52 protein-coding genes (2 of these 52 running past the window's edge) are annotated in these 47329 nt (G+C 40.1%); 8 read left to right on the top strand and 44 right to left on the bottom strand.

The genetic code is table 11. The annotated features are described in order from the left end of the window. The 14 genes from lysS to BrL25_RS10740 form a co-directional block, all read right to left on the bottom strand. On the bottom strand, positions 1-476 hold the start of the coding sequence (lysS, locus tag BrL25_RS10805; protein WP_018672268.1) for a lysine--tRNA ligase. The gene continues 1051 nt to the left of window position 1, outside the view; only the first 476 of its 1527 coding nucleotides appear in the window; it begins with the start codon at positions 474-476; its stop codon lies beyond the left edge, outside the window. 92 nt (positions 477-568) lie between these two features. Further along, complete coding sequence (gene greA / locus BrL25_RS10800; RefSeq protein ID WP_003333840.1) at positions 569-1045, bottom strand: transcription elongation factor GreA; 477 nt, start codon at positions 1043-1045, stop codon at positions 569-571. A gap of 216 nt (positions 1046-1261) precedes the next feature. Beyond that, a complete protein-coding gene (dusB, locus tag BrL25_RS10795; RefSeq protein ID WP_018672269.1) occupies positions 1262-2290 on the bottom strand; it encodes a tRNA dihydrouridine synthase DusB in 1029 nt (342 codons plus the stop codon). Between the two features lie 32 nt (positions 2291-2322). Further along, a complete protein-coding gene (locus BrL25_RS10790; RefSeq protein ID WP_035312107.1) occupies positions 2323-2544 on the bottom strand; it encodes a helix-turn-helix domain-containing protein in 222 nt (73 codons plus the stop codon). Continuing rightward, positions 2496-3026: a 2-amino-4-hydroxy-6-hydroxymethyldihydropteridine diphosphokinase gene (gene folK / locus BrL25_RS10785; protein WP_018672270.1), complete on the bottom strand. Its 531-nt coding sequence runs from the start codon at positions 3024-3026 to the stop codon at positions 2496-2498. The genes BrL25_RS10790 and folK overlap by 49 nt, the downstream gene beginning before the upstream one ends. 1 nt (position 3027) lies before the next feature. After that, entirely contained in the window at positions 3028-3393 is a 366-nt protein-coding gene (gene folB / locus BrL25_RS10780) for a dihydroneopterin aldolase (protein ID WP_018672271.1), read from the bottom strand. Further along, complete coding sequence (gene folP, locus BrL25_RS10775) at positions 3386-4249, bottom strand: dihydropteroate synthase (RefSeq protein ID WP_018672272.1); 864 nt, start codon at positions 4247-4249, stop codon at positions 3386-3388. Before folP ends, folB begins: the two co-directional genes overlap by 8 nt. A 42-nt stretch (positions 4250-4291) precedes the next feature. Beyond that, a complete protein-coding gene (gene pabC / locus BrL25_RS10770; RefSeq protein WP_018672273.1) occupies positions 4292-5137 on the bottom strand; it encodes an aminodeoxychorismate lyase in 846 nt (281 codons plus the stop codon). Positions 5138-5307: 170 nt separating this feature from the next. Next, positions 5308-5898 carry an aminodeoxychorismate/anthranilate synthase component II gene (gene pabA, locus BrL25_RS10765; protein ID WP_018672274.1) on the bottom strand — a complete coding sequence of 197 codons (591 nt, stop codon included), beginning with the start codon at positions 5896-5898 and terminating at the stop codon, positions 5308-5310. A gap of 430 nt (positions 5899-6328) precedes the next feature. Next, entirely contained in the window at positions 6329-7261 is a 933-nt protein-coding gene (gene cysK, locus BrL25_RS10760; RefSeq protein ID WP_018672276.1) for a cysteine synthase A, read from the bottom strand. Positions 7262-7338: 77 nt separating this feature from the next. After that, entirely contained in the window at positions 7339-8232 is an 894-nt protein-coding gene (locus BrL25_RS10755) for a peptidyl-prolyl cis-trans isomerase (protein WP_018672277.1), read from the bottom strand. Positions 8233-8354: 122 nt separating this feature from the next. Beyond that, on the bottom strand, positions 8355-9233 hold the full coding sequence (gene hslO, locus BrL25_RS10750; protein ID WP_018672278.1) for an Hsp33 family molecular chaperone HslO: 879 nt from the start codon (positions 9231-9233) through the stop codon (positions 8355-8357). Positions 9234-9452: 219 nt separating this feature from the next. After that, a complete protein-coding gene (locus tag BrL25_RS10745; RefSeq protein WP_003333851.1) occupies positions 9453-9770 on the bottom strand; it encodes a winged helix-turn-helix transcriptional regulator in 318 nt (105 codons plus the stop codon). A 357-nt stretch (positions 9771-10127) separates the two neighbouring features. Continuing rightward, positions 10128-11069, bottom strand: a complete 942-nt coding sequence (locus BrL25_RS10740) for a sigma-70 family RNA polymerase sigma factor (protein WP_018672279.1) — start codon at positions 11067-11069, stop codon at positions 10128-10130. A gap of 653 nt (positions 11070-11722) precedes the next feature. On the opposite strand from BrL25_RS10740, the gene BrL25_RS10735 reads away from it, so the two are divergent. Further along, complete coding sequence (locus BrL25_RS10735) at positions 11723-12253, top strand: RNA polymerase sigma factor (RefSeq protein ID WP_018672280.1); 531 nt, start codon at positions 11723-11725, stop codon at positions 12251-12253. Continuing rightward, a complete protein-coding gene (locus BrL25_RS10730) occupies positions 12243-13562 on the top strand; it encodes a YjgB family protein (protein ID WP_018672281.1) in 1320 nt (439 codons plus the stop codon). The genes BrL25_RS10735 and BrL25_RS10730 overlap by 11 nt, the downstream gene beginning before the upstream one ends. A gap of 281 nt (positions 13563-13843) precedes the next feature. Here BrL25_RS10730 and BrL25_RS10725 read toward each other — a convergent pair whose 3' ends face one another. From BrL25_RS10725 to BrL25_RS10705, 6 genes are all read right to left on the bottom strand, one after another. Beyond that, the gene (locus tag BrL25_RS10725) at positions 13844-13963 is read right to left on the bottom strand and encodes an aspartyl-phosphate phosphatase Spo0E family protein (protein ID WP_335639070.1); all 120 of its coding nucleotides are present in this window, start codon (positions 13961-13963) and stop codon (positions 13844-13846) included. 399 nt (positions 13964-14362) lie between these two features. Next, entirely contained in the window at positions 14363-15565 is a 1203-nt protein-coding gene (locus tag BrL25_RS10720) for a hypothetical protein (protein ID WP_018672282.1), read from the bottom strand. A gap of 59 nt (positions 15566-15624) precedes the next feature. Next, entirely contained in the window at positions 15625-16416 is a 792-nt protein-coding gene (locus tag BrL25_RS10715; RefSeq protein ID WP_035312108.1) for a C39 family peptidase, read from the bottom strand. 318 nt (positions 16417-16734) lie between these two features. After that, the gene (locus BrL25_RS24790; RefSeq protein ID WP_018672284.1) at positions 16735-16875 is read right to left on the bottom strand and encodes a hypothetical protein; all 141 of its coding nucleotides are present in this window, start codon (positions 16873-16875) and stop codon (positions 16735-16737) included. Continuing rightward, entirely contained in the window at positions 16872-18173 is a 1302-nt protein-coding gene (locus BrL25_RS10710) for a helix-turn-helix domain-containing protein (protein ID WP_018672285.1), read from the bottom strand. Before BrL25_RS10710 ends, BrL25_RS24790 begins: the two co-directional genes overlap by 4 nt. Positions 18174-18340: 167 nt before the next feature. Continuing rightward, positions 18341-18490 carry a hypothetical protein gene (locus tag BrL25_RS10705; protein ID WP_155803045.1) on the bottom strand — a complete coding sequence of 50 codons (150 nt, stop codon included), beginning with the start codon at positions 18488-18490 and terminating at the stop codon, positions 18341-18343. A gap of 78 nt (positions 18491-18568) precedes the next feature. Here BrL25_RS10705 and BrL25_RS10700 point away from each other — a divergent pair, with 78 nt between their 5' ends. From BrL25_RS10700 to BrL25_RS10690, 4 genes are all read left to right on the top strand, one after another. Next, the gene (locus tag BrL25_RS10700) at positions 18569-18769 is read left to right on the top strand and encodes a hypothetical protein (RefSeq protein ID WP_018672287.1); all 201 of its coding nucleotides are present in this window, start codon (positions 18569-18571) and stop codon (positions 18767-18769) included. A gap of 471 nt (positions 18770-19240) precedes the next feature. Further along, entirely contained in the window at positions 19241-19441 is a 201-nt protein-coding gene (locus BrL25_RS25625; protein WP_018672289.1) for a hypothetical protein, read from the top strand. Positions 19442-19453: 12 nt separating this feature from the next. Continuing rightward, positions 19454-19870: a DUF3885 domain-containing protein gene (locus tag BrL25_RS25620; protein ID WP_418230124.1), complete on the top strand. Its 417-nt coding sequence runs from the start codon at positions 19454-19456 to the stop codon at positions 19868-19870. 178 nt (positions 19871-20048) lie between these two features. Next, entirely contained in the window at positions 20049-20684 is a 636-nt protein-coding gene (locus BrL25_RS10690; protein WP_018672291.1) for a hypothetical protein, read from the top strand. Positions 20685-20866: 182 nt separating this feature from the next. On the opposite strand, the gene BrL25_RS10685 is transcribed toward BrL25_RS10690, so the two are convergent. The 7 genes from BrL25_RS10685 to BrL25_RS10655 all read right to left on the bottom strand — a co-directional run bounded on the left by BrL25_RS10685 (position 20867) and on the right by BrL25_RS10655 (position 28425). After that, positions 20867-21631: a type III pantothenate kinase gene (locus BrL25_RS10685; RefSeq protein WP_018672292.1), complete on the bottom strand. Its 765-nt coding sequence runs from the start codon at positions 21629-21631 to the stop codon at positions 20867-20869. 40 nt (positions 21632-21671) lie between these two features. Then, complete coding sequence (gene nadC / locus BrL25_RS10680) at positions 21672-22520, bottom strand: carboxylating nicotinate-nucleotide diphosphorylase (protein WP_018672293.1); 849 nt, start codon at positions 22518-22520, stop codon at positions 21672-21674. Further along, positions 22507-24129, bottom strand: coding sequence for an L-aspartate oxidase (nadB, locus tag BrL25_RS10675; RefSeq protein ID WP_018672294.1), 1623 nt, complete (start codon positions 24127-24129; stop codon positions 22507-22509). Before nadB ends, nadC begins: the two co-directional genes overlap by 14 nt. A 269-nt stretch (positions 24130-24398) precedes the next feature. Continuing rightward, positions 24399-26024 (bottom strand): YybI family spore inner coat protein, encoded by a 1626-nt coding sequence (locus BrL25_RS10670; protein ID WP_018672295.1) that lies wholly within the window; start codon positions 26022-26024, stop codon positions 24399-24401. Positions 26025-26329: 305 nt separating this feature from the next. Then, on the bottom strand, positions 26330-26755 hold the full coding sequence (locus tag BrL25_RS10665) for a Fur family transcriptional regulator (RefSeq protein ID WP_018672296.1): 426 nt from the start codon (positions 26753-26755) through the stop codon (positions 26330-26332). A 20-nt stretch (positions 26756-26775) separates the two neighbouring features. Further along, a complete protein-coding gene (locus BrL25_RS10660) occupies positions 26776-27615 on the bottom strand; it encodes a metal ABC transporter permease (protein ID WP_018672297.1) in 840 nt (279 codons plus the stop codon). A 36-nt stretch (positions 27616-27651) separates the two neighbouring features. Continuing rightward, positions 27652-28425 (bottom strand): metal ABC transporter ATP-binding protein, encoded by a 774-nt coding sequence (locus BrL25_RS10655; protein WP_018672298.1) that lies wholly within the window; start codon positions 28423-28425, stop codon positions 27652-27654. Between the two features lie 172 nt (positions 28426-28597). On the opposite strand from BrL25_RS10655, the gene BrL25_RS10650 reads away from it, so the two are divergent. Continuing rightward, entirely contained in the window at positions 28598-28966 is a 369-nt protein-coding gene (locus tag BrL25_RS10650; protein ID WP_018672299.1) for an ArsR/SmtB family transcription factor, read from the top strand. A gap of 57 nt (positions 28967-29023) precedes the next feature. On the opposite strand, the gene BrL25_RS10645 is transcribed toward BrL25_RS10650, so the two are convergent. Further along, positions 29024-30010: a metal ABC transporter substrate-binding protein gene (locus tag BrL25_RS10645; protein ID WP_018672300.1), complete on the bottom strand. Its 987-nt coding sequence runs from the start codon at positions 30008-30010 to the stop codon at positions 29024-29026. Between the two features lie 216 nt (positions 30011-30226). Here BrL25_RS10645 and BrL25_RS10640 point away from each other — a divergent pair, with 216 nt between their 5' ends. Continuing rightward, the gene (locus BrL25_RS10640) at positions 30227-30751 is read left to right on the top strand and encodes a PCYCGC motif-containing (lipo)protein (protein WP_035312109.1); all 525 of its coding nucleotides are present in this window, start codon (positions 30227-30229) and stop codon (positions 30749-30751) included. 160 nt (positions 30752-30911) lie between these two features. Here the strand turns inward: BrL25_RS10640 and nadA are convergent, their stop codons facing one another. The 16 genes from nadA to BrL25_RS10560 form a co-directional block, all read right to left on the bottom strand. After that, positions 30912-31856, bottom strand: a complete 945-nt coding sequence (gene nadA / locus BrL25_RS10635; protein ID WP_018672302.1) for a quinolinate synthase NadA — start codon at positions 31854-31856, stop codon at positions 30912-30914. A gap of 101 nt (positions 31857-31957) precedes the next feature. Further along, positions 31958-32854 carry a Cof-type HAD-IIB family hydrolase gene (locus BrL25_RS10630; RefSeq protein ID WP_018672303.1) on the bottom strand — a complete coding sequence of 299 codons (897 nt, stop codon included), beginning with the start codon at positions 32852-32854 and terminating at the stop codon, positions 31958-31960. Between the two features lie 63 nt (positions 32855-32917). Continuing rightward, the gene (ftsH, locus tag BrL25_RS10625) at positions 32918-34906 is read right to left on the bottom strand and encodes an ATP-dependent zinc metalloprotease FtsH (RefSeq protein WP_018672304.1); all 1989 of its coding nucleotides are present in this window, start codon (positions 34904-34906) and stop codon (positions 32918-32920) included. 82 nt (positions 34907-34988) lie between these two features. Beyond that, on the bottom strand, positions 34989-35528 hold the full coding sequence (hpt, locus tag BrL25_RS10620) for a hypoxanthine phosphoribosyltransferase (RefSeq protein ID WP_018672305.1): 540 nt from the start codon (positions 35526-35528) through the stop codon (positions 34989-34991). Positions 35529-35541: 13 nt separating this feature from the next. Next, positions 35542-36972 carry a tRNA lysidine(34) synthetase TilS gene (gene tilS / locus BrL25_RS10615; RefSeq protein ID WP_026315217.1) on the bottom strand — a complete coding sequence of 477 codons (1431 nt, stop codon included), beginning with the start codon at positions 36970-36972 and terminating at the stop codon, positions 35542-35544. Then, positions 36935-37399 (bottom strand): threonine/serine exporter family protein, encoded by a 465-nt coding sequence (locus BrL25_RS10610; RefSeq protein WP_018672307.1) that lies wholly within the window; start codon positions 37397-37399, stop codon positions 36935-36937. Before BrL25_RS10610 ends, tilS begins: the two co-directional genes overlap by 38 nt. Positions 37400-37414: 15 nt before the next feature. Next, complete coding sequence (locus BrL25_RS10605; RefSeq protein WP_018672308.1) at positions 37415-38167, bottom strand: threonine/serine exporter family protein; 753 nt, start codon at positions 38165-38167, stop codon at positions 37415-37417. 13 nt (positions 38168-38180) lie between these two features. Beyond that, positions 38181-39140, bottom strand: a complete 960-nt coding sequence (locus tag BrL25_RS10600) for a serine/threonine protein kinase (protein WP_018672309.1) — start codon at positions 39138-39140, stop codon at positions 38181-38183. Beyond that, positions 39100-39867: a VWA domain-containing protein gene (locus BrL25_RS10595; protein WP_018672310.1), complete on the bottom strand. Its 768-nt coding sequence runs from the start codon at positions 39865-39867 to the stop codon at positions 39100-39102. The genes BrL25_RS10600 and BrL25_RS10595 overlap by 41 nt, the downstream gene beginning before the upstream one ends. A 68-nt stretch (positions 39868-39935) precedes the next feature. Further along, positions 39936-42419: a stage II sporulation protein E gene (spoIIE, locus tag BrL25_RS10590; RefSeq protein ID WP_018672311.1), complete on the bottom strand. Its 2484-nt coding sequence runs from the start codon at positions 42417-42419 to the stop codon at positions 39936-39938. Between the two features lie 400 nt (positions 42420-42819). Beyond that, positions 42820-43131 (bottom strand): FtsB family cell division protein, encoded by a 312-nt coding sequence (locus tag BrL25_RS10585; RefSeq protein WP_018672312.1) that lies wholly within the window; start codon positions 43129-43131, stop codon positions 42820-42822. Between the two features lie 26 nt (positions 43132-43157). Next, complete coding sequence (gene yabQ, locus BrL25_RS10580; protein ID WP_236847625.1) at positions 43158-43670, bottom strand: spore cortex biosynthesis protein YabQ; 513 nt, start codon at positions 43668-43670, stop codon at positions 43158-43160. A gap of 53 nt (positions 43671-43723) precedes the next feature. Next, positions 43724-44008, bottom strand: a complete 285-nt coding sequence (gene yabP / locus BrL25_RS10575; RefSeq protein ID WP_018672314.1) for a sporulation protein YabP — start codon at positions 44006-44008, stop codon at positions 43724-43726. A 110-nt stretch (positions 44009-44118) separates the two neighbouring features. Then, entirely contained in the window at positions 44119-44412 is a 294-nt protein-coding gene (locus BrL25_RS10570; RefSeq protein ID WP_018672315.1) for an RNA-binding S4 domain-containing protein, read from the bottom strand. A gap of 27 nt (positions 44413-44439) precedes the next feature. After that, a complete protein-coding gene (gene yabN, locus BrL25_RS10565) occupies positions 44440-45906 on the bottom strand; it encodes a bifunctional methyltransferase/pyrophosphohydrolase YabN (RefSeq protein WP_018672316.1) in 1467 nt (488 codons plus the stop codon). Between the two features lie 32 nt (positions 45907-45938). Continuing rightward, positions 45939-47329, bottom strand: partial view of a putative polysaccharide biosynthesis protein gene (locus BrL25_RS10560; RefSeq protein WP_018672317.1) — the 3' portion only. It continues 259 nt past the right edge of the window; only the last 1391 of its 1650 coding nucleotides appear in the window; the start codon falls outside the window, past its right edge — the gene reads right to left on this strand; the stop codon is at positions 45939-45941.

Genomic DNA, 47329 nt, shown 5'->3' with positions numbered 1-47329 from the left:
AATTTCTCTGGTAATGGACGGAGAGATTTGCTTAGGAAAACTAAGCTTTTCGCTTTGACACTTAACTCGCCCGTTTTTGTTTTAAATAAAGTACCTGTAAGACCGATAATGTCCCCAATATCACTTAAATCAAAAACGTTATATAGGTCGTCGCCGACAGTATCTTTTCGCACATAAATCTGAATCTGACCAGAGCGATCCAATAGTTGCGCAAAACTAGCCTTACCCATACTGCGCTTTGCCATTAAACGACCGGCGATAGTAACTTCGTGATTCGCTTCTTCAAGCTCTTCTTTGGTTTTATCCGTGAAGCTAGCTGTAATATCCGAAGCAAAATCCTTCTGTTCAAATTTCTTCCCAAATGGATCAATGCCCCATTCACGTAATTGATCCATTTTGTCATGGCGAACTTGTAGCAATTCGTGTAGTTCTTGCTCAGTTCCTTGCTCTTGTTGTAGGTCTTCTTCTCTTGCCATTCCTCTTCACTCCTAACAGAACGCTCTGTTAAAGCCCATTGAATAGGACTAGGGCGTACCATCTAAAGATTGGTACGCCATTTAACATGAGCTTATCGATTAATTTCAAGTACTTCGTATTGAATAACGCCCGCTGGAACGTTTACATCTACTGTAGATCCTTTTGCTTTTCCAAGCAAGGCTTGACCAACAGGAGATTCGTTTGAAATTTTATTGTTTAATGGATCAGATTCAGCAGAACCAACGATAGTGTAGTCTACAATGTCCCCAAATTCAAGATCTTTCAGACGAACAGTCGAACCAACACTTACCACATTGGTATCAACATCTTCGTTCGTAATAATGCGAGCATTACGTAACATTTTTTCTAGGGTTAGAATGCGCCCCTCAATGAACGCTTGCTCATTTTTAGCTTCTTCATACTCAGAGTTTTCACTAATATCTCCAAAGCTAATGGCTTCTTTAATACGCGCAGCTACTTCTTTACGCTTAACAGTTTTTAAATCTTCTAATTCTTGCTCAAGCTTCGCAAGGCCTTCAGGTGTAAGAATGACTTCTTTTTCAGACATCTTCGTATTCCCCCGTTTATCAATTTTTAATCCCGTTATCAAAAAAGTACACAGGATTATATGTAGATCACCCACTTAATATACTAGGGGTAATCGTTTTCTTCTTGTAATACAGTGGGTCATAGGGAAAGCTGCCAGATCAGATCTGGCAGCTTCAAGTACATAATACGATGAATTATAGGATATGGGAAATACGTTGTCAATGTTTGATTTCCATTATAAGGCAGAGATTTTTACAGACCCTTCTTTTTCAATCTCCGTATCATCAAACGCTCCGCTTTCTACCCAATCAACGTACTCATGTAATAGACGATGTAATTCCTCTTCTGTTTCAACAGAATTTATCAGGTGTTTAGTCTGAGTGGCGCCTTTTAAACCTTTCAAGTACCATGCAGCGTGTTTGCGCATCTCAAGTATGCCAACTCTTGGTCCTTTTAATGCAACTAAACGTTTAGCATGTAGCAAACAGATATTAACCTTATCACGGGCAGTAGGCTCACCTAGCAATTCTCCTGTGGTTAAATATTGAATCGTACGATACAGCATCCAAGGATTCCCTAGAGCTGCACGACCGATCATAACCCCATCGCAGCCTGTCGTATCTAACATTCTTTTTGCATCTTCTGGTGATGATACGTCACCATTACCGATAACCGGAATATTAACTACCTCTTTGACTCGGCGAATCCATTCCCAGTCAGCCTGACCCTTGTACATCTGAACACGAGTACGAGCATGCACAGAAACTGCTTTACCACCAGCGCGCTCTACCGCCTGTGCATTATCTAGGACGTATAGATGATCCTCGTCCCAGCCTAAACGCATTTTGACTGTTACCGGTTTGTCTACAGCATCTACTACTGCTGACACCACTTCATAAATTTTTTCCGGGTCTAGTAACAAACGAGCTCCTGCATCACAACTAACAATCTTAGGAACAGGACACCCCATGTTAATATCGATAATATCTGCATTGGTGTTTTGGTCAACGTATTGAGCTGCTCCCACCAATGTCTCCTTATCTCCGCCGAAAATTTGTAGACTCAAGGGTTTTTCACGTTCATCTACATATAACATGTCTAACGTTTTTTTGTTACCATGCATAATTGCCTTGTCGCTAACCATTTCAGCACAGACCAGACCTGTGCCAAATTCTTTAGCAATCAAGCGAAAAGCAGGATTACATACTCCTGCCATTGGGGCTAAGACAACATTATTTTTTAGTTCTATGTTCCCGATTTTCATATATAAAACCTCCTTAAGCGAAGGGACTCTGCCTACTTTTCATTCCCTTTATTTATAGCACATAATTCCTCATATTCAACTTGTAAAGTGTTGGCTATCTTCCGTAACACTAGTTCGGTCGGTGGTTTCGTCCCTCTCTCCAAGGTACCTACAAATGATAATGATACTCCCATTTCAGTGGCTAATTGCTGTTGTGTAAAGCCTTTTAATTTGCGGAACGCTCTGATTCGGCTCCCCAATCTAATGTCCCCCATACCTGTACCCCCTGCGTTTCTATACAATGATGGATTGCTTCTTCTATGGTTAAATCTGTTCCCGGTATAACTCCTTGCCATACCTCTTGAAGAGGAATGAGCACAAACGCACGATGAATCATCTCTGGATGAGGAATAACCAAATTCGGTAACTTCACTTGCTCCTCTCCAAAAAGCAATAGATCAATATCAATATTGCGTGGGCCCCAGCGCTCAAGGCGAACTCTCCCTAATCTTTGCTCAATTGATAAGGCTGCCTCCAATAACTCTAGGGGCGCTAAGCTGGTCTTAATCTGAATCACCATATTTAAAAAGGCAGGCTGATCTGTATAGCCCACTGGATCCGTTTCATATACAGAAGAAAGGCGAGATACCTGAATAAAATCATGTGCATGTAACTCGGCGATGGCACCTTTAAGCATAGCTTCTCGCTCTCCCTGATTAGATCCAAGGGCAATATATGCTTCTGTAAGGTTGCCCATGCTAGTTACTCCCCTTCTTCCTGATCATCTCGATCGCAACTGATTGATAATGACCTGCAATCGGTGGATCTGGTTTTGTTACTTTTGCTTTGACTTCATCTAAAGGAAAATCACTCAACAGACCATCGCAAATTTGCGACGTCAATTTTTCCAACAATTGATAACGCTCTCCTTCAACGATAGCCTTCACTCTTTCGTAAATATCAGCATAATTAACGGTATATTCTAGCTGATCCGTATCAGCAGCTTTTCGCAAATCAAGCGAGAGCTCCAAATCAACATAGAACCGTTGACCAAGCTTTGCCTCTTCTTGAAAAACACCATGATAACCATAAAAAGCCATACCATTAAAATAGATTTTATCCATTGTAACGTGCCCCTTTTTTCATAGCATCCATCATCGTTGCTGTTCGTTTTATGGCTTTAACATCGTGCACACGCATGATATGACAACCTTTTTCAATACCTAGTGCTACCGTAGCTATTGTACCCTCTAAACGTTCTTCCACAGGTAAATCAAGAACCTTACCAATCATGGACTTCCGTGAGGTTCCTAGTAAAACAGGGTAGCCAAGAGCCACTAAATCGTCCAACCGCCGCATGGCCTCTAGGTTTTGTTGCAATGTTTTAGCAAAACCAATGCCTGGGTCCAGCACGATCATCTCTTCTGAAACACCTGCTGCTAAAGCTAGCTGGATAGATTCCTGTAAATCCTCTATATAGTCGAGGAAGAAATCCTGGTACTCCATCTGCTCTCGATTGTGCATCAAGATAATCGGCACATTCCATTTAGCAGCTACAGCAGCCATTTCGGAGTCTTTTTTCGCCCCCCACACATCATTAATAATATGGGCTCCTGCCCGCAACGCTTCGTCGGCAACCCGGGCTTTATAGGTATCAACAGAGATCGGTACATCTATATCGCGGGAGAGGCGCTCGATAATCGGAATGATTCGCTCTAATTCTTGTTCCGCACTAACAAGCTGAGAACCTGGCCGTGTCGACTCTCCCCCTACATCGATGATATCCGCCCCATCCTTCACAAGCCTCTCAGCATGGCGCATAGCGGCATCCAGCTGATTGTAATGTCCTCCATCCGAAAAAGAGTCAGGAGTGACGTTAAGGATTCCCATAATTAAAGTTCTTTCGTGTAGCGGAAGATTATATGTACCACATGATAGTGATGTAAATTTAGTCAGAGGACGCTCATGATCATGTTTCATCTTTTTCGAACTCCTTTTTATAATGTGGAAAGCATAACACAATCAGTTGGACAATTCTACCAATCGCCTGTAGGCTTCGTGCAACTTTCGTGTCACCTTTCCATAAACGTATGGAATTTCTATATTCTCTACAATCGACACCGGAACAAGCTCTTGAATTGAGTTCGTTACGAACACTTCATCTGCTGTTAATAAATCCTCAAGGGGATAAAGACCTTCCTCCACGTTTAGACCACCTGCATGCGCAATAGTAATGACAGCATCCCGGGTAATTCCCGCTAACAGATTAGTATCCACGGAAGGCGTATATATCTTATTGTCCTTCACCCAAAAAACATTACTTACGACTCCTTCACAGATATGACCTTCTTTTGTTAAAAATAGACCTTCTATATCCGCTGCCTCTCCTATTTCTTGTTTACCCAGAGCGCAATTTAAATAATTGTGAGACTTAAAACGCTGGTTTCCTTCCTGAGTCTGCCTTGGAAAGGAAATTACTTTCAATCTTTTGGCAATAGGAGGCTGTGCGATTGGCGTTACTGATTTGACAAAAATATAAAGCGATGGCTGCTCATATACACCGCTATGCAAACCAACACCCTCTTCTCCCCCAGTAATACTAATTCGTACATAAGCATCCTCTAGCTTATTCTTCTTTAGAGTAGCCTGCACAGCACGATATATCTCACTACGATCCCACTTGTGACGAATACATAAGGCAGTCATTCCTTGTTCCAGACGCAACATATGCTCATCCCAAAAACACGGTTTTCCTTGATAAATTCGAACGCTTTCAAATAAACCGATACCATATAAAAAGCCATGATCCATGGCTGAAACTACTGCTTGTTCAACAGGTACAATGTTATCATTAACAAACACCCACATCCGCTTAATCTCCTAGCTATCAGACGTTTATCCCTCTTCTACAGCACATAAAATCATAGTATCATAACTAAAACTTTCCTCGAAACTCTCCTGTCGTGACTTTGGTTTATTCCACTTTTGAAAAAACCACCTGCAATCATTTTTGCAAGTGGCTTTGAAGTAATGTTTCGTTATTTGATAGGTTGAATCTCTTTTGCATAAGCCGTCAAAAAGTTTTTCAACATTTGTTTTCCGTATTGGGTAATGATTGATTCGGGATGAAATTGAACCCCTTCGATAGGTAGCTCCCTATGACGAATGGCCATTATTTCACCTTCAGGCGTTCGTGCTGTAATCTCTATTTCTTCTGGAATTGATTCTTCCTGGATCACTAACGAATGATAACGGGCAGCTTGGAATGGTGAAGGTATTGATGCAAAAATAGTTTTGCCATCATGTAATACCTCCGATGTTTTGCCATGCATAAGCCGGTCTGCCCGGACTATTTTCCCACCAAATACTTGGCCAATTGATTGATGTCCGAGGCATACACCAAAAATCGGAACCTTACCCGCAAAATGACGGACGACATCCATACTAATTCCAGCTTCATTGGGTGTGCAAGGACCTGGAGAAATCATCAGGTAGTCTGGCTTCATGTTTTCGATTTCTTCTAGCGTGATTTTATCGTTACGAAATACCCGTAACTCCTCACCCAACTCTCCAACAAATTGTACTAGGTTGTACGTAAAGGAATCATAGTTATCAATCATAATGATCATACTCGGCTCTCCTCTCGGCTCTTCAGCCTCTCGTTCTCGAATTCTTCACTCAGCTCAACTGCTTTCCATAAGGCCTCCGCCTTTTTCAACAACTCGTCACCCGCTTCTGACGTAAGAATTTAAATGGTCAAAAGCAACAGGTCTTGATCTATCATAACATACAGATCTGATAGCTGTAAGTCATCATTTGGAAGCTTTTGTAAGATTAATTCAAAAAATTAATTGATTTCATAGCTTAGATAACCGGATCTTCAGGCTCAGTAGCTGCTTCATACACGTCGCTACATAATCCCTCATTCCTTGTCACAGAAAGAAAAGGGCATCATGCAATTTCACTCTTTCCACACGGAGAACGACAAAAAGAAGTGGTCCCAGCATCGTGCCGAGCCACTTCCATTCGATTATTCCTTATAAAAAAGCCAAACCACTATTAATCTTCAAAATGATAAAGTGGCGTAGATAAATAGCGTTCTCCATTACTAGGAATAATAACCACTACTTTTTTCCCTTTACCTAAACGACTTGCTATATCGAGAGCCGCTGCAATAGCCGCACCTGAAGAAATTCCACCTAAGATTCCTTCTTCCTTAGCTACACGACGAGCTGTTTCAAAAGCAGCCTCGTTTTCAATAGGAAGAATTTCATCATAAATAGACGTATCCAAAATCTCGGGTACGAATCCAGCACCAATTCCCTGAATCTTATGAGGACCTGGTTTTCCTCCAGACAAGACCGGTGAAGCCTGAGGTTCTACCCCGTAAATTTTTACCTCTGGGTATTCTTCTTTTAGCACTTGGCCCACGCCTGTAATCGTTCCGCCTGTACCAATACCAGCAATAAAAGCGTCAATACCACCAATCTCTTTTCCTTGCTCAAGCAACTCTTTTGCTGTAGTTTCTCGATGTACCTTAGGATTGGCTGTATTATTAAATTGTTGCGGGATAAAATAGTCTGAGTTCTCGCGAGCAAGTTCTTCTGCCTTACGAATCGCTCCGCCCATTCCTTCCGCTCCTGGGGTCAAGATTAGTTCCGCTCCATACGCACGTAGCAAATTACGTCTTTCAATACTCATTGTATCTGGCATAACCAAGATAGCACGATATCCCTTTGCCGCAGCCACCATTGCTAATCCAATCCCTGTGTTACCGCTGGTTGGTTCAATTATGGTATCGCCAAGCTTCAATTTACCTTCCGCTTCGGCTGTTTCAATCATAGAAAGTGCGATACGATCTTTCACACTACTTCCGGGGTTAAAGAACTCCAACTTTAAATAGATATCAGCCATGTCTTCCGTTACGACACGATTGAGTTTGACTAATGGCGTATTTCCAATCAGTTCTGTAATAGATTGTGCAACCCGCATGTTTTTGTCCCCCTCAAATAATCACCGAGTAATTTGCTAGGATTTGTAGGTATTATAACAAATCATATTCATTAGCGTCAACGATATGTTAGCTCCTTCACTTCTACTTTGGTGGTCTTACGTAAACGATTTAAAATTTCATCAAACGACTCGGCTTTGGCGATAGCCATATCTTCAAAAACTTTTTCCTTCGATTGCTCAAAAGTTGGGATCACTTCTTCCTTCCGCTCTGTTATACGCAATAGTGCATAGCCGTCTTCAACCGGAATAGGAGCAGATACTTCATTTATTTTCATATCCTGAAGAGCGAACTGTTCATTTTCTGTTAAAGAATCTTCCTTTAATAAAATGATCCCCATATCTCCACCACTTGAAGCTGTTTGAGCATCTACAGATCGTTCTTTGGCTAACGCAACAAAATCTGCTCCCTTTGACAGCTCTTGAAATAAATCTTGAGCTTCTTGTTCTGTTTTTACTAACAATCGATAAAGATGTACGGTGGTTGGTTGAATATAATCTGGTTGGTGTTGCTGAAAATAAGCTCGTAGCTCATCATCACTGATTGTCACATTCTTTGAAGCCAGCTTTTTCAACAGCAATTGATAACGAACTTCCTGCTCCATTTGAGCTGGAGTCTGTCCTAATCGATCCTGCACCTCACTAGGGATATCACCCTCATGTGGGAAATGACTTCTTATCCTCTGAATCTCTTCCTGAACTCGCTGATCAGAAACAGTAATTTGCAGACGACTTGCTTCTTGGAAGACTAGTTGGTGGTCGATCATACGATCCAACATCTGCTTTCCATAGCGCTCTTTTAACTGTGAGATTAGCGCTTGCTCTGTAACGGTTTCGTCTCCCACCTTAGCTACTGCTGCTAAACCTGCTCCTTTGTACCAAGCACCCGATACGACAGCTAACAATAAGATGAGCGCACCAATCAAGCTCCACAAAAACCGAACGTTACGCATCCATTTCTCTCCATTTCATTGAAATTCTATAATATTAGGGCAAGAAAAAAACGGTAGTTGACGTGTCGTTAGCAATCGCACATGTCTCATGCTCTAGTCTCCACCGTTTTGTCTCTTAATCTTTATTTATCCAAATCATTAATGATTTCCTGCAAATCATCCTGGTCAAACTGGTAAAGTTCATTACAGAAATGGCAGTGAACCTCTGCTCCGCCCTCTTCTCTTTGCATGCTCATTAATTCTGCCTTACCTAAGCTTGCTAATGTATTGCCCACTTTTTCGGCTGAGCAACCACAGTTAAAGGTAAGATCGAGCTTGCTATGAATAGTAGGATTATCCAAAACCTTAGCTATCAATTCTTCCGGCGTAATGCCTTCTGCAATTAATCGTGATACCTGCGGCAATTTACTAATTTTCTCTTCAATTTTCGCAATATCCTCTTCAGGAGTACCTGGAAGTAATTGCAAAATAAATCCACCTGATCCAAAAATGGAATGATCCTCAGGATTGACCAATACACCTACTGCAACAGCTGAAGGAGTCTGCTCTGATACCACAAAATAATAACTAAAATCTTCTCCGATCTCACCAGATACAATCGGTACACTACCTTGATACGGTTCTCGAAGACCTAAATCCTTCGTTACATATAAAAAACCATCTGTACCCACTGCTCGTCGAACGTCTAGTTTGCCAAGTTCATTTAACTCAAAATGGACTTGTGGATTTGTTACATACGCACGCAATTCGCCATGGGCATTGGCCTCAGCAAAGATACCACCAATCGGACCACCGCCATTAATCTTGACCGAAATACGTTCGTCCCCTTTAAGCATAGCACCCATCATAGCGGTCACTGTAAGCGTGCGCCCTAAAGCTGCACTAGCAGTATTCAGCATACCGTGCCGTTTTCTAATATCCTCTACAATTCCGGTCGTCCGGGCAGCAAATGCTCGAACATTACCATTAAAACCTGTTGCTCTTACCAAATAGTCGCTCATACTCGTCCTCCTTGCATGTCCTCTTCTTTTGTTTCAGTGTGCCTCGTGTGCTCAGTACACATTCTCTTGTTTTTGCACATTCTGGGTTACTGTTGTTTGACTGTAGGTAATTGATTGCACCAAAGTATTTCTCTTGTTTACGCAACTTTGATCCAATCAATTAGCTATTCATGCACAACAAAACTCCCGCGCATGAGGCAGGAGTCCTCCATTCAGTCCCTATTTAGAATGTACCCAGGATTCGGCCCAAGTTTGCACAGCATCCATGACGGTTTTTAACCCTCTGCCTTTATCTGTTAACTCGTATTCAATACGTACAGGGGTTTCAGGATAGACATTCCGCGTCAAAACACCAGCAAGTTCTAACTCCTTAAATCTTTCCGCCAACATCCTATCACTCATACCAGGTATGACTTCAGATATATCTTTAAAGCGCTTAGGCCCTGTCATCAACACACAAATAATTAATCCCGTCCAGCGTTTCCCCAACAATTCAAAAGCAGTCTCAAGCTTTGGGCACAATTGGTGGTCACTCATCTTTATCACTCCCTTATAGTTATTTTACCATAGCTACTTGACAAAAATAAGTTTTCAGAAGTGGAGATTCCTTTTTAAAGTGTAGTTTTCCCGCTTTCCAAGTAAAAAATGGTTACTGCCTACTCACTTATTTACTTTCCTCATATGAATAGTATAAGGCCTTCCTATTATTAGACAAACCTCTATGGTAATCATGTTAATTATATAGAATCTTCAGTTTATTTTAAATGTAGGAAGAGTTACACAGACATAAGAAAAATAGACAATAAAAAGGAGCATGATCATGCTTCTTAGCATGTAGCTCCTTTGACCTCCAATTATGGGGACAATGAATGAATGATCTTCTTTTTACATACCTTAGGAAAGGTACTCCATCAAATTGCGTGAACACTTCTGTTTGCGCAATCTCTCAATCGTAGTCGCTTCAATTTGACGTATACGCTCGCGAGTAAGACCAAACATCTTGCCTACTTCCTCTAACGTATAAACCTGATCATCATACAGTCCATAACGCATCGCAATGATTTCTTGCGAACGTGGACTTAATACGGATAAAGCATCAAAGACTCGGTCTCTTAGATCAACTCGTTCAATCCAGTCTTCTAATGAGTTTTCTTTGTCATCAACAATTTCGGCGTAGCTTAGCAATTCTTCGTCATCTTCCATGTGGAGTACGACGGGCTGCTCGTCAATTGATTCCATTTTAATGCGAAGAGCATACTCGATGGTATCCATTTTTTCCAAGGGAATATTTAAATAGTTTGCAATCTCATGTCGTTCGGGATTGCGGTTCAGCAAATGAGCTAATTGCATTACTTTCTTTTGATAGAGACGTATTTGCTCATGCATGTGTACAGGTATACGAATAAGACGGCCTTTGTCACTGATAGCACGTGTGATGGCTTGTGAAATCCACCAATGCGAGTAGTGATATAAACGGACGCCTCTTGTAATATCAAATTTTTCTATTGCAGTAAATAACCCAATTGTTCCTTCTTGAATGAGATCAAGGAACGGCATTCCCTTTTTTAAATGACGAAGTGCAGTGTTAACGACATAACGAAGATAAGCACGTACTAGAACCTCGCGAGCTTCTAAATCACCATCACGCTGATACTGAATCAAATATTGCATTTCTTCATCTTTATCCAACATAGGTGTTGCTGCTACGCCCTCCAAAAACAATAACGCGGAAGTATCTGACCGTAAAGATTTAGGAACAACAATCGATAATTCGTTCTCGACTTCACGCCAACGCCGGGCACAATCTTGGAAAGAGGTGTGACTCATAGTGGTCATGTGCAACCCTCACTTCATCGGAAATAGAAATATTCAGTTATCTCCTGTTGACACATTAAAACATATTGTATAATCCTTATGTTAACAGAATATCAGGAAAAAGGTGAACAAAATTTTTGAAATAACTAGAACTTTTTACATCTAGTTATTAATTCCTTAATTATGCTATACCTTTCCTGCTATACATTACGTACCAATTCTAATTTTACCGTACGTAGGAGATAACGGTCACATTACTACTTACCGGAAAATGTTTTGTAGCGAATCATTAGTACTTCGGTAAACGAACTAGTGCATTCTTTTATGGTAACTGATCCTTTGTTAATCAGTGTACACCAATTTTACCTTGTACCAAACCCTCTAAGTTAAAAACTTTTTGAATTAACTCGCTACTAATATTGACTCCCTATCCCCCCAAAAAGTTGCATTTCTTCCTATATGTAAAATCTGGATACCCATTTGCTGTCTACTTATAAGAAAATAAATGATATGAAACGCAAAAAAAGTGTAAGAAAGCTATCATCGTCTCGTCTATTTCCTTACCCAGCTTTTTGGAGCTTCAAATCATGCTAGTAAGGATGAAGCTGACTTGTTTTTTATATATACTCCAAGACTATCAGAGGGTAATTCTTTAAAAAGAGGTGTCACACAAATTGACTAGGCGCGAACACATTGAGGAGTGGTTTGTTCGTTATAGTGACGATATATATAAATTTTTAGTTTACTATACGCGTAACCGCGATGTAGAAGATTTGGTGCAGGAAGTTTTCATGAAGGCTATGAGAGGTTATGAAAAATACGAAGGAAAAGCTCAACCTAAAACCTGGCTTTTTTCAATTGCACGCAATACAGCAATTGATCATGAACGAAAGAAGCGCTATATGAGTTGGCTACCAGATACCTGGTTAAAACAAATAAAATCAACTGACGAAACACCTGAAGAGATTGTAGGCAAACAGGAAGAAAATCAAATGCTCTATGCCGCTGTGCAGCGATTAAAACCATCCTATCGGGAGGTTGTGATCCTACGCGGAATAAAAGGATTGTCCCCGAGTGAGACCGCAGAAATCCTGCAATGGAGCGAAAGCAAAGTAAATACAACCTTGCATCGTGCTTTAAAAACTTTACAGAGAAGCCTGGGCAAAGAAACTGATGTAGATGGGGTGATTAATCGTGTCATCTAATAAATTTACAAACCTAGATGAACAATCGAATCAAACGTTAAAGCATCTGCAAACACTCCCAGATCACAAACTGGATGCTGAAAGCAAGCAACACATGCTGGCTCATTTATTAAGAGAAGAGAAAAAAGATTTGCACAGAAGTGATCTATCTACTTATTTTACTTGGATCAGTAAGGGAATTGTGTGCAGTTCATTAGTTCTAGCCACCTTCTGGTTAGGAAATTCGTGGGTGCAACAGAATCAGCTAACCAATCCAAACAAAGCTCTGGTATCTGCTACTCCAAGTCATTATAAGGAGTCTCGCAGTACTGATTCACTCAACTCTTTCCATGATAGCAAGAAAAGTGTGGGGAAAAATAGCCAAACAGTGACTCCTGCGCAAAGCAAGCTTTTATTAAGCGTAATGGAGAGAGCTAAAAGCGGTAAGGTTATAAATGCAGATATTGCTGTAAAAACATCCCTTGCGGACGACATAAAAAAAGTGTGGGGTGAATCAAAAGGGCAGGATCAGGTACGATTTGGTCTGCCTACTGCTAATTACCCTGAGAAGTCATTAGCGTTTGCTTACAATAAAGGGGAGCAGCTAGTAGAAATTATTTCAACCGACTCTCGGCTGACCGCTCTAAATAAAGAACAAGTGGAACAGGTTCTTGGGAAGCCCCAATTTGTGCAACAATACACGGATCAACTGAAATACAGCTATTCTGCCGGTGAGGATTATCAATTAGTATTTTATTTTACTCCTATCAGCATTACTAATAGTTCGAACACAACTGATCCTTCTGTTGGGAATCATGATGTATCTCTACAAATTGAACATGTAAGTGTCGTTTATCCAGACGGACGGAAAAACCCCATGCTTGGAGATAATATTGATTTCTTACAAAGAATAAATGAATCTGCTTCTCAAGGACTGTTAGTAGAAGACTTTAGAGTGGGCCAAACCACTAAGGAGCAAATAGAGCAACGCTGGGGTAAAGCTGATAAAATGGACACTCCGTATAAAACTACCTATGCGGTCTATCGTAAGCAAGGTACTGTCGCAGGATATGATTCTAAAGGTCTACTGATTGAAATCCGAAGCTTTAATCTTCACTTGCAAGACATTCACCTATCGGAGGTCAAAACAGCCTTGGGCGAAAAATTAAAAGGATACTTTAATAGAAATAAAGAACAGATCTTTACTTACCCATTAAATAATGAGTATCAGCTTCAAGTGGTCATAACTCCTGTAACAAATAAGAATACTGACCCATTAGTGGATCATGTAAATGTAGTACACAAACAATCCGAGAGTTGGGAAACGTGATTTCTTGAATAAGAACCACGGTAGATAGAGATTTTAGCTGGGACACTATTTGGTTTTTTATGACTTTGCCTGGGTTAGAAATCAGGCAAAGTCATTTTTTAATCTTCTTGTGCTAAATACTATCATTTTGATTGGAACTGTTGGTATCGCTCCTAATATTAACAATTATTTTTTCAATTTTTTAAAACCTATATCTTGATGTTGGTCACTCCATCTTAGTGACATTTATACTCCTTAAAATACAGAAAGGTTAATCGAACAAGGAACAACTAGAAAAAGTTTCATCTAGCTCTACACCCGTTAATCTTCCAATCCCTTTGAGCTTTGACGATATACTCATCTAGTTCTTGACTCATTTTCACTACCCTTTCATTTGAAAACGAACCTTCCTTACAATACAATTTTATTAATTTTTGCCGAAGAACTTCTGTAGAGTTCAATAAATTACTGTCCAATTGATGAATTTGTACTTCATCTTTCAATGATAGATTGGCAATATCAACTTGAGTAACCCTACCTGTTATTCAAGGCGGTTGGGATGGTCTTAATTCCTTTCCAACCTCTAGAGTATCACTATTTGCTTTATTAAAAGAACACACATTCATTCCTCCTTTTACTTCTCCTCTCATTGCACATTGTTAATTCTACTTACAGTTTCTAAATTAACTAAAACTTACAAATAAGAAACGTTCTACATTTTTTTACAAAATAATTTAATAACCTAATCAAATTAAATACAAAAAAGCCGAAAACATCTCGTTCCGGTAAAGATAGAGATGTCTCGGCTATAACAAAAAATATCACTCAAGAACATACATTTTTATCACGTCTTTATTTTTTTCATCGTCATCAAGAGCGAAAGAAATAAATCTGCCCGATTTATACAACTTACTTGTAAGAGTCTGATTAGCAGAAATAGGCATTCGTTGACCAGTGTTTAAATCAACCACGAAAATTTGATTTATTGCATATCTATAGAAAAGAAAATTCTCTTTAATTATAGGTGTATCATTTGTTAATTTTTTACTATATCCATCGAACCTGTACTTAACTTTACCATCTTTCAAGGAAGCAATAAATACCGCACCTTCTTCTGTCCAGACAAACCAATTTCCCCCTACTGTATAATCAATAACCCTGTTCTTCTCTAGCAAATGCAAAGGGTGAGTATTATTTTGGTTAGGGTAAAAAGAAATTCGGTATTTTTTTGTGCTATTGTTCTTATCAAAAATTGATTGATGTACAATAAACCCTTCATCTACAGCATTCATTGAAGAAAAGAATACTCCATTTCTTCCATTTGATTCATCTAATTCAACTGTTGCAATAACCTTTTCATTTCCTGTTGTTGGACTATAGGAAACCACTTTACTTATAACTTTTTTGTTCGGAAAATCATACTCTATCCAAGTTATGTTCCCATTTGATATTCCCAGAATAGGAGGGTCTATTTCATTCTTAGTTACCCCTGATTTTATTGTTTTTTTAGTTGCGTTTGACAAATTATATGCAATTATGCTCCAATGAAGTTCATTATTTAAGTCACTATCATATTCGACCCAATATAATGATTTATTAATACCAGTTAGGGAATTAGTAATCCTTCCTTTTGGGGCTACATAAATTTTTTTATAAGCCTTACTTTTCTTATTATAAGTTCCTACAAAAGAATATTCCTCTTTTGCATCTAATGTGTCAAAAGCAATTATTTCTTCGTTAACATATTCTGGGGCAACTGAAACACCTTCAACCGTGTCTCTTCTTAAATCATAAGTTCTAATTTTAAAAGGGACATTCAACTTATCATTTTCTCGTGAAGAAAGAGTAGCTTTATCATCTGAGAACATCACGTCAGATTTCTGCATTAACTCAAACTTGTTTTCTGGGGATGATACTGGTGATTGCTTCTGTAATATAGTGTCTTTTGTATTGATACTAGGTTCACTACAAGCAGAAACCAACATTAAGGTCAACAGTAGGCATATTTTAATAAATTTATTCATCTTTCACCTCTGTTAAATAAGTTTAAATCCTTGAGGCTAATATGCCCCAAGGATGTTTATTACCAAATGACTGCACTTCTAAAATGATTCTGATTTGCTTTCCAAACACCATCAGCAGGATGCCATGTATTACCTAGTGTTACACCTCTCCCCCCTTGGTCAAAAGGGTCAGTCAATCTCAACTCCCAGTCTCTCCAATCATATCCAGAGGCATTTAATATATGCCCTTTTACAGCCTTTTTATAGATTGGCATATACTCCGGCTTAATAGAAAGATCAATTACTACGGGATAATCATGCTCTACTCCATATTCAATCTTATCCAAAAACTTATATTTTTGATCGGAATCATGAGTAGTGTAAACATACTTATTTTTATTTTGATTGTCATTAAGAACGTTATCAATTACCGAAAAGTCTGTGCCGTCAGTTGTAGTCCCAAGCTCTTTTGCATAAGACTTCTGACTCTTTGAATTTCCATTGATATAATGAAGAACTTGTTTAACCGTAGCAGGACCGCACCAGTAGTTAGTTTCTTGTTCAAATACTTTAACGCCAATAGTACCCCTTATTTTCTCATCCTCTTTAAATATTCGTTGGATTTCTGAATTTGATAGTTCGTAGATTTCTTCACGACTGATTTCTTCATACTTATCTCGAAGAAAACTATCCAGAGCTTCTTCCTTTTCTTGAAGAGCATCGATCTGCTCCTGTGTTTTAATATCCTCAGTAGGTGTTTGGTTATCTCCAGTTCCTTCTGCAAATACTGGCGGAATTATTAATAGACTCGAAAGTGATGTTGTCAATAATAGTTTTGTTGCTAATTTCTTATTAATAGGCACAATTCTCATCCTTCCCCGACATTGGAAAATAGTTAAGTCAATTCCTCTACCAATATTGATTAGTAGAAATAGAAAAGTTTCTTAAGGTGGTAGGGACATTATTTCTTCAAATAAGCAAAAAAATATGTCCCTAATTAGTTCTTTAAACACTAATAAAAGCACCTCCCATCAACTTTGATATTCGAATTTTACCAATAGTTTCTTTAAATTATATTTTTTGTAAACAAGAAACATTAGACAAATTATTACATAATTCGCACACTACTATAAATAAAAAGGGTACCACTCTGTAAAAAGTGTGGTACCCCTTGGAGAAACTTCAAATGATTAATGACCAGGGTCTTCAAAGAAAACTTGAATACGTTGGCTAGAAGCATATTCCTTTTCTGAACGATTCTCCATATTAATAAATACAAGTGACGAAAGAATACTGGAAAAGATTACAGAGGTTATTACAAGTTTTTTCATAAAACCCCTCCCCTTTCTTCTACTGTAACAGTACTATACAATTCATTTAATTTTTCCGCAATTTCAATTTTAGTTTTTTTTCTGAATAAAACATGGTAATAAAAAATATCCTTAGAACATTCAATAATGTCTTGATATGATCCAATCGTAGCATAGAAGGATATGCTTTTTAGATAAGATTCTATGCCAGTATCAAACTGCCCATTTTCAATAAGATAAGTACCTTTATATCTATAATACTTACCTAATTGAGCATGCTGATAAGGTGTGACTACATGCAGTGGAAAGTGCTTTTCTTGAGACTTTATCAGTTCCCCAATCAATTGAGAATTTTTTATCTCAAACAAAGCTTCTAAAAGCATATTTAATCGGTGCAAACGTCTGTTACCTTCAACTTCTTCCACACATTCTTTAAGCAATGGAATTGCTTTATGATTTTGTCCTGTTTTAAAAAGAATGATAGCTCTGTAATATTTTATGCATTCAATTATAAAACTATAGCCTTTTTTTTCACATTCATCTAAATGTGCATTAAAACTTTCGTAGTCTTCAAGAATTGCGTAAGAGTTACACATTGCTAATGCTACATTCTCTTTAAGACTGTTTGTTGTTAAATCCATTTTCATGCCTGTTTGACCAAATTCAATACATTTTTCGTACTTTTTAATATTATGTGCATGAAGTGCCATTCGATAATAAAAAATAGTTTGTTCCTCATCGGATAAAAAACCAACGTAGTGTAAAATTTCTTCTCCGATTTGAAATGTTTTTTCAAGTCCTTTTAAGTCTTCTCTCTCAATTATGTATTGTTGAAATAGTCCTTTAGCTATATACATTGGCACTCCATGTTGTCTAGCATATTTAATAATAACACAGTAAAGTAACACCTTTACTTCATTATTATTCTTGATCTTGGCAGTAAGATCATAGAGACGTTCTAAAGCTTTATATGTCTCTTCATAAGGAGACTCAAGAATTTTTTGAGCCACATGTGGGATTAATTGAAATTGAGAGATTTCAATCGCTTCGATTATGAGATCAAGTAAAACCTCAACACGTTTTTCTATCTTAGCGTACTGTTCAACAATGTCTTTATAAGGCAGTTTCAAAACTTCTGTTATAGACCTGATTGTTTTTAATTCGGGTCGTTTGGTTTCCCCGCTTTCCAACTTTGAAATTACGCTCTTATTAATATTTGTTAATCTACCTAGTTCTGAAATGCTTAATCCAAATTCTTCACGTTTCTCTTTAATCAAGTCACCCAAAGTTGTATAAACCAAAGTTTTGTTTCCTTCCATTTATACCCCTGCCTTTACCTATTTATATACTTCTTCCAGAACTATGTTATTGCTTAAATGTCATATCAAAAATCACACCAGTACTTAACACATCTAAATAATAATACCCAAAATGTATAATTATGTAAATAACAATAAAAATTTATTGATTAATTCACGTTTTTTTATCATATATGTACACGCTCTCCTTTTCGCAACTGTTCTGATGCTCGATTTCTATTATTTGAAAACATTTTTACTTTAATTAGGAAACCACATGCAATTGCCAACAGCGTGATAACTAGCAAACGAATATAACTAATACGAAAGCCTCTCATTGCACCCCCTCCTTCACCATCCAGTAAAGGAAGCATACTGTTGCTTTTTAGGACAAAAAAAGTCATGGAGAAATCCCCATGACGTTTGGCGAGGTAATGTCCCAATTACAAAAAGAGAGTAATGGACGACAAAAAAGAGTGGTCTTTCTAATTCCATTAGCTTGGGGAGCTACTGAAATCGCTGCATATGTAGTGGGTGGTGTTGCTGCTGTTACAGCTGGCCTTTTTGTAGGGGAAGAGTTGGATAAACAAAGGAAAAAAATAGGGATGTTTATTTAAGTACAAAGAAAGAAATCGAGGTGCTAAACTGATGCAATTCCTAAAAAATTAAAAAAGAAAAATGACGATTACTCCGTAGATTTAGATAAATTTACTGATAAAGTAAAAGTAGAAAGAGGTACTTATAAGCATCAAAAAACAGGTTGGACTATTGAAAAAACTAGAGGAACTGGAGGCGATAAAATAGGACATAAAGGAGATGTATGGAAATTGAATGATAGAAAAGGAGAGAGAATTGCTTCTTTGACGAAAGAGGGGAAAATTGTTGGAAAGTAAGCGTTTTGTAACGTTCCAGACTACATTTCACATTATGCCATCGACATGGATTATCTAAAAAAGGGTTGTGATGAACCTGAATATTGGGATACGGATGCTCTTTTTTGTTGATAAGTGGGATAAATTTGATATTCAATATACGAATAAAATGTATAGAATCAAAAAGGGCAGTAATCAATAATTAAGGTGGTATATATGGAATTAAAAAAATTTATGGAAGAGCATTATAATAATTTAAAGTTAATGCCTGATTTTTATCATCTTTGGGGACTAGGAATCCATGTTGAAGTAGGCGATGGTATATATCAAATTGATGACAATGGTCAACTTAATATGGATATGTTTTATAGGGTGTATGAGCAAGTTTCTGAAATTATTTCCTTGTTATTTCAATAAAAGGATGATGTCATTGTTGTTGTGAACTCATATCCGAATGGAACAAAAAAAACAGTATATCCGAACTTTTTTAAACGTTATGTAAAAAATCAAAAGCTAAAATATTCATTACGTCTTCATGAATGTTATTGGCAGGTTGATGGAGATAATGAGTTTGTGCAGCAGATGGAATTGTTCTGTAAAGTATCTGACTTAAAATTAGAGTGGTTATTAAAAACATTGATTCATGAAGATTTTTATGGATTACAGCCTCGTTTAAGAAAAAAAGGTAGTCTTTATGCGCCTGATGTATTCTTAGTAAACATCAATACAAATTGTATTTTCCATCTTTATGACGATAGAGGTTGCGAAATCATGAATACAAATAGGGTATTTCATCAAGAACTAATGAATTACTTCAAAGAATGGGAAACCCAATCGAAGTCTTAATTTTTCAATTTAACGGGCGCTTTTTTATGAAGGTACGAAAATCTCTACCCGATCCTTGCCATGAAAAAGTCTTAGCTTTGGTGATCGTCCGTCTTGTAAATCCTATCCAAAAGGTCTTAATGGGCCCTTTGCCTTTCTGGTAAAGGGCTTGCTTCTTTGACGAAAGAGGGGAAAATTGTTGGACAGTAAGAGTTTTGTAACGTTCCAAGACTACATTTCACATTATGCCATCGACATGGATTATCTAAAACAGGGTTGTGAACGACCTGATGATTGGGATAAAGATGTTCTATTTGTTGATAAGTGGGATAAATTTGATATTCAATATACGAATAAAATGTATAGAATCAACCGATTTCCTACATTAATTCAAAATTGGGATAAATATAATCAAGCAGAGATTTTTTATAAAATAGATAAGGAGATCAAGGAGCAACAAGACTATTTAGAGCTTGAACGCAAATTTCTAAATGTTTTTAGAAATTTATGGACTTGCTCTCGCACTTTCGTGGAAAGTAGCATTTCATATAAAGATATATTTCCCGAAAATATTGATCAGAACAAACTTAAAGAGCTCCAAGAGAAGCTCTTTGAATCAATCATTGAAGTATCTGAATTGAAGGATCTTGAATTCCTCCTCAAATTAAATCTTCGTGATTATATTTCAACTTGCCTTTACTTTGTAGATTTGAATCTCATTATATGGCCTGGTGACTTTGCTTGCCCTACCTATTTGACAGACCAATCTAATAGGGAATTTCTAGAAAAAATTTGTAATGTGGAAGGGGTTTATCTCTGCCCTTTGGACTCATAAAACGGAAACGCTCTGGCTTACTATTAACTACACCTCAATTGTTAGACACATCTAACATTGGAGGTGTAGTTTTTCTATGCAATCATTTATGACACTTTACCTGTTCAATCAAATCCTCTAGGTAAAAGACGAAGTGTTAAAAAAAGCCACAGGATCATGCCCATGGCTCTCGAAAGCACCTCTTACATATTCCGATCATAAATCAACCGTAAACCCTTCAACGTCAGATGCTGATCAACCACATCAATACAATCGGTCTCTCTCGCAATGAGTGGAGCAAGACCCCCTGTTGCAACCACCGTTGGCTTGCTATTACACTCCTGCTTCATTCTTCTCACAATGCCCTCAACTTGTCCAATAAAACCATAAAAAATACCGGATTGCATGGAAGCAATCGTGTTTCTGCCAATCACAGTCGCAGGCTTGGCAATCTCAATACGGGGTAGCTTTGCGGCACGCGTAAAGAGCGCCTCCGTCGAAATCCCGATACCTGGCGCGATTGCACCTCCCCAGTATTGGTTCTTTTCATCTATATAGCAGAAGGTTGTCGCCGTACCGAAGTCAACAATTAATAAAGGCGATCCATACTCATGAATCGCTGCAACAGCGTTGACGATTCGATCTGCTCCCACCTCTCTCGGGTATTCTGCTTTTATATTCAGACCGGTTTTAATACCTGGTCCAATCAATAGCGGCTTCTTGGCAAAATACTTTTCACACATACTTTCCACCGCTTTATTTAAAGGTGGTACGACCGAAGAAATAATAATTCCGGTCACGGCTTCTAGTGTAAGCTTAGCGTTTTGAAATAAATTGAGCACTAGCATACCATACTCATCTTCGGTCTTATTGCGGTCACTTGCAATGCGCCAATGGTAAACTAGCCTATCTCCTTGATACATCCCGAGCACAATATTGGTATTGCCTATATCCATTACGAGTAGCATGGGTAGTTCCTCTTTTCTCTATCTTGTCCACTGACGCTGACTATCTTTTCCGTTGGTTCAAATCTAAGCTGATATCTAAAGCAGTAACGGAATGCGTGAGTCCACCCACCGAAATCACATCCACACCAGTTTCAGCAATAGCTCTCACCGTCTCCAATGTCACTCCACCAGATGCTTCGATGATTGCCTTGCCTTGAATGATTTGGACTGCTTCTCTCATCATATCGCAGGGCATATTATCCAGCATGATAATATCGGCTCCTGCTTCCAATGCTTCATGTACTTGCTTTAGTGATTCAGCTTCTACTTCTATTTTCATTGTGTGGGGAATGGCTTCACGGGCCTTCCTCACTGCTTCTTTTATTCCACCTGCACCTTTACTATGGTTGTCCTTGATCATCACTGCATCGTACAGGGCAAACCGATGATTATGTCCACCACCCACACGCACTGCGTATTTTTCCAATAATCGCAGACCTGGTGTTGTTTTACGTGTATCTACTACTCTCGCCTGTGTATGCGAAATCTCCCTCACAAACAATTGGGTACGTGTAGCAATCCCTGAAAGACGCTGTAATAAATTAAGGGCTAACCGTTCACCTGTTAAAATAGCTTGTACCGAACCAGTTACTTCAGCAATCACATCCCCTTTTTGTACCTGACTGCCCTCCGGCACTAACCGTTGAAAGTCCAACTCATGATCCACGGTATGAAAGACCTGTTCGGCAATATCTAATCCTGCAATCATACCTGGTTCTTTAGCATACAAGATTCCCGTACCTTTTTCATCTGCTGGAATCGTTGTCATTGTTGTGATATCCCCATGACCAACATCTTCGAATAGCCATTCCTCTATTTTCCGTTGTAATTCGCGTTTATTCCATAGCATAACGGATTTCACTCTCCTCTTGTAGCCCTGAGTTGATGCCTTGCGTAATATGCTTGTGCCATCTCTCTTCATTTGGCTCAGGATAATCGACGCGATAATGACCACCGCGGCTTTCTGTGCGTACCAGTGCTGCTCTGGTGGTAAGGATGGCTGTCGTTAGCAGGTTTTTCAGTTCAAGGGCCTCACGTTTGATTGTATGAGTTGATAAGACTGTCTGCATGCTCTCAAGTTCTTGCAACGCTTCTTGTAAGCCCTGTGCCTCACGCTTTACCCCTACTTTACGCAACATGATCTTTTGTAGTTGCAGGCGCATTTTTTTGAGGTTACCTACTTTCCCAGTACGTAAAGATGATTCATTAAGCGAAATAGATGACATAACAGGTGATAGCTTTTGTAAACGTTCTACGATACGATGGCCAAAGACAATCGCTTCTGACAATGAATTACTAGCTAAGCGATTAGCACCATGTACACCTGTACAAGAAACTTCCCCGCACGCAAATAGCCTCGGTACATTTGTTTCACCATATAAATCAGTCTTTACGCCACCCATCATATAATGGCAGGCTGGTGCCACTGGTATCCAGTCAGCTACCATATCAAGTCCATAGGCCAGACAGAAATCATAGATTGTTGGAAAGCGATGTTTAATCAGCTCTTCAGACTCATGTGTAATATCAAGATAGACAAAGGTAGACTTCGTTTTTTCCATCTCTGATACAATAGCTCGTGCCACAATATCTCTCGGAGCCAATTCTTGCTGTGGATGATACTTGTCCATAAAGCGTTCACCCGAAATATTGCGCAAATAGGCCCCTTCTCCTCGGACAGCCTCGGAAATTAAAAAACGCGGAGCATCTGGATAGCAAAGAGCGGTAGGATGAAATTGAATGAATTCCATATCCTTTACTTCTGCTCCAGCCCGATAAGCCATCGCTATACCGTCTGCTGTTGCAATTTCTGGATTCGTGGTGTAGCGATATAGCTGGCCAGCACCACCAGTTGCCAGAATAGTAGCATGGGATCGTATAACAAACATTTCTCCGTCCGGTTTAAGAGCTACCACTCCCACACATTCTCCTTGATGTGTAAGAATATCGACGGCGAAATGCTCCTCTAATAACGTAATGTTCGTTGTTTCTGCCACCTTTTTAGCTAGAGCTCGGACAATCTCGGCACCAGTAGCATCTCCTTGTGCATGCAGAATACGTCGCTGACTATGCGCACCTTCTCGTGTTAACTCATATTCTCCATTGCTATTTTTATCAAATTGAGTCCCGTAGGTTATTAGCTCCTGTAAACGCTGAGGTCCTTCATGTACCAGTACATCTACTGCTTCATAGGTACAAATTCCGGCACCTGCCAGCATGGTATCTTGACGATGTAATGCGGGAGAATCATTTTGAGCAGTAACCGCTGCAATGCCCCCTTGAGCCCAGCGAGTATTGCTATCTTGCAAACCCTTTTTACTGATTAGTACTACCTTTGCTTTTTTGCTCGCTTCTAACGCTGTATACAAGCCTGCGATTCCACAACCAACTACAATCACATCGGTATACATGTTTTGTAAATGATCGGTCTGGTAGTTCAGTACATGTCTCGGGAACATCACACATCACCATCTCCTGTGACTCTCTAACTTTTTTCCTCATCATTATAGCAAATGCCTCTCAGGAGCAGAAGTCGATAATCATTGGAGAAAATTTTTACCTATACAAACGGGAGAATACGAAAAAACGGCAAAAGCCCAAAGGCTCCTACCGCTTCTTTTGTCCAATCTATTTACTTCCCAACACCAAAACTCATCATCAGCTTATTCAAAAAAGGGGGCTCTTCATTACGGTAGATACAATATCCATTTCTAAATAAGAATGATACTTATTTACGTAGTTCTAGTGCTTCATTTGTAAGTTCAAGCTTGCCATTTTTCAATGTCCAAGTTGTTTTTGCCGCACCTAAACGATCAGCATGGTAGGCACCAGAAATGCTTTGTACAGCTTGAAGCTCTAGTACACCATTCTTGTCTACATCAACCGGAGTCAACACAGATAGTCCATCAGCCCAACCAGTTGTCTCTTGTAATAGCTTTCCGTTGTTATCATATACTTTTGTTTCAACATACTCTTTTTTGTTTTTGCTTACATCCAAGGTTTCTTTTTTACCAGTGGCTTTGCTAGAAATCTCTACTTTAAAACCATCTTTAAATACCACATCGTATTCTACACCTTTATTTAATAGCTCCTGATCAGCTAAAGGGACGATTTTGTTATCAGAGAAAGTCAACAAGCTAAAAGTAGATAGGCCACCGCTACCACCTGTTGGTGCACTTACCAGGATGTCCTTATGTTTATCAGCGTTAAATGCACCAATATATAGCGTAGCTTCGTCATAGCCAGTGTTTTCTTTGCCTACTGTACCCATAGTGAGTTTTTTGGTTTTACCATCTTTTACAGCTACTGTTAGGTCGGTAGCGAAGCGGTCTTTTTCCCCTTCTTCCTTATGGCCGATCAAAATCACTTCGTCACGTACGCCATCGCCATTTACATCAGCATATTTAGAATCAATGATGTAGTTATTTTCTTTTGTAGAAAGAGCTGCTTCTGTAAATTTATCGCCTGGTACATAGTTAGGAGCAATGGAGAAATTATCATGGTCAAATGCAGTTACTTCTGTTTTTTCTAGTTTCAATTCACCTTTTTCTATTTTCCACGTGCTTGTTGCCATAGCGATGCTGTCAGCGTGATAGCTACCCCAAATTAGTTGTGTTCCAACCAAAGTAAGTCCACCGTCTGCTTGTTCCACTACTTCTAAGGAGCCAAATCCGTCTTGCGCACCTTCAACTGCTTTTAATAGCTTTCCTTTTGCATCATAAATTCCAGTTTTGATATATTGAGCTTTATTTTCACTGATATCCACCGTTGTTTTTTCTTTCGTAGCTTTGTTTGTAATTTCCGCTTTGAATCCATCTTTAAACTGAATGTCGAAGTCAACGCCTGCATTCAGTTTCTCTTGGTCAACCATTGCGGCACCTTTTCCATCTTTAAAGGATAACAAGCTATATGTAGAAGTTCCGCCGCTTCCGCCATCTCCCATTTCCACTAATACATCCTGTGCACCATCTTTATTAAAATCGCCCACTGTTAGCTTTGGCTCATATCCGGCATTTTGTTTTCCAACCGGTACCTGTGTGAATTTCATTGTTTTGCCATCTTGCATAACAACCATGATATCACTTACGGAAATATAACCTTTCTCTTTTGTACCGATCAAGGTTACGCCGTCCGCTACGCCATCACCAGTGAGATCAGCTTGTGTGTAATCAAGTACATAGCTATTTGGTTTTACTTGCAAATCCTTCAGTGAGAAAGGAGCTCCCACTTCAAAGGCTTGCAGTGCTTTTTGTGTATCCAATGCAAACACTGGTACATTAGCTACTGCTCCAACTCCTGCAAATACTCCACCGCAAAGCGCTACGCTTGTTACTACTTTTACTAATGTTTTCATGTATCATTACCTCCATCAATTGAGTGAATAAATGTTATTTCATTTGTTTTTTTATCTGTTGTTTTCTTGTTGTCTTAATCATACACTCCAAAAAATGCTAAGTAGTTACAAAAGGTTTACATTTTATTTTCCTCAGAATAGAACAGGTATTTATTAATTGGACGCACCTTTGTTACTTTCGTTACATATCAAATCATCAACGTTCCTTCGTAATATAAACCCATTAATGGGGCCTTGAATCTCTCCTACAGTCAAAAGGTAAAATAAAAAAAGCACCTTATCGGGTGCCTTTTATATCTTATCGATTACATAGCTATATGTTCATTACAATCTTTACAGGTTCCATATACTTCGAACTTATGCCCTGTCACGACAAATTCCTCGGAAATCTCAGGAATTACTGTCATCGGACAATTCGGCAATGATTTTGTCTTACCGCATACCGTACAAATCACATGGTGATGATGTCCATGTGTAGAGCATGAGAGCCTGAACTTCCCTTCGCCATCTAGTTCTGTCTCTTCTAAAATTCCCAGTTTTACGAAGGTAGAAATATTCCGGTATACCGTATCAAAGCTTAAACTCGGATAATTATCCTTCATCCGCCCCATGATATCGCGTGCGGATAAATAACGCTTTTCCTCAGCACAAATGCGCAACATCTCTTCACGTTTACCCGTGTATTTATATCCTTTGTCTTTTAACAACTGGAGCGCTTGTTCCAAATTCAACTGCAATCTCCTCCTTTACTTCAACGTAAGATTGCTCGTAAACGTTTGAGACCCAACACAATCATTAGAATAAAGACAGCTACCAACACAATGGTACCACCCGAAGCCCAATCGAGCATATACGCAAAGTATAAACCTGTTAAAACAGAAATTTCGGCAAACAAAATGGAGTAGAAAATAGCCTGTCGAAAGCTCTTAGCAATTTGCAAACTGGCTGCTACTGGAATGGTAATCAACGCAGAAATCAGTAGAACACCGACAATCCGCATGGATGCAGCAATTGTTAGAGCCACTAGAACCATGAACCACAAATTAATACTGCGTCTGGCCACGCCTGATACCCGTGCGAATTCTTCATCGAACGAAACGGCAAACAATTCTTTGTATAAGAGAATAACCGTTCCTAGCACTACAACAGCCACCCCAATTAAGGCTAATAAATCCTCAATGGTTACCGTTACGATCTTCCCAAATAAGTAAGAGTATAAATCTTGATTAAAACCGTCAGCAATACTTACTAAGACTGTAAATAGGCCTAGACCGGTAGACAAAATGATCGGTATCGCCAAATCCTGGTACGAACGGTATATCTTACGCAACCGCTCGATAAACAGGGACCCAATCACAGAAAATAGCATTCCAAAAAATAAGGGATTCACTACGCTAAAGAAAGCCACCTTTTTCGATAAAAGCATCCCTGCTGCTACTCCCGAAAGCGTCACATGAGAAAGTCCATCCGCCATCATAGACAAGCGGCGAACAATTAGAAACGTCCCCAAGATCGGGCAAACCAATCCGATCAGAAGTCCTGAAAACAAGGTATATCGTAAAAACTCATAATTCCACCAATCGGCTAGCATTCTTTCGTGTCCTTCCTTCTTCCGCCCAGTGGCAGATTAATGATGATGGGTTAAAAGCCGCACGCTCTCACCGTACATCGATTGAAAAATTTGCTCCTGTTTATGTTCGAACTCTTCTGCTGTGCCATGAAAATGTAAACGACGTTGTAAACAAGCTACTTTATTTACCCATTCAATCATGACGCCAACATCATGGCTTACGATCATCATTGTCATCCCTGTATCCTCTTTAAGCGAACGCAAGAGCTGATAAAATTGCTCAATAGATTCTTGATCTACCCCTACTGTTGGCTCATCTAGTATCAAGAGTTCTGGCTCTGCTACCAAAGCACGAGCGATAAACACCCGCTGTAGCTGTCCACCAGATAAGTTGCTAATGCGCTCATTTTCCTTCGCAGACAAACCAACACGCTTAATTACATTGGATACCTGCTGATAGTGATCAGAAGACAATCGCCGAAACAACCCTACTTTACCTACCAGCCCCGAAGCTACTACTTCACGTACAGTCGCCGGAAATCCACTCGCTCCATGAGCTGCTTGTTGAGCAACATAGCCAATCTTTGTCCAATCCTTAAATTTTTGGATCGGCTGTCCGAAAAGCTTAATCTCTCCTTTAGTAGGTAAAATCAAACCTAAAATTAATTTCATTAATGTTGATTTCCCCGAACCATTTGGACCAACAATACCTACAAAATCGCCCTTTTCCATTGAAAAATCTATATCTTCCAGCACCGTTTTTCCATCTTCGTAACGAAAAGACACGGATTTCAGAGAAACTACACTTGTATGATTTTTTGCATTGTGCATATAATCAACTTCCTAACTGTGGCATAATCGTAATAATTCTTATTTAATACTATCATGGTACTATGAAATGGGCAGGGACTCAAGGCTTTCACCAGTCTCTTTGTCTCTTTTCTCCTATCCTTGTGAAGTAGCTTTTCGTTTTCTATAATAAAGAAAGGAAGAGGTGAGCACTTTGGCTTATGAAGATCAAACGGAAAAAGACGTATGCGAGATAGAATGCGTTGAAGTCGAGAAAGTAAATCAATTAAAACCGAGAATAAAAGAGGCAGATGGAGTAGCCCCTTTGTTTAAGGCCTTAGCTGATGATACTCGCTCCAAAATTATTTATGCCCTCTCCCTCGAAGATGAACTCTGTGTATGTGATGTTGCAGCCGTAATTGGGATTAGCATGGCGACCGCTTCTCATCATCTCCGACTACTACGGAATATGGGCTTGGCTAAATATCGCAAGGTAGGGAAAATGGTGTACTACTCTTTGGATGATGATCATGTTCGTATGCTGATAAACGCAGGAGTTGAGCATGCGAATGAACACAAATAACTGTATTGCTGAAAGAAACCGCCGCCCCAATCAAGGAGCGGCGATCTTTATTTAAGCTTATCGTAGGGCCTGGCGTAAAACTTCCAAGTTTTCACGCATAATGGAGATGTAGTCTTTGCCCGCTGTTTGTTCTTCTGACGTCAATCCTTCTAAAGGATTTAATATCGCTGTTTGCGCTTTTGTTTCACGTGCGATTACTTCCGCTACTTTTGGAGAGGCTAATGTTTCAAACATGACATATTTAATACCTTTTTGTTTTACCTTCTCCACTAGATTCTTTAGCTCAGCAGGTGATGGCTCATCATCAGGAGAAACACCAGAAATCGCAATTTGCTCAAGTCCATAACGAGAAGCTAGATACGTAAAAGCCTTATGTGAAACTAAAATTTCCTTCTTAGATGATTGTTCTACCATTGTTTTAAAATCCTGATCCAGTTTTTTCAAATCATCTACTAGCACTTTATAATTTTGTTCAAATTGTTCCTTATGTGCCTGATCTGCCTTAACAAATGCATCCTTCACCTGAGCAGCTTGCTTCTCTAGCATTGTCGGGTCAAGCCATACATGTGGGTCAAACTCCCCGTGATCATGCTCATGCTCATGTCCAGCTGATTCTCCTTCATGCCCATGATCTGCTTCATGATGATGATCGTCTCCCTCTGAGGCTAGAAGCGTAAGACCTTCTGTCGTATTTACGGCAAGTAAATTAGCTTGATTCAGACTCTTTACAGCTTTCTCTACCCATGCCTCTAAACCGCCACCATTATAAATTAAAACATTAGCCTTAGAGATGGCCACCATATCCTGAGCAGTCGGTTCATAATCATGTGGTTCGACTCCAGCCGGAACAACGTTCTTAATGGAAACATACTCCCCACCAATTCGATCTGCTACATAATACAATGGATATATAGTTGTATAAACAGAAAGTTTTCCACTCTCTTGTACTGAACTTGCTATATTGGTATTGCCACATCCACTTGCAAACAAAGCCATACTTGCCACGCCTAAAATAACTCCCCATTTTTTAACGAACTGTAACATATAGTCCTCCTCCATGCTCTCTTCTCTGTCTGTATTTGTGTTTATGTTTCTTATTATATTACTATAATTCGTAATGATTCCTATTTGCCTCTCTCATTATACTTATATGCAAGCAATTTGTAAACAAGAACCATTACGATTTAATATCAGCATCTACAGCCCTGTGAATAGCTTATGGTATAATCAAGGGAAAATAAGGGGGGAATTTACGTGAAAATGGCAAAACTATTGTCTCTCTCAATCCTTGGTATCGCATTGCTCACAGGATGCGCCAATGGTAGTTCGGTAGGAACATCTTCATCTTCTCAGGCTACGAGCCAAGAACAGACCTCTAACGCACCCCATACGGCACACGCACCCAATGGCGATTTACAGGAGCTAACCACCTCTATCTCCACTCTCCCGACTTTTCTGGATACGGTTGACCCAAATATTAAAGATGTCTATCGAATCGCAGCAGATCATAATGACTTGCTTCAGTCCATTCCCTGTTACTGTGGATGTGGAGAATTTGCTGGTCATCAACACAACGGAAACTGTTTTATAAAAGAAGTGAAGGAAGATGGTTCTGTCACATGGGACGATCACGGCACTCGTTGCAAAGCGTGTATGGATATCGCCATTACCTCTGCTAAAATGATGCAGGAAGGTAAAACTACGCTTGAAATTCGTACATATATTGACGAAAACTTTAGCAAAGGCTATGCGGACCCAACACCTACTCCTATGCCTACTGCTTAAAAGATGAAATGATTACTATATTTTCCGATTGTTCTATCCATGAGTACGTTCCCACTAACCAGAGCAGATAGAACAATACTTCCCAATCGTACAAAAAGTCTACGCTCATTTGGCGCAGACTTTTGTTTATCTTCAACCTCTGTTATTTTTTACGATTGGATCAGCCGGGAGCTACCTCTAACATACGTTCTAACGAAGCCCGTGCCGCATTTGCCACATGTTCGGGGACATAAATTTGCGGTTTTAAGGTTTCTAAAGCTTCTACACACTTTTTCAATGTATTTACTTTCATATTTGGACAGACCAAATACTTCGAAGCGAAATAAAACTGTTTATTTGGGCTATCCTTTTCTAACATATATCTTGTTCCATCTTCTGTACCGATGATAAATTCTTTTTGGTTTGATTCTCTACAGAACTTCAATATTCCGGTAGTGGAACCTACATAGTCTGCCAATGCAACAACTTCTGGACGGCATTCAGGGTGCACTACCACTAGCGCCTCTGGGTGCTCTGCCTTCATCAGCATGATATCTTGCACAGATAGCTGATCATGTGTGTTACAGTAGCCCTCCCAAATAATCATTTTTTTGCTTGTGAATTGTGACACATAGTGTCCCAAATTTTTATCAGGAACCCAAATAATCTCGTCACTGTCTACCGACTCGATAACCCTCTGTGCATTGGAGGATGTACAGCAGATATGTGTTTCTGCCTTAACATCAGCCGAGGTGTTGATGTAAGCTACCACTTTTGCATTGGGGTGTTGAGCTTTTACTTTGCGCAATCCTTCCACGTTAACCATATCGGCCATTGGACAACCAGCTCGCTCATCAGGAATGATAACTGTTTTGTTGGGATTGAGAATTTTTGCACTTTCACCCATGAAATGCACACCACAAAATAAAATAACATCTGCTTTTGTTTCTTTTGCCTTTTGTGCTAGTCCAAAGGAATCTCCAATAAAATCAGCTACTTCCTGAATCTCCGGACGTTGGTAAAAATGAGCTAAAATAATGGCATTGCGTTCTTCTTTTAGCTGGAACAATCGTTCTCTTAATTCGGCATCGCGTTGCTTCTTCTTCTGTAGAGCTAAAGCTTCCATACCCTTACCCCCTGCTAGGTGATGTAGACGATTTCGGCGCTATTGTACTGTCTCCATCGACTATTTGTCAATTAGCAAGGGGTGGGCTAACTGTAAAATGATTACTGATTAGGCAACATATATTCTCGAATAAAACATGCCACTCCATCCTCACAGTGGTGCTTCGCCATATATCTCGCAAGCTTTTTCACTTCATCCTCGGCATTTTCCATTACAACTGGGTGACCCACATGAGACAGGATTTCAAAGTCATTCATTGCATCCCCGAATGCGGCAATTTCTGCTGCGGGCACGTTCCATTTCTGCATAAAGGTTTGTAATCCGACCCATTTACTCAACCCTAGTGGAATCACTTCCATATTAAATGGCCCAGAACTAGTTAGGCTCACCTGTCCAACAAATTCTGTCGTCTGTTCACGTAGCCATTTCAACACATTCGTATCCTTATGCCAAAAAAACATCTTGCTGATCACAAATTCTCCTGAAGCAATTTTGCTTACAAGCTCATCTTTGGGCATAAACTTAGCTAATTCATTATAAGAAAATTGACGGTTAGCATATTCACGTTTTGTGTGCTCTAAGGTAATTCCCTCTGTTATGAACGGTTCTGAGAAAAGCATCTCTCCAATACGTTCTTTATCTTCTTCAACCATCCAACGGTTGCTGTTTTGATCATGAACCTCATAATAAATATCTTTTTGTCTGCTTATTTCTACAAGAGAAATAATAACTTCTCTCGGTAATTCAGCATATTTTACTAATGTTCCATCCTCTGTAAACAAAGCGGCTCCATTACTACATACATAACCATCAAAAGGGTAGTAGTCTGATGCGATACGAGCTGAAACAAATGGTCTACCTGTAGATAGCAGAAGCTTTACCCCTCGTTGTTGCAATTCTTCACATGCTTTCCATGTTTCTCGGGAAATTTTTGCTTCTCCATTTAACAAGGTCCCATCCATATCAAACGCTACGATTTTACAATCTGCTACACTCATGCTGATCCCCCCACTGTTGTCATTAATAGATCGAGAAAAAAATAAGAGCACCATCCGGCGCTCTTATTTCGGTTCTTGATTATCAGGATGGTCAAGTGTTTCATCCGTTTTTGTAACTTCTGGTTTTGGTTCTTGATTCAGTTTATCAATGGTTACTTGATTAACTGGCTCTTCAGGCTTGGATTGAATGTTTACTACTACATCCTCTCCAGGTTCTTTATCCAGCTTGCCGTTTTCAATGATCTGTTTGATCTGTTCAGCATCAAGTGTTTCCACGCGAAGCAAGGTTTGTGCAACCGCTTCTAACTGATCCCCGTATTGAATCAACAAGTCCTTACAACGTTGATATTGTTCGTTAATGATTCGTTGCATTTCTTGGTCAATTTCGTAAGCGATTTGTTCAGAGTAGTTGCGCTCATGTCCAAAGTCGCGTCCCAAGAATACTTGACCTTGAGATTGCCCGAATTGCATTGGTCCCAAATTACTCATACCATATTCGGTAATCATGCTACGCGCAATTGCTGTAGCACGTTGGAAGTCATTATGCGCTCCCGTTGAGATATCGCCCAGAACCAATTCCTCTGCAACACGTCCACCAAGCAGACCCACAATTTTGTCTTCCAAATCTGTTTTGGTAGCAAAGAAGCGATCCTCTTTTGGTAGCATAACGGTATAGCCGCCTGCTTGCCCACGTGGGATAATAGTAACCTTGTGTACCATATCGGCACGTTTTAAATGGAAACCAACGATCGTATGACCTGCTTCGTGATAAGCTACAAGACGACGCTCGTCTTCGCTGACTACACGTGATTTCTTAGCAGGACCAGCAATGACACGGTCAATTGCTTCATCTACTTCTAGCATGTCGATTTGCTTCTTATTTTTACGTGCTGTAAGCAATGCAGCTTCATTTAACAGGTTCTCAAGATCAGCACCTGTAAAGCCTGGTGTACGGCGAGCAATGATATCCAAATTCAAATCCTCGCCTAATGGTTTATTGCGCGCATGCACCTTCAGAACAGCTTCACGACCACGTACATCAGGGCGATCTACCGTAACTTGACGGTCAAAACGTCCAGGACGCAACAAAGCTGGGTCAAGAATGTCAGGTCTGTTAGTTGCTGCAATCATAATAATTCCTTCATTTGCTCCGAAACCGTCCATCTCTACGAGCAATTGGTTTAGCGTTTGTTCACGTTCATCATGACCTCCGCCAAGACCAGCTCCACGTTGGCGACCAACGGCATCAATTTCATCAATGAAGATGATACACGGAGCATTTTTCTTTGCATTTTCAAATAAATCACGTACACGTGATGCCCCAACTCCGACAAACATCTCTACGAAGTCAGAACCTGAAATGCTAAAGAATGGCACGCCTGCTTCACCTGCAACGGCACGTGCAAGCAATGTTTTACCTGTACCTGGAGGACCTACTAAAAGTACCCCTTTAGGTATGCGGGCACCTACAGCAGCAAATTTGCGTGGGTCTTTTAAGAATTCTACGACCTCTACAAGCTCTGCTTTCTCCTCATCAGCACCAGCTACATCTTCAAATGTAACCTTTTTCTTTTCGTCGTTATATAACTTCGCCTTGCTCTTACCGAAGTTCATAACTCGACTTCCGCCACCCTGTGCCTGATTTAACAGGAAGAAGAACAAGATAAAGATGATCACGAATGGAATGATAGAAGTTAGGAATGTTAGCCAGATACTGTTACCCTCTGCTGGTTTATACTCCACCTTATTAATCTTCTTAGCATCAATCTTATCATTGATCAGTTTAACTAGTTGTTCATCATAAATCGGTGCATTGGTATAGAATGATTCCTGACCGGCTTGAGTCTGTTTAAGCTTACCCTCTACCCGATATGTACCACCCTCAACACGAAGAGATGCCTCTGCAATGTTGTCTTGATTGAGATGATTACGTAGCTCCTGATAAGAAATTGGAGCCATCTTATCGGTTCCGGAGAGGACAAAATTCACAATCCCTACCGTGACAAGGAAAATCAGTAAATAGAAACCTGTATTCCGAAAAAAACGATTCATTGCTTACCTCCTCTCACGAAAAAAGACACTTCCATTATTTTAGCATAGAGTAAAACCCATTCACAACCTAGCTAGCTCTTGTCTATTTCGAATAAACTTCAGGTTTTAAAACACCGATATAAGGAAGATTGCGATAGGTCTCAGCGTAATCCAGACCGTAACCAACCACAAATTCATCAGGAATAGTAAAACCACTGTAATCAGGAGAAATATCTACATTACGGCGCTCTGGTTTATTTAGTAGTGTTACTACTTTCACTGAGGCAGCATGACGTTGCTTCAATAATTCTACTAAATGACTTAACGTCAAGCCACTATCCATGATGTCCTCCACAATTAGGACATGACGATTCTGAACAGTTGTATCCAAATCTTTCAAGATACGTACAACACCAGAGGATTCCGTACTGTTGCCATAGCTAGATACCGCCATAAAATCCATCTCGCACTTAATATCCATCTCACGTAGAAGATCGGCCATGAAAACAATGGCTCCTTTTAAGATACAAATAACCAAAGGATTCTTATCGCGATACTCATCTGCTAAGATTTTACCCAGTTCTTTTACTTTTTGATCAATTTCTTCCTTAGTGAGCATAATTTCTTTTATATCATTATTCATATGTAACCTCCTGCTACTCTTCTCTGAAATCCGCCTGTATGATAACAAATGCACGCGATTTCTCATGTATCATGGCATGCGTTGATCGCTTTACTCCAGGTATCCAAATAATTTGGCCCTCGACTACTAAGATAGGAATTCGATCACGCCTGCTCTTTGGTACTTTTTCATCAATAAATAGCTCCTTTACCTTTTTACTGTAAAAATGAGTAGCCGTTCCAAGTTGAATACGGTCACCCGGCATCCTACTGCGGATGATGCATTCGCCTACCAAAGCATCGGCGTCACATACAGCACTATAAGGAGATAAAGATGATAGATCAGGTAAATCGGATAATGAATCATACCGTTTTGTATGTATGAACATCCCTGCCTCTTCTACCCATGTCGTACCAGGTATGGTAATAGGGTATGAATACGGCCAGAATAAACCTTGAGCAGTTACTTTTTTCCTACGAAAACATACCTGCTCATAGACCCTCTCTACAAAAATATCGGAGGGCAGATGTAGTACTGCAGAAGGATTTTGCTCGAAAATGATACGCAAAACGGCCTCCACATGCTGCAGAGACCACTCCGTTTCAGTTGCGAGATAACTTAATATTAGAGGAATCATTCTCCTTTGTAAAGCAAGGTCAAAAGTTTTTAAGCACTTCCTATCTAGGATAATTTTGTCAGATTCCTTCCGTACAATTATCCTATTTAGTGCCTCTTGACTCAGCTTTTGCAGGTAATCGTCATCCACTCTTGCCATCTCCGCTAGCTGAAGCACGTGTTCTCTGTATCTTAGGTTTACTTGTTGCAGGTGAGGTGTTACTTCGTGCCGTATTAAGTTGCGTTTATATTTGCGCGAATCATTGCTACTATCGTGTCGTGGTTGCAGTTTATTCGCCTCACAGTAGGCTTCTAGCTCCTCACGGAAAACGTGCAGAAGTGGACGAACCAACTCGACTTGTTCTGCATGAAGCCACCTACGTTGCGGCATACCAGTGAATCCATATAGACTAGTACCTCTCATCATGCGGAACAGTATAGTCTCTACCTGATCATCAGCATGATGGGCAAGCGCCACTTTAGTAGCCCCTACTTCTCTTGCCACTTGTCGATAGTATTGATAGCGTAGTTCACGACTTGCAACTTGTGGTCCTTGACCGGTTTCCTTCATTATATCAGGCACGCTTTCATAGAAGGAGTAGCACTTAACTCCTAATGTATGACACAAGTCCTCCACGTATGCGGCGTCTTGGTCAGACTCTTCTCCACGAAACCCATGATTCAGGTGAACAGCGTACAACTTCCAGCCGTACTGATATTGTTCATTCATTTTGCTTAAGATATGCAACAGCGCTGTAGAATCTACTCCGCCCGAAACTCCTACCACAATCGATTCATGTGGCAAAAGCAGCCTATCCTGCTCCATTCGCTTTTGTACCTTTTCGTACATAACGCGCCACGATTCCTTTCCATAAAGAGAAGATGGAGAGACCAAGTATTAAACCTGAAGCGATAGCCCCAGCCAGCATCATCGTCTTGACCCCAAGCGTAATTCCTTCCAAGTAGTCAGCATTGATGAACGCCAACATCGATTTATAAGCAGTCGAACCTGGAACTAATGGAATGATTCCCGCAATACTAAAGTTAGTAGAAGGAACACGCATCTTCACAGAAAGGATTCGGCTACTTAGCGAGATAAACGTTCCCGCTGCAAAAGAAGAGAGAGTAAGCTCAGCTCCAAACATCGGCAATATTTTATAGATATTCCATCCCATCATTCCAATTAAACCAGCAAAAAGAATGGTGCGTTTTGGTGCATTAAACAACATAGCATAGGCAATGGTAATGATAAAACTTAACAGCATCCCCAGCAACATATGCCTAATCCCCTCCTATAATGACAAGACAGCTGCGGCCGCAACAGCTACCGCTAAGGCAGTTAATCCTGCCTCAACTCCTCTCGCCATCCCGGCAACCAAGTCTCCCGCCATTAAATCACGCACAGAGTTCGTCAAAGCTACTCCTGGAAACAAAGGAATCATCGCTCCTATAATCATAACACCAAGATGCAGATGATTGGGAAAAAGCCATGAGGCAATTAGTGTAAACATTCCTCCTAAAAAAGAGGCTGATAATTCGGCAAAAAAAGGTATTTTAAGAAAGCGATACAAATAATTAGCGCTGGCAAAGACGATTGCCCCTGCAATGGCACTCGGGAAAAAATCAAGAAAAGTCCCACCAATCAAAACAGCAAAAGAGCCGCTGCCTAAACCAGCCGCTATATTTAACACCCGATCTGAAAATTGGAAGCGCATGCTTTGGATCTCTTCCAATTGGATATGCGCTTCGTCCAAGGTAATCTCTCCTGACACAAAGTAACGGGATACCTGATTAACCAACGTTACTTTGTTCAAATTGATCGTTCGGTCACGCATTCGAATCATTCGGGTACGATCCACACCATTATTATCTTTAAAGGAAAAAATAATGCTAGTTGTCGTCACGGAACTATGGACGCTTTTCATGCCTGCAGCATGTGCAATATGAGTCATCGTCTCTTCCACACGATACGTTTCCGCTCCATTACGAATCATAATCTCTCCAGCTAAAAGGCACGTCTCCATCACATAATTATTGGACGTCATGCAGAATGATCCCTCACATCCATACATAATACAACGAGCCAGCAAGCAAAAGCATAGAGGCTACAAAGATTCCTCCAATAATTTTGCTTCCTATTCCCTCCCCAGGCTTCTTGGTGTTGGGTACACTTGCCCTCGTCTCTGATTTTTGTCGAAACGCTTGCAAGAATTCGGCTTTCATTTGAGTAGCTGTTGGATATTTCCCATCCAATGCCTTAACTAACACGGGGCGGTAAGGAGCTAACAATTCGTTGTCCCGTATTATATCATAAAGCTTTTGAACATGTCGCCCTGATACGGGAAGTGTTGTCCATTTCTCTTTTTCAGTAGTTAGCTTGACCATCATAATCGCTAAAGAAAATAGATCGTATGCAACATCCGCCTTACGATCCCCCGCCTGCCAAGTGGCGCGATCATACTCTTCTGTAAATTGACGTACGGCATGACCCGACTTGGTTACCCCGCCAAAATCAATTAGACATACCTGCTTACCAGCTTGTACAACAATGATGTTCTCTGGCTTTAGGTCACCAAATACATATCCTAGCTCATGAATGATCTGTAAATGAGACAGGATTTGCGTGCACAACAAAATAAGCCACTCTTTGCCTACTCTCTTCAAGCTATGATCCAATCGTTCCCCTTCAATATACTCCATTGCATAAAAGGCATACACCTTGCCTTTTAAAATCATATCATCTACATCATATATGTTTGGTCCAATCTTTTGGTTATGAGATTGTAAACTTTTTAGTACGTTTGCTTCCATTAATAAATCAATAGAATCGGCACCCATTTTAATCGCTACCTTTTTACCCTCATGAAGAACTAGGTAGACGACACCATTGGCTCCCCTACCTAGTTCTTTTACCACTGAATATGTTTGATGGTGCCATTTTCCTGTGAAATAATGGGGAGCATCGGGTAACAAGGAATTAGAATACATGGTCTTGCAAATAACCGTCATCTTCTTCATTCGCTTTTCTCTTCGTACGGTAGCGATCCGCTAAAGGTTTAGGTAGCTCCACGTGTTCAAACAAGGCGATTGCTTCCGTAATGGCAGGACCCGTCGGAGTAATTCCGCTCATCGTTAAACCGGCCGTTAATTGGTACGCCTTTTCTACTTGATCCGTCCAGGGAATACGCACTTCAAGATGCTTTTCTTTCCCAGGAAATGAGCAAACGGCCATTCTGCTACTCCCGCTGCGGGAACGTAAGCTAATGCTAAAATCATAGATGGCTTGCTGTACAGCTGACATTTTATTTTTCATGGAAGCAGATGTATCAACGATCATCACCACTTCTAGAGCGCTTTGTTCGCCCAATTCATCCACCATGCCTGCCACCTGCATCCTCTTTTCAGGAGCAAGACCCTCCAATTCAGCATCACCAAGAATATGCTTTAATTCTTTGTTCACCACATGTTGAATGGTTCTAGTCATTGCTTTTCGCGTTAACATTTGGACAGTTTGGGCTAACTGGGCAGGATAAACAATGTCGCTTAGTCCTCCCCCCGCTTGAGCCATTTCACGGATTTCCTGTTCCCCTTGCTCACCCATCTCATGCTTATCCACCACTCCAATCACATTTACTGTGATACCTTGTTCTCTGGCTAAGGTTGCGGCTGCAATTGGGCTTATTCCTACATTGGAGCAACCATCTGTCACAACCAAAATCTGACGAAGCGTCGCCGGTTTTGCCATACAGATACCTCCCCTTTCTTTGGTAGCGTTTTTTACCATTATGGGCGTGGGAGGTGAAAAACATACCTTTAACTTACTACACGTGGCCGTTCCATCTTCTCCATTCCTGATACCTGAATCGCCGACCATTGCGGTACAAATCGATCAATTCGAGCGACTAAAACCGTCATATCGTCTACGATTTCACCACTATGTTCTCTAATCACTTTTTCTAATAATAAGTCAGAGATTTCCTGAGGGTCTTCTGTTTCGAGCTGAGAGATTAATCGCTTCATCCACACCGGTCTATTTTCGATATGGTGTGGAGCCTCAAAAATTCCATCTGACATCATGATTAATAGATCACCTGCCTTTAGATTTCTAGTCACAATATCTACTTCAATATCTTCTAAAATACCAACCGGTAAATTATTTGCCGATACCATAAACACATCATTTCCTCGTTTAATAAACGAAGGTGTAGAACCAATTTTAATAAACCGTGTCATTGCAGTCTGTAAGTCAATTATAGCCAAATCCACTGTTGCAAACATCTCATCAGCCGAACGTAATGCCAAAACAGAATTTACTGTTTTAATAGACAGTTTTTCATCCAGCCCTGATTTTAAGAGCTGTTGCAGCATGTCCAATGCTGATTGACTTTCCATATAAGCGCGCTCCCCGTTTCCCATTCCATCACTGATCGCCACAGCCACCTTTCCATTTCCTAAATCCATTGTTTTAAAGCTATCTCCTGACAATAGTTTGCCACCCTTAGCGGCCCCTGCCACTCCAATTTCGATCTCATATGTTTTTGCTGAAGCCAGGCACATTTTGCAATGCTGATCCTTAAAGGCTTCACATTGTCGTTCCTTCACAATAATGTTCTCACCTAAAATCTCGGTAAGCATCGGAGCCACAATCTTGGCGCATTCATCCCTCCCATAACAACTAGGCTGACTGATTTCTATATCCACCTTCCCTTCTTCTAAGCTATGAATATCTACACGTCTTACGGATAGTCCTAAACCCTCCAGCGCTTTTGAAACCTGCTTCTCTTGTAGGCTTAGTGCAAGTCCTTCCCTTTGGATTTCCCGTGCAAAATCGCTCATGACCCGTGATACTCCTGATAATTGATCGGCTACCAGCTTGCGACTATCTTGAATTTGTTTTTTTAATTGATTATGTTCAATCATCTGGTGGTACTCTTGCTCCATATGTTGGATTACCTTTTCTGTTTTCACGCATTTCTTTTCCCACTCCTTTGGTATAGTTGCTCCTTGCATTGTCCCATGCTCGAATACCGTAATAAGCATGTTACTCATCGCTTCGTAGGTCATTTGAGTATCTCGCTCCCAGCACTGCTCTTTCTTCCAGCAAAGCTGGCATGTCCTCTCCGTCACTTTACTTAAATAAAGATCTATCTCTTCCTCCTCAACTCTATTTTTTGTTTCAGCTGTTTGAGCGAATGAATGGGATAACTCAATAAACAAATCGGAAAACTGCTGAATTTTACCTGCTGTCATGTCACGTATGCGCCGCATATATTCCTGGTGAGATTGTATGTGTTCCGAAGTCCCCGGAATGAAGCTGGCTACTCTTTTCCAAATAAAAGCTGGCGTTAATAAAAAGAGGAAAGCGGCAATCGAGGTCTCGATTAAAGAGAGATATAATCCACTTTCGGCACCACCATAGATTCCCAGAATGGAAGTTCCGATTAAGAGTCCTGCTACTACACCAATTTTCTTTCCTTCCTTTAATAGCCCCGCTAGTAAACCTGCGAAAGCGAGTAAACTAATTTGTTGTAAGGCACTCACATCAGCCAAACTGAGAATGAGCCCGGTAACCACCCCCACTGCGGCCCCGACCGTCCCTCCTCCAACAAAAGCGAATAATAATAGAAGATAACGGGACAGGATATGTTCCATGGAAACCCCCTGTATAACCCAGCCTACTGTTCCCGTCATTAAAGAAGCTAATAAAATGACAAGGCATATAATTTCTTCTGTCTTTAAAGGTTCAAATGGTTTATTTATGTGAATGATGGATAAGGACTGAATAAAGATAAGTGTCAAAACAAAACTAAGAATTGCTTCAACCGCAATCATAGTCACACTGTATGTGTTTACCTGATTCTGAATAACCTTACATAATAGATGGCTAGCAAATACGGTTCCTACCACCATAAATGGGGTATAGGAAAAGTCTTTTCGTTTCCATTTCTCCGAGATACGGCACACACCAGCAGCAAGTATGATACTCAGTAACGTCTGCATACCTAGAGGAATTGAATGAGCTAATGAGCCTACCAGCATTCCCAATGCACTAGCTAGCAATGTATCTCGACGGAGAAAGTACATCACTATGAAGTAAGGAACAACAAATGGTGATAATTCATCAAGAATAAGAGCTCTTCCTAATAAAAAACCCATAGTAAGTGTAAGAATATGCCATTTTTTTAGAAAGGCAGCAGCTTTATCACCGAACCTCCCCATAGTCTGAGATACTTGATTAGATAGCTGTTGAGTAAAGAGATTAGCATTTGGAGAAACTACTTGGCTTTTATTGAACATATACTAGCACCACCCGTTTTGAGTTTTGTGTACCCAATTATACGAATGGACTGCTGTAAATTTTGTCAAACGATAGAGGCATATTCCTAAAATCGTCCGACAAATTTAAACGTATCTCGTTTATTTGTTTGATCGTTCATGGATTTATGCTGAAGACGATACGAATTGATTGGGGTACCTGTCGAGGATTGAATAGAAGATATTTACTTTATCGCTTTAAATCACAAAAGAATCGGAATAAAAAAAACCGACGTCTTGCGTTCAACGTCGGCCATCAGGTGATTCGCGCTCGGCGAAACGGGCTTGTTATATTATATTCGCCATTTAATTAAAATGACCTTCCTGTTTTTAAAATCTATTGCACGTTTTCGTAAATTTATTTTAGCTAGATCCAAATGGCTTAATTATCAGGGATCAAAAAGATGATCTCACCCGGCTTGGACATAAAATTATTTTTGCGTGCAAGCTCTGCGATGTATTCTGGATCATCCAATCGTTTCATCTTCTTGGTTAGCTCTTCTTGTTGTCCTTTTACTTCCTCTGCCTGTTTTTGTAGCGCTTCTACTTGTTCTTCCGTCTCAGCAATAACAGAGCTTTGAAGATATGCCGTATAGCACGTCCAGATAAGGAAGCAGAACACGAAGAACATAATAAAGCGAAGTCTGCGCTTACGACCTAGATTATTCGATTGAGAGGGACGTTCTTTGGCCATGTCTGCTCTCCACCTTTGCTACCTTTCTACTCTTTGTTTTCCTTGGTAAACCATTTCTTCAGTACTTCCTTTGCTCCTGCCATCTTGCCCCTAATACTTTTCCACAAGTTACGACTCCATGGAACAAATGGTGACAATGGCCAAGAAATGATTCGCCAAATGAACAATCCTATCTTTGCCAGTACAGTAAAAAGGAACCCAACAATAACCCAGATAAAATGAAAAATTATCTCTATTGGTTTAATCAATAGAAAGTCAATAATTTTAACACTGATCTGAAATACCCCTATACTCCATTTTAGCACAGTTAACAAAAATCTGATATAAACCTTACTACCTATAAGGAAATAGAGCCATGCTCCTATAATAATACCTAGATATATCGGAAATCTCACTATCCCATCGTTAACCCATACCAGCACATAAAAAACAATTCCCACACTACTTAACCAAAATAACATATCTAATATGAAAACGATCCAAAGTGGGAAGCGGCCTTTGCCTTTTATGACATGGTACGTATCAAACCCCATCCCCATACAAATTCCGCACAGGGACATGAAAGCCATAGTCTGAAACTGAATACTGATACTCACTTAAATAATTTGCCGAAAAATCCTTTCGATCGATCTCCGGCCTGCCCCTGTTCTATATACCCCATGTCATGGACGAAACCCTCAATGGCCACTTCTCCGGTTTCAAGACTCAGGTTTTTCATATGAAGATTCTGGCCGCGTATAGTAAGAAAACCACCTTCTGTTTCTAACAGAAATTCTTCACTATCAAAGCTTTCTACCTTTTTTACCCCGGATATAGCCAAACTACGCCGATTGATCATGACAATTTCATGGCGAGGTCGTTTATTTGGTTCGATCATATAAAAACCCTCCCTATCTTGGTGGTCTGGAGTACGATCCAAAACGCTGGGAACAAAATGTTCCTCTTTGTACCAAGATATGGAGGGGGATGTCCTTTTAGAACTATTGCTTACGCTCTTAGGTATTCATCTTCTTCTTTTTCATCACGTGGCACAGGTACTTCACCAATTACTGTGTAAAGGGAAGCGGCCTCATCCTTACGCGCGTTTTCTTTAATTTCTTCAACTTTTACCGTAACGATCTTTTGTCCAAAACGAATGGAGATAGAATCGCCCACTTTTATATTGCTGGACGCTTTTGCAGTACGTTCATTAATTTCGACACGTCCCTGATCACAAACATCCTTAGCTAAAGTACGTCGTTTAATTAAACGGGACACCTTTAGAAATTTATCAAGACGCATAAGTATTCCTCCTCTATGTAGCTTTGACTACTCTTGAGCTTTGGCCTCATTCCAATAACGATCCAGCTCTTCTAACGTTGTATCAGCAAATTGCTTGTTATTTTCATGTAGCTTTTGTTCAATATAATGAAATCTACGCTTAAATTTAAGATTAGTTAGCGCTAAAGCCTGTTCAGGGTCAACCTTCATGAAGCGGGCTAGGTTGATTACAGCAAAGAGCAAATCCCCCAATTCACCTGTTTGTTCCTCTGGAGTTGCTTGCTGTACCTCCTTGTACTCTTCTTCAATTTTAGCATATACATCTTTCACTTCGTCCCAATCGAACCCAACTTCCGCTGCCTTCTTTTGAATTTTGACAGCTGATAAAATCGCCGGTAAATCCTTTGGTAGAGAATCCAGCAAGGAAGAAGTTTCAGGTACAACCCCCTTCTCCGCTTTCTCTTGGGCCTTTATCTGCTCCCAATTGACCACTACTGCATCGGCATCAGCTACTTCCGATTCACCAAATACATGCGGATGACGTCGAATCATTTTAGCAGTCAGAGTGGAAATGATATCTTCAATTGTGAAGTAGCCCTCCTCTGAAGCAATCTGTGCATGAAGCATGATCTGTAAGAGCACGTCCCCTAATTCCTCGCAAAGCGCATCCACATCATCCTGATCGATCGCTTCTACTGTTTCATAGGTTTCTTCTAACAAATAACGGCGCAAGCTTTGGTGAGTCTGCTTACGATCCCATGGACAACCTTCTGGTCCACGCAAAGTTGCAATCACTTCTTTTAAATAGGAGAATTGACGTTGCTTTACTGACTCTTCTACGGTAGGGGGAACATAGATTAGGCTTAGATTACCCAGATGCTCCACTCGATCTAAATCGTATAATGGTAGACGCTCCACAATCTCTTTACCTTCTATCCCAACCGCTGTAGCGACGATAACCTCATATTCGTCTGGTAGTACTTCCATTAAGGTAAGCTTCGCGTCTGAAGCAGACATTTGATCGTAGACCTGGGCAATAACGGTATGTAGCCCTGGATTTACTTGATCTGCTGTCATGCTTGTCGCGTCTAACAAAGTAAAACCTTCGATTGGATCAATAGCAAGGCGAGCGAACAGCGGATCTAAGAAGCTTTGTCCACCTAATATCTTTACCTCTACTTGCTCCTCTACCGCATGACTTAGTAGCAGTTGCACCGTCCGTTCTGCTACTAAAGGATGTCCAGGAACGGCGTAGGTTACTTCACCTTCTGCTTTAACCTTGGATAACAGTTGCCCAGCAATCTCTTGATATACCTGTTCAAATGAATCATGTTTTTCATAAATAGAATCAAAGGACGTGTAAGTAAGCCCTTCTTCAGCCAATTGATCCAATACTGGATGATCAGCTGTACGGACATACAAATGCTTCGTCTGTTTTAAGCGTTTATACATACCCAGAGGCATTTGGTCTAGATTACCTGCCCCAAGTCCTACAACATAAATGGTATTCACCATGTAGGAAATTCCTCCGTTCCTTTAATCCCTGTCTATTTTTGAATCTGCAAAAGCTTATATCGCTCTAAAAGAGAGACTAATCTCTTTCCTCTTGGCAAATACAAGATCTCTTCACGCTTGATACCACCTGTATATAACAGAGAAAGCATATACACTACTAATCCCACGGTAACTGCAGAAACACCGACGATCGTTTGAACGAAACGCTCACTATCGATCAGAGAACCCACAATTACATTCATCAAGCCTTGAACGATTAAGACCATGATTGACATAAGAGCCACACTTATTAAAGGTTTGGTCAGCATTTCTTTTAGGTTAAAGGAAAGCTCCAAATAGTGGCGAATAGATCTCATGTTTAATCCCATTGAGGTCACATAGGCAAAGACTGTAGCTACTGCCGCACCCTGTATGCCCCATAAAGGCGTCAAGGCAAGATTAGCCAACAATTTTACCAGTACACCAATCATCAAGTGTCTAGCTGGTAATTTAACATGTCCCAATCCTTGCAAAATGCCAGAGGTAGCGATACTTAATGTCGCAAATACAATGACAAAAGCTTGAATAGCAAGTGACCACGTTCCTTTATCATTTCCGTATACCATGATATTGACTGGTTCGGCTAATAAAGCGAGCCCAATAGAAGCTGGTAATCCAAGCATCAGGGTTAAGCGTAGGGCCATATCTGTACGATTGATGATCATTTTATCCTGTTTTTGTGCTACAGCCTCGCTAATAGCAGGCACTAACGCCAAGGAAAGTGATGTGGCAAAAAACGTTCCAAATTGAATGAGTGGTTGTCCACGATCATATATTCCTTTTAATTCTTTTGCTATATCAAGTTCATATCCGTTCCATTGAAGTAAATTAGAAACAGTCACCGAATCAATTAATGGAATCATCGGCAACACCAGAGCACCGATGCAGATAGGAATTGCATAACGTAGAATACTGATCAACACTTGCTTGTTCGTTACTGTATCTGTAAGTTGTTGAGCACGCAATTGTTTACGATATCCTCTGCGTCGATGGTACCGTCTGGATTTTCGATAATAATAGTACAGAACCAAAAAGGCTGCTAACGCCCCAGGAAAAGCAGCAAATACTGCTCCTGTACCTGCAAGATAAGCGTCCTGATAGGCACTCATCATCCAGTAAGCAGAGACTAAAATAACGATTACACGAATAATCTGTTCGACTACCTGTGAAACACCTGTGGGTACCATGTCTTGTTGTCCTTGAAAATATCCACGCAATATGGACACCAACGGGACTAATGGTAAAGACCATGCTACTGCTCGTAGCGGTAATGTCAGCTGTTCATCGCCCATAAATCGGGCTAATGCAGGAGCACCTAGATACAAAAGGAGAAAAAAGAATACTCCTAGTATTCCTAGTGAAACGCTGGCTACACGGAAAGCCT

The sequence above is a fragment of the Brevibacillus laterosporus DSM 25 genome (genome assembly GCF_002706795.1).
GTDB classification, from domain to species: domain Bacteria; phylum Bacillota; class Bacilli; order Brevibacillales; family Brevibacillaceae; genus Brevibacillus_B; species Brevibacillus_B laterosporus.
The sequence above is the reverse complement of the archived record's forward strand: the minus strand, read 5'-3'. Positions and strand labels throughout refer to the sequence as shown.

Excerpts from the sequence above, each read along its gene's own strand:
- nadC (WP_018672293.1), bottom strand. The coding sequence starts at position 22,520 with ATGCTATGGAATAAACGCGAATTACAACGGAAAATAGAGGAATGGCTA.
- spoIIE (WP_018672311.1), bottom strand. The coding sequence starts at position 42,419 with ATGTTCAATAAAAGCCAAGTAGTTTCTCCAAATGCTAATCTCTTTACT.
- cysK (WP_018672276.1), bottom strand. The coding sequence starts at position 7,261 with ATGCGGGTTGCACAATCTATTACAGAACTGATTGGAAATACGCCATTA.
- pabA (WP_018672274.1), bottom strand. The coding sequence starts at position 5,898 with ATGATCATTATGATTGATAACTATGATTCCTTTACGTACAACCTAGTA.
- folB (WP_018672271.1), bottom strand. The coding sequence starts at position 3,393 with ATGGATAAAATCTATTTTAATGGTATGGCTTTTTATGGTTATCATGGT.
- BrL25_RS10585 (WP_018672312.1), bottom strand. The coding sequence starts at position 43,131 with ATGGCCAAAGAACGTCCCTCTCAATCGAATAATCTAGGTCGTAAGCGC.
- BrL25_RS10670 (WP_018672295.1), bottom strand. The coding sequence starts at position 26,024 with ATGAAAACATTAGTAAAAGTAGTAACAAGCGTAGCGCTTTGCGGTGGA.
- BrL25_RS10610 (WP_018672307.1), bottom strand. The coding sequence starts at position 37,399 with ATGTTGCTGGGGATGCTGTTAAGTTTTATCATTACCATTGCCTATGCT.
- BrL25_RS10640 (WP_035312109.1), top strand. The coding sequence starts at position 30,227 with ATGGCAAAACTATTGTCTCTCTCAATCCTTGGTATCGCATTGCTCACA.
- BrL25_RS10700 (WP_018672287.1), top strand. The coding sequence starts at position 18,569 with ATGACGTTTGGCGAGGTAATGTCCCAATTACAAAAAGAGAGTAATGGA.
- dusB (WP_018672269.1), bottom strand. The coding sequence starts at position 2,290 with ATGAAAATCGGGAACATAGAACTAAAAAATAATGTTGTCTTAGCCCCA.
- BrL25_RS10660 (WP_018672297.1), bottom strand. The coding sequence starts at position 27,615 with ATGCTAGCCGATTGGTGGAATTATGAGTTTTTACGATATACCTTGTTT.
- hslO (WP_018672278.1), bottom strand. The coding sequence starts at position 9,233 with ATGAGCGACTATTTGGTAAGAGCAACAGGTTTTAATGGTAATGTTCGA.
- pabC (WP_018672273.1), bottom strand. The coding sequence starts at position 5,137 with ATGTGGGTGTTTGTTAATGATAACATTGTACCTGTTGAACAAGCAGTA.
- yabQ (WP_236847625.1), bottom strand. The coding sequence starts at position 43,670 with ATGGGGATGGGGTTTGATACGTACCATGTCATAAAAGGCAAAGGCCGC.
- greA (WP_003333840.1), bottom strand. The coding sequence starts at position 1,045 with ATGTCTGAAAAAGAAGTCATTCTTACACCTGAAGGCCTTGCGAAGCTT.
- BrL25_RS10655 (WP_018672298.1), bottom strand. The coding sequence starts at position 28,425 with ATGCACAATGCAAAAAATCATACAAGTGTAGTTTCTCTGAAATCCGTG.
- ftsH (WP_018672304.1), bottom strand. The coding sequence starts at position 34,906 with ATGAATCGTTTTTTTCGGAATACAGGTTTCTATTTACTGATTTTCCTT.
- BrL25_RS10595 (WP_018672310.1), bottom strand. The coding sequence starts at position 39,867 with ATGGCAAAACCGGCGACGCTTCGTCAGATTTTGGTTGTGACAGATGGT.
- yabN (WP_018672316.1), bottom strand. The coding sequence starts at position 45,906 with ATGGTGAATACCATTTATGTTGTAGGACTTGGGGCAGGTAATCTAGAC.
- BrL25_RS10630 (WP_018672303.1), bottom strand. The coding sequence starts at position 32,854 with ATGAGTGTAGCAGATTGTAAAATCGTAGCGTTTGATATGGATGGGACC.
- nadA (WP_018672302.1), bottom strand. The coding sequence starts at position 31,856 with ATGGAAGCTTTAGCTCTACAGAAGAAGAAGCAACGCGATGCCGAATTA.
- BrL25_RS10570 (WP_018672315.1), bottom strand. The coding sequence starts at position 44,412 with ATGCGTCTTGATAAATTTCTAAAGGTGTCCCGTTTAATTAAACGACGT.
- tilS (WP_026315217.1), bottom strand. The coding sequence starts at position 36,972 with ATGTACGAAAAGGTACAAAAGCGAATGGAGCAGGATAGGCTGCTTTTG.
- BrL25_RS10645 (WP_018672300.1), bottom strand. The coding sequence starts at position 30,010 with ATGTTACAGTTCGTTAAAAAATGGGGAGTTATTTTAGGCGTGGCAAGT.
- hpt (WP_018672305.1), bottom strand. The coding sequence starts at position 35,528 with ATGAATAATGATATAAAAGAAATTATGCTCACTAAGGAAGAAATTGAT.
- BrL25_RS10705 (WP_155803045.1), bottom strand. The coding sequence starts at position 18,490 with ATGAGAGGCTTTCGTATTAGTTATATTCGTTTGCTAGTTATCACGCTG.
- BrL25_RS10605 (WP_018672308.1), bottom strand. The coding sequence starts at position 38,167 with ATGACGTCCAATAATTATGTGATGGAGACGTGCCTTTTAGCTGGAGAG.
- BrL25_RS10740 (WP_018672279.1), bottom strand. The coding sequence starts at position 11,069 with ATGACCACTATGAGTCACACCTCTTTCCAAGATTGTGCCCGGCGTTGG.
- nadB (WP_018672294.1), bottom strand. The coding sequence starts at position 24,129 with ATGTTCCCGAGACATGTACTGAACTACCAGACCGATCATTTACAAAAC.
- folK (WP_018672270.1), bottom strand. The coding sequence starts at position 3,026 with ATGGGCAACCTTACAGAAGCATATATTGCCCTTGGATCTAATCAGGGA.
- yabP (WP_018672314.1), bottom strand. The coding sequence starts at position 44,008 with ATGATCGAACCAAATAAACGACCTCGCCATGAAATTGTCATGATCAAT.
- BrL25_RS24790 (WP_018672284.1), bottom strand. The coding sequence starts at position 16,875 with ATGAAAAAACTTGTAATAACCTCTGTAATCTTTTCCAGTATTCTTTCG.
- BrL25_RS10790 (WP_035312107.1), bottom strand. The coding sequence starts at position 2,544 with ATGGGGGACATTAGATTGGGGAGCCGAATCAGAGCGTTCCGCAAATTA.
- BrL25_RS10710 (WP_018672285.1), bottom strand. The coding sequence starts at position 18,173 with ATGGAAGGAAACAAAACTTTGGTTTATACAACTTTGGGTGACTTGATT.
- BrL25_RS10600 (WP_018672309.1), bottom strand. The coding sequence starts at position 39,140 with ATGAAGAAGATGACGGTTATTTGCAAGACCATGTATTCTAATTCCTTG.
- BrL25_RS10685 (WP_018672292.1), bottom strand. The coding sequence starts at position 21,631 with ATGCTACTCGTAATGGATATAGGCAATACCAATATTGTGCTCGGGATG.
- BrL25_RS10755 (WP_018672277.1), bottom strand. The coding sequence starts at position 8,232 with ATGCGTAACGTTCGGTTTTTGTGGAGCTTGATTGGTGCGCTCATCTTA.
- BrL25_RS10745 (WP_003333851.1), bottom strand. The coding sequence starts at position 9,770 with ATGAGTGACCACCAATTGTGCCCAAAGCTTGAGACTGCTTTTGAATTG.
- BrL25_RS10715 (WP_035312108.1), bottom strand. The coding sequence starts at position 16,416 with ATGAGAATTGTGCCTATTAATAAGAAATTAGCAACAAAACTATTATTG.
- BrL25_RS10720 (WP_018672282.1), bottom strand. The coding sequence starts at position 15,565 with ATGAATAAATTTATTAAAATATGCCTACTGTTGACCTTAATGTTGGTT.
- BrL25_RS25625 (WP_018672289.1), top strand. The coding sequence starts at position 19,241 with ATGGAATTAAAAAAATTTATGGAAGAGCATTATAATAATTTAAAGTTA.
- folP (WP_018672272.1), bottom strand. The coding sequence starts at position 4,249 with ATGAAACATGATCATGAGCGTCCTCTGACTAAATTTACATCACTATCA.